This window comes from Mycolicibacter virginiensis (genome assembly GCF_022374935.2).
GTDB lineage: Bacteria > Actinomycetota > Actinomycetes > Mycobacteriales > Mycobacteriaceae > Mycobacterium > Mycobacterium virginiense.
The window spans coordinates 170,101-227,771 of record NZ_CP092430.2; the positions used below are offsets into that span (position 1 = coordinate 170,101).

Sequence of the window (57,671 nt, forward strand, 5' to 3'; positions counted from 1 at the left end):
TGGTCCTCGAGCTGGTACTGCACATGCAGCGACTGCGATCCCTGAACCTCAAAGCCCCCACCGGTGAGATGGCCGGACTGGGTGGCGGCCAGGTAGAGCGAGGGGATCACAGCAAGTAACCACCCTGTGAAGACCACCCAGCGGAATCTGCGCAGGTTGCTGCTGAAGCGCATCATGAACTGCTGGATTTCGTCTCTCCCCGCTCTCGCCCGCACTGGTGCGTCGCGTGCTGCGAGCCTACCGCAGCAACCGATTGCGCTGGCCGTTTCTGTCGCCTCTGAGCTGCTCCGATGCCGTCCGGGAACCACACTGTGACCAGCCTGACCTGTGCTCGGGTGGCGGCATCAAGTGGTTACTGTCAGGATGGGCGAAAGGCCGTCTTTCGATCTGCCGTTGCTGCCGGGGGGCATCGCGCGCACACAGACCATCGTCGAAGCGTCGTCCGCAATGTGGCGGGACTCGTCGGGGCCGATCGGAGATCTCGCCAGTCGTGAGGAGAATTCGTGAACATCACCCACGCCACCGTGCGTCGCAGTCTGCCGGGCAAGGGGGTCCTTGCCGCCGTGCCTGTCATTCTTGGCGGGGCCGTCACGGCCGCGCTGCTGGCCACCCCGTCGGCGCCCTCGGCGACCGCCGCCAAAGACCCGTGTGTGGCCAGCGAGATCGCCCGGACCGTGGGCAAGGTCGTCACTTCGACCGGTGACTACCTGGACTCGCACCCGGACACCAACCAGGTGATGACCGGTGCACTGCAGCAGCAGCCCGGCCCGCAGACGCTGGCAAACCTGAAGGCGCACTTCGATGCCAACCCGAAGGTCGGCGACGACCTGGCCAAGATCACTGCGCCGGTTCAGGAGGTGACTGACCAGTGCAAGCTGGCGATCAGCCTGCCGCAGGTGCTCGGGCTACTGCAGGCCGTGCAGGCTCAGGGCGGACTGCCGGGTGGCGGCCTGCCTGGCGGCCTGCCCGTGGGCGGCCTGCCGGTGACCGGCCTGCCGGTGAGCGGACCTCCGGCCGGTGCGGTGACCCAACCGATCGCGGTTCGCTGAGGACCGGCGCGTACTCGTCGGTGTCGTGGTCGGCCGCGTTGTCGGTGCGGAAGACGCAGAAGAACACCACCCAGCCGGCGGCTGAGATCAGCACCCAGCTGATCATCCGGTAGATCAGCACGGCAGAGATGGCGTCTGGCAAGGTCAGCCCGCTCGACACCAGACCCGGCACCAACACGGCCTCCACCACCAACAAGCCACCCGGGATCAGGGGAATCGTCCCCGCCGCGCGGGCCGCGGCGTAGGCCACCGTCAAACCGGCAACCGACGCCCGCCCACCGGTGGCATAGGCGGCGCACGCCAGGCAGGCGACGTCGGCGACCCAGTTGAACAGTGACCAGCCGAACGCCGTCGACAGGTCCCGGCGGCCCAGGCTCACCGACTCCAGTTGGCCCAGCAGCCGGCGCCAGGTCGCCAACCCGGCGTCGGTGGGCCGGGCGCGCATCGAGTTAAACCAGGACAGCACGCGAACTCCGATGCCGTCGATCAGCTCCGGTCGTGAGGCCACCGCCTGCGCCAGCAATAGCAGCGCGATGAACCCGCCGAGGGTGAACAACAGTGAGAACGGGTTGCTGCGCGCACCGAGGAGGAACGCGCCGCCGAGGCCCAGCACGGCCAGCCCGACCGCCTGCAATACGCCCGACATCACCAGCTGCCATGACGCCACTACCGGGGTCGCGCCCCAACGGCGTTGCTGCCGGTACAGGAAGGTTGCCGACAGCACCGGGCCGCCGGGCAGGGTGGTGCTGAGCGAGTTGGCGGCGTAGAAGGCGGCCTCGGACTGCCGCTGGGACACGTGCACGCCGGCCGAGCTCAGTAGCGTCCGCTGGATCTGCGCGAAGCTGTGCATCGATGCCGCCGCGGCCACCACCGCTCCGACCAGCCAGCGGGCGTCGGCACGACCGAGACTGCACCACGCGGCGGAAACCTGGTCCCACACCAGCACGAGTTCGACCGTGAGCACGAGCGCGACCAGACTCGCCACGACTGGGCGCACCCACCGGGATTTGCCACCGGCGCGCTGTGGAGCCGCGGGTTCTTGCCCGCCGACGCCATGAACGACGACGTCGGGATCGACGCGGTCGTCCGAAACGGGGGCGTGGGGCACGAATTTAAAGGTTAGCCGCGGTAGGTCGATATTCAGCTACCTGATGTGCACCCGCTGCGGCATCGTTACGCTACCGGAATGTCAGCCAGCGCAGACGAATCCGTACATCCGACGGTGCGCAAGGCGGCGGCCTGGGCCTGGCGCCTGCTGGTGCTGTTCGCCGCGGCGCTGCTGGTGCTGCTGATCATGCGGCGCCTCGAAGTGATCGTCGTCCCGGTGGCCATCGCAATGATGATGTCGGCGCTGCTGCTGCCCGGCGTGGACTGGCTGTCCAAGCACGGGGTGCATCGGGGGCTTGCGGTGTTCCTGCTGCTGCTCGGCGGGCTAGCAGTGCTCGCCGGGCTGCTGAGCTTCGTGGTCGACCAGTTCATCGACGGGGTGCCGGAACTGGTCGAGCAGGTCACCCAGGTGATCAACTCGACCCAGCACTGGTTGGTCGAGGGTCCACTGCACCTGAGCAGTGAGCAGATCGACAGCGCCGGCGACACAGTAGTCAACGGCCTGCGCAACAATCAGGCCAAACTGACCAGCGGCGCGCTGTCCACGGCAGAGACCATTACCAAGATCATCACCGGCGCCTTCGTCGTGCTGTTCACGCTGATCTTCTTCCTCTACGGCGGCCGCAATATCTGGCAGTTCACGGTGAAGTTCTTCCCGAGCCAGGTGCGCGAGCGGGTGCACGCTGCCGGCATTGCGGGATTCGAATCACTGATCGGCTACGTGCGGGCTACGTTCCTGGTGGCGCTGGTCGACGCCCTCGGCATCGGCATCGGCTTGGCTGTGATGGCCGTGCCCTTGGCGTTGCCGCTGGCCTCATTGGTGTTCCTGGGGGCTTTCATCCCGCTGGTCGGTGCGGTGCTCACCGGGTTGCTGGCCGTGCTCGTCGCCCTGATCGCCAAGGGCTGGATCTACGCGCTGGTCACCCTGGGGCTGATCATCGCGGTCAACCAGCTGGAAGCCCATGTACTGCAGCCGCTGGTCATGGGGCGTGCCGTCTCGATCCACCCGCTGGCGGTGGTGTTGGGCATCTCCACCGGCGGAATCCTGGCCGGCATCGTCGGTGCGCTACTCGCCGTCCCGACGATCGCCTTCATCGATCGGGCGGTGCGAGTACTGGTCGGAGCCTCGGACCCCGACCCGGACACGCCGTACCCCGCGGATCCCGATACGCCGGACTCAGAAGCCGACGACGTCAGTACCGACCCTCCCGACGCAGCAGTTCAGCAGCGCTGAGACCGCCGGCGGCACCACGCCGCTGGGGGCTCTGCGGGTTGTCTGCCGCGTCGTCGCCGGGTTGATCGCCGACCGCGGTGAACTTCTCGGTGGCCGGGTTCTCGGGGTCCGTTGCGGGGCCCTGAGCCGGGATCGCCGTCGTGGGAGCGTTCTCGGTGTTGTCTCCGCCGGTAGGTTTGGGCAGCGACCGGGTTCGCTCGTCGGACGCCTCCGGCTCAGTACCGCGTCGGGCCTGCGACGTGTCACGGCCGCCGCGCAGTTCACCCAGCCACGACTCGATTTCGCGTTCCTCACCCGGTCCCGCGGATTCCTTGGCGGGGGACGTCACCCGCTCGGTCGCCGGGTCGGCTGCCGAGAAGCGGGTGGTAGGCGGCTCGGCCGGGCCGGTGTTGATCCGATTGGTTCGGGCGTTGGACGGATGGCCGCTCACCGGCCGGGTCGGAAGCTGCTCCGCGGGATGACGTGCCGGGGCAGCGCGGCCCGGGGAGGGGTGCGTGGGGTCGTGCGTCGGGCGCGGGGCGGCCGCACCTGCCGGGGCCGGTGCGACGGTTGCCGTCGCGGGGCGGCGGGTCACCCGGCGCCGCTCGTCGGGCAGCCGGATTTCGCCCAGACCGATCCGGTTCTGCAGGCGCTTCATCCAGCGTGGTGCCCACCAGCAGTCGTCGCCGAGCAGCTTCATCACCGACGGCACCAGGAACATCCGGACCACCGTGGCGTCCAGCAACAGTGCCGCCATCAGACCGAACGCCAGGTACTTCATCATCACGAGGTCGGAGAACACGAACGACGCGGCAACCACGGCGAGAATCAGTGCGGCCGCGGTGATCAGCCGGCCGGTGGTAGCCGTGCCGATCCGGATCGCCTCGGTGGTGGACATCCCGGATTCTCGTGCCTCCACCATCCGGGAGACCAGGAACACCTCGTAGTCGGTGGCCAGGCCCCAGCCCACCGCAACGACCAGCGCAATCACCACCACCATCAGTGGAGTCGGGGTGAAGTTCAGCAGCCCGGCGCCGTGCCCGTCGACGAACATCCAGGTCAAGATGCCCATCGTCGACCCGATCGTCAACGCGCTCATCACCGCGGCCTTCAACGGCAGCACCAGGGACCCGAACGCCAGGAACATCAGCAGCGTTGTCGTGATCAGCAAGAGCGCCAACATCAGCGGCCCCTTGTCGACCATCGCATGGATGCTGTCCTGTTCGAGCGCGGGTGTTCCGCCGACCAGTACGTCCAGGCCCTTGGGTGTGCTCAGTGCGCGCAGCGCCTTGATCTTCTGCGCGGCGTCGTTGCGGTTGACCAAACCGTTCTCGATCACCCGGACCGAGGGAGCCTTAGAGGCCCCGGGAAGGTAGGGGCGTTCCTTCCACATCTCGGCGGGATCATCATCGGGAACGACGAATCCGCTGATCGCCATCGCGCGGTTGCGGATATCAGCAACCTGCTGGTCGGTGACCGGTTTGTCGGTATCGCTCGTGATTACCAGGGTCAGCTTCTCGGTACGGAAGCCCGGGAAGATCTCGTCGAAGTGCTCCTGGGCCACCCGGGCGGTGTTGTCCGGCGGCAGATACTTTTCGCTCATCCCGCCGAACGACAGTTTGCCCAGCGGGATGATCAACAGGATCATCGCGACCACGATCGGGATCGCGAAGGCCAGCGGTCGCTGCATCACGTAGTTGACCAGCTTGCCCCAGAACCCGCCCTCGACTTCTTCGCGGGTCTTGGTCTTCTGGGTCTTCTCGGCGAACCAGCCGATGATGCGGTTGGAGAAGTCCCATTCCCGCAGGAACGGAATGCGGTACAGGGTGCGGACCCCGAGTGCGTCGACGTTGGTGCCCAGCACACCCAGAATGGCGGGCAGCAGCGTGATCGACAAGATGGCCGCCAGTCCCACCGAGGCGAAGAACGCGTAGGTCAGCGAGTGCACGAAGCCCTGTGGCAAGACCAGCAGGCTGGCGCACGAGACGATGATCAGCACCGCCGAGAACACCACGGTGCGCCCGGCCGTCATCACCGAGCGCCGTACCGCAGCCTCGGTGTCGTAGCCCTCGGCGATCTCTTCTCGGAATCGGCTCACCACGAAGAGGCCGTAGTCGATCGCGATACCCAGGCCGATCAGCGAGACCACCGGTTGGGCGAAGAAGTGCACCGGCCCAAAATGGGTGGTGAGCTGCAGGATGCCCGTCGCCCCGGCGATGCTCAATCCACCGACGATGACCGGCAGGCTGGCGGCGATCACCCCGCCGAACACGAAGAACAGCACCACCGCCACCAACGGCAGCGCCAGCACCTCCATACGCTGTTGGTCGCTGGCGATAGTTCCGGTCAGGGCGTTGGCGATCGGTTGCAGGCCGCCGAGTTCGACCTTGCCGCCGTCGAGCTTCTGCAGATCCGGCTCGACAGCCTGGTAATTCTTGAGGATGGTGTCGTCGTCGTCGCCCTTGAGCTGGATCGACGCGAACGCGTGCTTCTTTCCTGCGTCCGCCATGTTGGCCAGCGCTTCGGGATTGGTGAAGTAGCCGACCCAGCTCATGATCTGATCGGGGTGGTCATTCTTGACCTTGTTCAGCCCATTCTTGGCCGCGTCGAACCATTCCGGGTCGTCGACCGTCTCGCCCTTGGGCGCGGTGAAGACTGCCACCACATGGCTGGTGCGGTCCCGGCCGTAGACCTCGTCGCCGACGATCGAAGCCTGCACTGACTGGCTGCCATCGTCGTAAAACCCGCTCTGGGTGACGTGGTCGCCCAGGCTCATTCCGTAGACGCCGCCACCCAGGCAAAGCGCCACCATCACGCCGATTACGATGAATCGGTAGCGGTATACAGTTCGACCCCACCAGGCGAACACCTATACGCTCCTTACTAAGATCTGTGGAGAAATCTTTCGGACCCGCGCGCCCCTTGTTTCGGGCTCTCCAGTTGTCACTCTCGCGAGTTCAGTAGGGAGCTCAGCGGCCGGAACGGCTGGAGCCACGCCCCCTGTTCTGGCAGCGAATCCAGGCTGATCCGCGGCAGCCTCTCCCGGAACACACCAGGAATGTCCTCCAGGTCGACAAACTCCAAGGTATCCGAGGCTAGCGCCCAGCTCGCATGTTCGCGAAATCCGAGCACAGAGGCGGCTATACCGAGACTGCAGAGTTCTTCCAGCGGTTCCCGGAACGCCTGACCGTCGGCGGAGGCGACTGCCACCGCCACCAGTCCCTGTTCTTTCCGAAGCGCGATGTGTTCGAGCATGTCGGAGTCGACATCGCTGTCCTCATCGATCTTCGGCTTGGCGAAGACTGCAAAACCCACGTTACGCAACGCTTCGACCCAGGGCCGGACGACGTCGGCGCTGCCCGGGGCGATATTGGTGAACACGGTCGCTTCGGGCTCCACCCTGACCTGCGGGTGCAACGCCGCCACCTCGGCTGTGCGGTTGAGCAGCCAGCGTCCCAGTGCGTCGAAACGGGGTCGCTCCACGCCGGTCGGACGACGGCCCAGGATCGCGCCCAGGCCCATGTCCAGGTTCGGGGCGTCCCACACCAGCAATACCCGTTGCGTCGGTGGTCCCTCGACGGTCGGGTCGGTCCCGGTGGGCTCGGCGTCCACTCCGACTTTCAGGTCGGGGCTGGTCATCAGACCCGCTCCCAGACGAACTCGTTGATCGCGCTGCCCGCAGTGCGGCCCTTCGCCTCGTACTTGGTGGTCGGGCGAGCGACCGAGATCGGCAGGGTGGCGTCCCCGAAAGGATTGGTTACCCGGCGCAGGCCCGGTTCGCCGTCGCCGGACTCGGCGATCTGCACCGCGTAGTCGGCATGGTCGGTGGCCGCGTGCAGGATTCCGCCCGGCTGCAGCCGATCGGCGATCAGCGCCATGGTGGCCGGCTGCAACAGCCGCCGCTTGTGGTGCCGGGCCTTGGGCCAGGGGTCGGGGAAGAAGACGCGCACCCCGATCAGCGATGACGGGGCGATCAGGTATTCGAGCACGTCGAGGCCGTCGCCGCGCAGCAACCGGATATTGCTCAGCTGTTCGCGGTCGATCGCGCACAACAGTTGCGCCAGCCCGCGCTCGTAGATTTCGACGGCGATGACGTCGAGGTTCGGTTCGGCCTGTGCCATCGCCACCGTGGAGGTCCCGGCTCCGCAGCCGATCTCGAGCACCAGGGGAGCGTCGCGGCCGAACCAGCGCTGCGGGTCCAGCGGCTGGGGGCGGTCGGGACCGTCCGGCGGAACGACCTCGGCGCCCAGGTCGGGCCAGAGCCGGTCCCAGGTCTGGCGCTGACCGTCCGACAATGCGGAGTGCCGGTAGCGGACGCTGAAGTTGCGGAAACGGCGTGGAGCGGGGGTGTCGACGCCAGGGACGTCCGGTGCTGACTCGACGTCGCGCTGAGCATGCATGCAGTCCATGGTGGCCCATGGACGCCTCTGTACCCACTTCGCGGTCCACATTGATACCCAACAGTTGCCTACGGTGGGCCCCTGGGCGGCATAGGCACGCGGTGACTCGCGTCGCGGCGGAGCAGCTGACACCATGGGCCCCCGGGGCCGAGCGCGCAGGGAGGCAGGGCCGTGACACAGGGGCACCAGCTCTTCGCCGACGAGCTGACCGCGCTGGCCATGCAGAACTCCGACCCGCGACTGGCGATGATCGCCGCAGACATCGCTGCGCCGTTGCAGGTCGCGGTGCGTGGCCGTCGCGGTGTCGGCCGGCGCACCGTTGCCGCGGCGCTGGCCGCCGCCGGGGTGCTCGTCGCCGAGCAGCCTGCCGCGTCCGAAATCGCCGACTTGTCCGTTCATGTCGTGGCTGAGGTGATCAAGCCCGAGGACACCGCCGCGCTGCATGCCGCGCGTCGGCACCCGGTGCTGGTGGTGCTGAACAAGGCCGACCTGCGCGGCCATGTCGGTGTCTTCGAGGTCGCTTGCGCGACCCGAGGGCCGGTTGAACCGATGTCGGCGTTGTTCGCGCTGGCCGCGCTCGGCAGTGGGCTGGACGAGGCACTGTGGGAGGCGCTGGGCCGCGTCGCCGCGCGGCCCGCCGACCTGCGCTGCGCCGAGCAGTTCGTGAGCCGTCCGCACCCGGTATCGCGCCAGACCCGCGAGCGGCTGTGCGCCACCGTCGACCTCTCCGGGGTCGCGGCACTGCTTGAGCTGGCCGAGAGCGGTGGAACCGTGGCACAGGCGCGCGCCCGGATGCGTCAGCTCAGCGGTGTCGATCATGTCGTCGCTCGGCTGAAGATGATGGGAGGCGCCGTCTACCACCGGCGGATGTCGGAAGCGGTGATCCGGCTGGAGGCGATGGCGGTCGGGGACAGCCGCATCGACGAGTATCTGAACCGCGACGCGACGATCGCCGCTCGGCTGACCGCGGCGGCGGCTGCGATCGACATCCCGAACGAACCCATGCTGGCGCGGGCCCGCCGCTGGCAGGCGCACCGCAGCGCGCCGGTCAACGCCGCCCAGCGGTCCTGCTCCGCCGACATCGCCAGGGGATCGCTGCGGGCCTGGGCGGCGACACGGGACCGCCCATGACCGCCTCGGGTGCAGATTCAGTCGATCCGGACCCCACCACCGGTGTCGACGCCCTCATCGCGGAGGTCGCTCCCGAAGTGCGTCCACCGGCGGTGCGGCGCTGCGACGTGGTGGTGGTGACCGGCCCCTGGCTGGCGGGGGTCAGTGCGATGACTCAAGCCCTGGCCGACCGGATGCCGCAATGGCTGGTGATGGAAGCCACCGAACTAGCCCCGGGGGAGGTGCCACTGGCGGTGGTGTTCGTGGTGTCGGCAGCCGCCGCACTGACGGAGTCGGACTGTGCGCTGCTCGATGCCGTGGCCGCGCACACCGATGTGGTGATCGGCGTGGTCTCCAAGGTCGACGTCCACCGGCAGTGGCGCGAGATGCTGGTAGCAGCCCGCGAAACCCTTACCGGCCACGCGCCGCGCTACCGCGACGTGGCATGGGTGGGGGCAGCCGGGGCACCCGAACGCGGCGACCCGCGGATCGACGACCTGATCGCGGAACTGACCCAACAGCTGGAGGAAGGTGACGCCCCGCGGCGTAACCGGCTGCGGTCTTGGGAGTTCCAGTTGCGCACCGACGCCGAGCGCATCGACCGCGACGCCCGGGCGGAAGGGCGCCGCGCTCGAGTGACGCAACTGCAGGAGCAGCGTGACGAGGTGGTGCGGCAGCGGCGAATGTCGAAATCGGAGCGCGTGATCGCTCTGCGCAGCCGCATCGCCCAGGCCCGCGTGCAACTCTCCTACTTCGCCAGCAAGCGGTGCGCCTCGGTACGCGGTGAGTTGGGCGAAGACGCGGCGGGTATGACGCGCCGCCGGTGGGCCGAATTCGAGTCCTATGTCCACGACCGGCTGACCGAGGTGGTGGCGGAGGTCGATCAGGGGGTCACCGACCATTTGGCCGACGTCGCCCAGGAACTGGGGTTGGCCGCCCACGAACCGTCGGCCGGGTCGGCGGTGCCACTGCCGCAAGTCGACTCCGGCAAGCCGCCGTTGGAGTCCCGACGGTTGGAGACTCAGTTGATGGCGGTGCTGGGGATCGGCTTCGGGCTGGGCGTGGCGTTGACCTTGAGCCGGGTCTTCGCCCACCTCGCGCCGGGACTTGCCGCGGTGGGTGCGGCCGGATGCGCCATCGCCGGGGTGGTGGCCACGGTGTGGGTGGTCAGGATTCGGGGGCTGTTGCGCGACCGGGTGGTGCTCGATCGGTGGGTGGGACAGGCCACCAGCGCAGTGCGGTCCTCGGTCCAGGAGCTGGTGGCTCTGCGGGTGGTGGCCGCCGAGTCGGTGCTCACCGCAGAGCTTGCCGGGCACAACGAGACCGAGGCCGCGCGCGTCGCCGACCGCGTTGCCGCATTGGACCGGGAACTGCGTGAGCATGCGGCCGCCACGGCACGTGCTGCCGCGGTACGTGATCGCAGGCTGCCGGCGTTGCGGCGCGCGCTGGAAAATGTGCGCGCTGAGCTGGGTGAATCAGGCCCGGTAGACGCCGCCGTCACGGACGACAGATAGCTCGAGTTGCGATTGTTTCGATCCGTGTAGCTATTGACGGTAATCTCTTATTTAATGACGGTATAAGAGGTGACAGCGGCGCGCAGCTGCGGCAACGCCACCGAGTGACACAGGTTACACAGGAGAGCTCAATGACCTCAGCGACCATTCCCGGTCTGGACACCGCCCCGACGAAGCATGGCGAGTTGCTGGCCTGGGTTCGGGAGGTCGCGGAGCTCACCCAGCCCGACCGGGTGGAATGGTCCGACGGTTCCGAGGAGGAGTGGAACCGGCTGATGGCCCTGCTGGTGGAGTCCGGCGCGGCGGTCAAGCTCGACGAAGAGAAGAAGCCCAACTCCTACCTGGCGCTGTCCGACCCGGCCGACGTCGCGCGGGTCGAGTCGCGCACCTTCATCTGTAGCCGCACCCAGGAAGGTGCCGGCCCCACCAACAACTGGATGGACCCGGACGAGATGCGGGCCACCATGACGGAGCTGTACCGCGGTTGCATGCGCGGCCGCACCATGTACGTCATCCCGTTCTGCATGGGCCCGCTGGGCGCCGACGACCCCAAGCTGGGCGTCGAGATCACCGATTCGCCCTACGTGGTGGCGTCGATGAAGGTGATGACCCGGATGGGCACCGCGGCGCTGGAGAAGATCGGCACCGACGGCGCCTACGTCAAGGGCCTGCACTCGGTCGGCGCCCCGCTGGCCGATGGCGAGCAGGACGTGCCGTGGCCGTGCAACTCCGAGAAGTACATCACCCACTTCCCGGAGACCCGCGAGATCTGGAGCTATGGCTCGGGTTACGGCGGTAACGCGCTGCTGGGCAAGAAGTGCTACGCGCTGCGGATCGCGTCGGCGATGGCCCACGACGAGGGCTGGCTGGCCGAGCACATGCTGATCCTCAAGCTGATCTCGCCGGAGAACAAGGCTTACTACGTCGCGGCGGCGTTCCCGTCGGCCTGCGGCAAGACCAACCTGGCGATGATCCAGCCGACCATCCCGGGCTGGCGGGCCGAGACCCTCGGTGACGACATCGCGTGGATGCGGTTCGGCAAGGACGGCCGGCTTTACGCGGTGAACCCGGAGGCGGGCTTCTTCGGCGTGGCGCCGGGCACCAGCCGCAGCTCCAACCCGAACGCGATGATCACGCTGGAGCGCGGGAACACCGTCTACACCAACGTCGGCCACACCGACGACAACGATGTGTGGTGGGAGGGCATCGACGGGGAAACCCCGGCGCACCTCACCGACTGGAAGGGCAACGACTGGACGCCCGAGTCGGACACCCCTGCCGCGCACCCGAACTCGCGCTACTGCACCCCGATGTCGCAGTGCCCGATCCTGGCGCCGGAGTGGGACGACCCGCAGGGCGTGCCGATCTCGGCGATCCTGTTCGGCGCCCGTCGCAAGACCACGGTGCCGCTGGTGAGCCAGGCCCGCGACTGGCAGCACGGCGTTTTCATCGGCGCGACCATGGGCAGCGAGCAGACCGCGGCCGCCGAGGGCAAGGTGGGTGCGGTGCGCCGCGACCCGATGGCGATGCTGCCGTTCATCGGCTACAACGCCGGGGACTACATGCAGCACTGGATCGACACCGGTAAGCACTCCGACGAGTCGAAGCTGCCGAAGGTGTTCTTCGTCAACTGGTTCCGTCGTGGCGACGACGGCCGCTTCCTGTGGCCGGGCTTCGGCGAGAACAGCCGCGTGCTGAAGTGGATCGTCGAGCGGGTCGAGGGTAATGCCGGCGGCCAGGAGACCCCGATCGGCACCGTGCCCAGCGCTGCCGACCTGGACCTGGACGGCCTGAACGTGACCGCCGCCGACGTGGACCAGGCGTTGATCGTTGACGCCGACGAGTGGCGCGCGGAGCTGCCGCTGATCGAGGAGTGGTTCGAGTTCATCGGCGACAAGCTGCCCACCGGCCTGCGCGACGAGTTCGAGGCCCTCAAGCAGCGTCTGGGCTAGTAGCTCCGTTTCGAATACTTTAGCGAGCCGCACTCAGGGGATTCCCTGAGTGCGGTTCTGTTTTCTCCGGGTACGGGGGCCGGCTCGCGCGACTGACGCCCCCACTTGACAGCCGTCAAGTTTGGCCCCAGTACAGTCAGCCCATGCAGATTCGCGAACATCTCGATGCCGAGAACCCGGCCGTCATCCTGCACCCCTCGGGCACCATCGTCACCTTCGGTGAGTTGGAAGCCCGGGCGAACCGGTTGGCGCACTTCTTCCGGGCCGCGGGCCTGGTGGAGGGCGACGTCGTCGCGATCATCATGGAGAACAACGAGCACATCCACGCCGCGATGTGGGCGGCACGACGCAGCGGCCTGTACTACGTGCCGATCAACACCCACCTGACCGCTGCCGAAGCCGCGTACATCATCGACAACAGCAACGCCAAGGCGATCATCGGCTCGGCCGCGCTGCGCCAGACCTGCGCCGACCTCGCCGAGCACCTCCCGGCCGGCCTGCCCGGTCTGTTGCTGATCGCTGACGGCGACCTGGACGGCTGGCAGCGATACCCGGAATGCGTTGCCGACCAACCGGATACACCCATCGATGACGAGATCGAGGGTGATCTGCTCCAGTACTCGTCGGGCACCACCGGGCGACCCAAAGGCATCAAACGGCCGCTGCCGCACCTGCCCCCGACCGAGGTTCCTGGGCTGATGGCGATGCTGGTCTCGGTATGGATGGGCCCGGGTGCGGTCTATCTGAGTCCCGCCCCGCTATATCACACCGCGCCGTCGGTGTGGTCGATGCAAGTGCAGGCGGCCGGGTTGACCACCGTCGTCATGGAGAAGTTCGACGCCGAGTCCGCGCTCGAGGCGATCCAGCGCTATCACGTCACCCACGGACAGTTCGTGCCCGCGCACTTCACCCGGATGCTGAAACTTCCTGCGGAAGTTCGGGATTCGTATGACGTCTCCAGCCTTAAGCGGGTCATGCACGCCGCCGCGCCGTGCCCGGTGGAGATCAAGCAGCAGATGATCGACTGGTGGGGGCCGATCGTCGATGAGTACTACGCCTCATCGGAGGCGCACGGCTCCACGCTGATCAGTGCCGACGAATGGCTGAAGCATCCCGGCTCGGTGGGCAAGGCGATGTTCGGTGCGGTGCATATTCTCGATGAGGACGGGAATGAGTTGCCGGCCGGGCAGGCCGGCGAGATCTACTTCGAGGGCGGCAATGTTTTCGAGTACCTCAACGATCCGGACAAGACCGCGAAATCTCGCCATGCGCAAGGCTGGACAACCGTCGGCGACGTAGGCTACCTCGATGATGAGGGCTATCTGTACCTCACCGATCGGCGCCACCACATGATCATCTCCGGCGGGGTGAACATCTACCCGCAGGAAGCGGAGAACCTGTTGATCACGCACCCAAAGGTGTTGGACGCCGCGGTGTTCGGGATTCCCGACGACGAGATGGGTCAGAGCGTGAAAGCGGCCGTTCAGACCGTCGACCCGGCCGACGCCACGCCCGCGTTCGCCGCGGAACTACTCGATTGGGTACGGGATCGCTTGGCGCACTACAAATGTCCGCGATCGATTGCGTTCGAGGAGCAGTTGCCGCGCACCGACACCGGCAAGCTCTACAAGAACGAACTGGTGGCCAAGTATTCGGCGTGATGCCGGCCAGTCGGGGCGCGGTTAGGAAGCGATGCCCGGCTGACCGGGGGCGCCTTGACTGCCCGCCTGCCCGTGGACGGTGCCCGGTCCGGCGGCACCGCCGGGGCCACCTGCACCGGCGGTAGACCCGTCGCCGCCATTGCCGCCTGCGCCGCCGTCGCCACCGTCACCGCCGAAGCCGATTCCGTGGCCGCCGTCGCCGCCATGGCCGCCGGTCCCGCCGGTCCCCCCAACGCCAATGGCATTGCCGCCGTTGCCCGCCGTACCGCCGTTGCCCCCGTCGCTGCCGCTGGTGCCGACTGTCACCGGGGTGGCACCGCCGCCGGCCCCGCCGTCACCGCCGCGGCCGCCCCGGCTGCCGGTACCGGTGGCCGTGCCGCCGTCACCGCCGTGACCGCCCTGCCCGCCTCCGGCCACGTCGCCGCTGCCGCCGATTCGGCCGCCGTCACCGCCGTGGCCCCCGGACCCGCCGGTAGTGCTGTTGCCGGTCGCCGCCCCGCCGTGGCCTCCGATGCCGCCCGCACCTCCGCCACCGGACAGCTGGCCGCCGTCGCCTCCGCGGCCGCCGTTGCCCCCCGCTCCGGCCGTCCTACCGTCGCCCACCGCGGCGCCGCCGTTGGCGCCATCCCCACCGGCGCCCCCGCTGCCGTACAGGTAGTTGCTGTCGCCGCCGTTACCACCGTTGCCGGCCGAACCGCCATCTTCGGCGCCATCGCCCCCGCGCCCGCCATTGCCTCCGTTGCCCCACACTTCGCCGCCATTACCGCCGCTACCTCCGTCAGCGCCCAACCCACCTGCGCCGCCGTCACCGCCATTGCCGAACAGGCCGGCGCTGCCGCCGTTACCAGCAGCGACACCCTCGAGGTCCGACGACCAACCGTTGCCCCCGTCGCCGAACCACAGGCCGCCGGCGCCACCGTCTGGATGCTCCGCTGTCCCATCGGCACCATTGCAGATCACGCCGCAGCCGCCGTCGGCCAGCGGTGCGAACAGCGGGTTGACCAGGTTGTCGAACAACTGGCCGGCCGGACTGTCGATCCAGTCCTGCATGGTCTCGTGCAGCCACTCGTAGAGACCGGCTGTACCGGACGCATCGGCGGCCAGTGCCAGCACGTCGCTGCCGCTGGGATCTGGGCTCGCCAAGCTCCAGACGGTGGGGTCCAGCCAGGCCAGGCCCGCGGCCGATGCGCCCGTGTCTTGGTCCGTCACCCCGAGAAGCGGGCTGAGCAGATCGGCGATCCAATCGAACTCGTCCGCGTGTGCGTACGGCGCTAGACCGACCGGGGCCAGGCCGAAAGCGGCCAGTGCCGTCAGCGCGGGAACGCTCCGTCGTACGCGGCGACCTGGCGCGGCGGGATGCGCCTGGCGATCCTGTGTGGCCTTACTGCGGTGAAGCGGCATTGCTGAGCAACCTTCCGGGAGCGCGTAGTGCGAAGCGGACGGTAGGCGCCCGTCCGGGTGGACCTTTCGCGGCAGGTCAGGCCGTAGCCCGAGGAATGACTTGCAGTCTATGTATCTGAACCAAACCAGCCGATTGGTATGACTTTATAGCAATTGACCGTATGTTCAAGTGGACAACGGTTGGCTCCAACGCTACTGTCAAGCACCGTAGGGGGACGGGCACAGTTTCTGTTAAGCCCAAACAAAGATTTAGTCAAGTTCAGAAGGGGTGGGCCAACGGTGGCACATATTCGGCGCGATAGTCAGAACACTCAATCCGCAACGCGGCGGCGCGACCGTGCGATCGGGGCGGCAGCCTCGGTCGGAGCGTTCTTGGCGTTCGGCATGGCGCCGCTGGCGTCCGCCCCTTCGGCACAGGCCGATGATTTCGGTCTTGACGCGTTCTGGGACATGTTCGGCGTCGGCGACAGCAACACCTCGGGATTCGACCTGTTTGACGGCTCCGCATGGGGCGTACCGGGCGCGGCCGACGGTGGCCTGTTCGACGCTGACTTTGCCCAGATGTGGCAGGACAGTTTCTATCTCCCGCTGCACGCCATGATGCAGGACTGGATCACCAGCGACTTCGGGTCGAGCGTCAACGGTGTGGTCAACCAGCTCTTCGCGCCCTTTACCGACGGCTTCTGCGGGATGATCTGCAACGGCGCCGACGGTACCGAGACCAACGTGGACGGGCAGGCCGGTGGGTTGTGGTTCGGCGACGGCGGCAACGGCTGGACCTCGAACCTGGAGGGCATTGCCGGCGGTAATGGCGGGCACGCCGGCGGTATCGGCAACGGCGGCGATGGCGGCGCGGGCGGCCTGGGCGCCGACGGCGGCAACGGGGGCCACGGCGGCGAGATGTGGGGCAACGGCGGCGACGGCGGCGCCGGCGGTGACGGCACCGCCACGTTGGACGCGGGTAACGGCGGCAACGGTGGCTCGTCGGGGCAGGCCCAGGACTTCTTCGGCATGGGCGCGTGGGGTAACGGCGGTAACGGTGGGGTCGGCGGCGCCGGCTGGACCGGTACCAACGGCTCCGCGGGCAGCGGTTCCGGGGGCGCCGGTGGTGACGGTGTGGCCGGTGGCAACGCCGGCAACGGTGGCGCTGGCGGGGCTGGTTCCTCGTACGTCGGCATCGGCGGCAACGGTGGTGCGGGCGGAGTCGGTGGCGCCGGCGGCAATGGCGGCAACGGCGCGGCCGGTGATGCTGGCACGTTCGCCAACAACGGTTCTGGAGCGGGCGCTATCGGCGGCAACGGCGGTAACGGCGCCGTGGGTGGCAAGGGTGGTGCCGGCGGTGCCGCCGGTACCGGTGGATCCGCCAACGGCACGGTCGGTGCGGCCGGCAACGGTGGCGTCGGTGGTAACGGCGGCCTCGGTGGCGACGGCGGTACCGGTGCCGATGGCCTCGCGGTGAACGGCGTCGGCGCCAACGGTGCGGCCGGTGGCAACGGTGGCGCGGGCGGTAACGGTGGTGCCGCGGCTGCCGGTGGTGCAGCAGGTGGAGCCGGGGCCAGCGTGGGCGCTGCCGGTGTCGACGGCGACGGCGGTAACGGTGGTAACGGCGGCAACGCCTCCGCTGCTACCGGTGGCCAGAACGGTGTGAACGGATCGACCGCGGCTGGCGGCGGCATCCTGGACCCGGCAATCCCGGCCACCAGCGGTGGTAACGGTGCCGCCGGTGGTAACGGTGGCGCCGGCGGTGCCGGTGGCGGCCAGGCCGGTAACGGCGGCAACGGCGGCAACGGCGGCGTCGGTTCCGACGGCGGTAACGGCGGCCACGGCAGCGTCGGGGTCCACGAGGACACCGACTCGGTGCACGGCCTCTACCACGCCCCCGGTAACGGTGGCGCCGGTGGTGCCGGCGGTAACGCCGGTGCGGCGGGTGCGGGCGCGGCCAACGGCAACGACGGCATCATCGGCAACGGTGGTAACGGCGGCAACGGTGGCGTCGGTGGCGACGTCGCGGACGTGCGGGACTACGCCTCGGTTGAGGGCCCGGGTGGTTCCGGAACCCTGGGACCGCAAGGTCAGGCTGGTGTGGGCGGTAACGGTGGTGCCGGTGGGTCCGGCGCAACGGGCGGTAACGGCGGCGCCGGTGGTAACGGTGGTAATGACCTGTACGCCGGTGGCACCCACGGCGGCAACGGCGGCCAGGGCGGCGCCGGCGGTGAGGGCCTGGCGAATGCCGACGGCACCGGTGGTGTCGGTGGCGACGGCGGTGCCGGCGGTAACGGTGGCGACGGCAGCAACATCCGTTGGGGTGACCCGGACTGGAACACCACCTCCGGTGACTCTTCCTCGGGTCCGATCGACGGTGTCCACGGCGGCGTCGGAGGCGACGGTGGCGCCGGCGGTACTGGTGCCAACACCGGTGGAAACGGTGGCAACGCCGGAAACGGCGGCAACGTCCTCACCCCGGCATTCGGTGACGACGGCCTCAACGGCGGTGCCGGCGACACCCCGGGTACCGGTAGCACCGGCGGTACCGCAGGCACCGGGGGTGCCGCGGGTGCCGGTCCTGACGCCGGTAGCGCCGGTCAGGACGGCACCCCGGGCGTGGTTCTGCCCTAGCCGTCCAGGCCGCACAGAGAAGCACCCCGCACAATCGTGCGGGGTGTTTCTCGTATGAATACTTCGCCTGAACGCACTGGCTATATCCCGCCGCGAGCAACCAGTTGTGCCGCAATCACATTGCGTTGTATCTCATTAGTGCCCTCGCCGACGATCATCAGCGGTGCGTCCCGGAAGTAGCGTTCCACGTCGTATTCGGTCGAGTAGCCGTAGCCGCCGTGGATGCGTACCGCGTTCAGCGCGATCTCCATCGCAACTTCCGACGCGAACAACTTGGCCATGCCTGCCTCCATGTCGCAGCGCTGCCCACTGTCGTAGCGTTCTGCGGCGTACCTGGTGAGCTGGCGGGCGGCCGTCAACTTGGTCGCCATGTCGGCCAGATAATTACCCACGCTTTGGTGCTTCCAGATCGGCTGGCCGAAACTCTCCCGTTGTTGGGCGTAGGCGAGTGCATCTTCGAGTGCGGCGGTCGCCACGCCCAGGGCCCGTGCCGCCACCTGGATGCGGCCGGTCTCCAGTCCCTTCATCATCTGGGCGAAGCCGTTGCCGGGCGTGCCTCCGAGCACCGCGGACGCCGGCACCTGGCAGTCGTCGAAGCTCAGCTCGCAGCTCTCCACACCCTTGTAGCCCAACTTCGGCAGGTCGCGTGAGATCGTCAGCCCGGCGCTGGGATTCTCCACCAGCAGCACCGAGATACCGCTGTGCCGCGGCGTGGCCTTCGGATCGGTTTTGGCCAGCAGCGCAATCAACCCGGAGTAGCGGGCATTGGAGATCCAGGTCTTGGACCCGTTGATCACCAGCGTCTCCGGGTCGGCCGACGCTACTGCGGACGTCGTCAGGTTCTGCAGGTCGCTGCCGCCGCCGGGTTCGGTCAGGGCCATGGTGGCGCGCAGCGCCCCGGTGGCCATCGCCGGCAGGTATCGCTGCTTCTGCTCGTCGGTACCGAACAGGGTCAGCAATTTGGCCACCACGGTGTGGCCGCCCATCGCCCCGGCCAGGCTCATCCAGCCGCGGGCCAATTCCTGTGTGACCAGTACGTAGCACGGCATCGACACCGGGGTCCCGCCGTACTCCTCGGGAACGGCCAGGCCGTAGATGCCGAGGTGCTTCATCTGTTCGATCCACGCCTCCGGGTAGGCGTTGGCGTGCTCGACATCGCGCACCGTCGGCTTGACCTCCCGGTCGATGAACTGACGCACGGTTTCGACCAGGATCGACTCTTCGTGGTTCATCGGATCACCGTATGTCAGGATTTTCTCGTGACCAGCGGCCCCTACTTCGACGAGCTCCAGGTCGGTCAGGTGTTCGACGAGGCTCCGGCGATGACCCTGACGGCCGGTGCGGCCGCGCTGCATCAGGCGATCCTCGGAGACCGGCTACGGCTGCCGCTCGATGCCGAACTGTCCCGGGCGGTAACCGGGGCGACGACGCCGCTGGCCCATCCCGGGCTGGTCTGCGACGTCGCGATCGGTCAATCCACCGTGGTCACCCGGCGCGTCAAGGCCAACCTCTTCTACCGGGGCCTGGCCTTTTTCCGGTATCCAGTGATCGGCGATACCATTTTCACCCGTACGGAAGTCGTTGGACTGAAACAGAATTCAGTTAAGCCCGGGCGTGAGCCCACCGGTCTGGTAGCGCTGCGGATCACCACCATCGACCAGGTGGACCGGCTGGTGCTCGACTTCTACCGCTGCGCGATGCTGCCGCTGAGTCCCGGTGCCTCAGACATCGAGGCTGCTGGCCACAGCGATGACCTCTCTGCTATCGGTACCGGCCTCGCGGTGCCGCCGGACGTGACCGCTGAGTGGGACGCTGCGGAGTTTCGGCAACGGGTGCCGGGACCGCACTTCGACCCCGGACTTGCGGGTACGGTCCTGACCAGCACCGGAGACGTGGTCTCCTCCGCCCCGGAGCTGGCTCGATTGACCCTCAACATCGCTGCCACCCACCACGATTCGCGAGTGGCCGGGAAGCGGCTGGTCTACGGCGGGCACACCATCGGCCTGGCGCTGGCGCAGGCCTCTCGGCTGCTGCCGAACCTGGTCACGGTGCTGGGCTGGCAGTCCTGCGATCACACCGCGCCGGTCTATGAAGGCGACACTCTCTACAGCGAACTGCACATCGAATCCGCCCGCGACAACGTGTTGGAGTTGCGGTCGCTGGTCTACGCCGCCGGTACCGCCGGTGAGTCGGATCGCCAGGTGCTGGACTGGCGGTTCACCGCCTTGCAGTTCTGAGGATCAATTCCATTTGCGTTTGCGAGACTGCGCGCTAGTGCGGCAGGTCGCGGAATGGGGCGTCGCGGTAGGGGTCGGGCTCCTTGGGCAGGCCCAGCACCCGCTCGCCGATGATGTTGCGCTGAATCTGGTCCGTGCCGCCGCCGATCGAGGTGAAGTAGGCGTTGAGCGCCCGGAAGGTCACCGCGTCGCCGACCGGATTGTCCGGACCAGTGAGCATCGACTCGACGCCGACGATCTCGGTCTGGACCCGGGCAGTCTCGTGCAGGATGCGCGACATGGCTATCTTGCCCAGTGCCAGCAGGGTGGCCGCCTCGGCGCGATCGGCACTGGTTTTGGCGCGCTGATTGTTCCAGCGGTTCACCGTGGTCAGCGCCTGTATGCGGGCGATCTCCTGGCGAATGTGGGAGTCGGGAAGACGCCCGGCGTCGCGGGCCAAATCGACTAGGCCGCTGGACTTCTCCTTGCGGCGTGCGGTTCGCGCCACGTCACCCATCAGCCGACGCTCGTAGCCCAGCGCGACCTGCAGCACCGACCATCCTTCGCCCGGCTCGCCGATCCGGTTGGCATCGGGAACGCGGGCGTTGGTCAGAAACACCTCATTGAACTCTGATTCGCCGGTGATCTGGTGGATCGGCCGGACCTCTACGCCGGGCTGGCGCATCGGCAGCATGAAAAAGGTGATCCCGTTGTGCTTGGGCACATCCGGGTTGGTGCGTGCCACCAGCATGCCGTAGTCGGCGGTGGTCGCGAACGACGTCCAGACCTTCTGCCCGTTGACGATCCAGTCGTCACCGTCGCGCTCGGCGCGGGTGCGCAGGCCGGCCAGATCCGATCCCGCTCCGGGTTCGCTGTAGAGCAGGCACGACTTGGTCTCGCCGCGCAACGCCGGTGGCAGCAGCCGGTGCTTCTGTTCGTGCGAGCCGCGGTCGTGGATCGTGCAGGCGAAAAGGTCGGCCCGGTCGTGGCCGGTTCCTGGAGCGCCGACAGCGGCGAATTCGGCTGCCACCACGCGGGATTGACGGTCAGTCAGGCCGCGGCCGTAGCAGTCCGGCTCCCAGCTCGGAGCGGTCCAGCCGGCGGCGAGAATCGCCGCGGCGAAGGTGGCTCGGTCGGTACCGGGTGACCAGTTGGCGGCCAGCCAGTCGCGGACTTCCGCGCGTAGTGCATCGTCGTTGCGGTCGGGCAGCGTCATCTCACGCTCCGATCTCTTGCAGGTAGCGCTCTCGGTGCCAGGATGGGCTGCCGAACAGGTGGGCGTCGCTGCGTGCCCGGCGCAGATACCGGTGAGCGGGATGTTCCCAGGTGAACCCGATTCCACCGTGCACCTGAATGTTGGTGGCGCCTACAAAGACAAAGGCATCCGAGCAATACGCCTGGGCCAGTGCGAGATCTGCGATCCAGTCGGCAGAACCGTCCGCGCCGGCGGCAGCCACATGGCGAGCGGCCGTCACCGCCGACTCGGCCTCCAACAACATGTCGGCGCACAGGTGCTTGACGGCCTGAAAACTGCCGATAGCCCGGCCGAACTGGAAGCGGGTCTTGGCGTAGTCGCGCGCCATCTCCATGGCGAACCGGGCGGCACCCGCCTGCTCACCGAGCAGTGCCACCGCCGAACGGTCCAGCGCGGCGGTCAAGGTGGTGACACCGGCTCCGGCCGGGCCGACTGCCGTCGCCGGAGCGTCCGCCAACCGGACCAGACTCAGCCGTCGGGAGGGATCGACGGTGGTCAGCGGTTCCACCGTCACGCCCGGTCCGGCCGGATCGACAGCGAAGATTCCGGGGCCGTCCTCGGCGTCCGCCAGAACGTAGAGCAGGTCCGCGGTGTCCGCGTCGAGCACAAACCGCTTCTCGCCGCAGACCAGTCCGTCGCGGGCCGTGGTAGCCGGTGTCGCGGGTGGACGGGTCGAATCGCCCTCGGCGAAGGCGACCGCGACCCGGGTGCGTCCGGCAGCGATACCCGGCAGGACCGCTTCGCGTTGCGCCGGGTCATCCACTGCCATAAGAAGATTGACCGCAAGCACCGCCGTCGACAGGTACGGGCCGGAGAACAGGACCCGACCCAGCTCTTCGGCGACTACGCCCACCTCGACCAATCCGGCACTGGCGCCCCCGTACTGCTCGGGCACTAGTAGGCCGAGTAGGCCCATCGCCGCCAACTCTGACCAGACATCGTCGTCGGGCGAGCGTTTGGTCATCAATTCCGCGACCGCGCCGCGCAGGGCCCGCAGTTCTTCGGGGCTGGAGCCGGCCACCGTCACGCCGTCCGGCCGAAGGCGTTGCGCAGGCTCTCGCATTGGGAGTCGAAGAACGCCCGCGAGACAGCGACTTTGGGCATCAGCAGGTCGAACCCGTGGAATGCCCCGGGAACGGTCTCGACCTCGCAGGGCACACCGGCTTGACGCAGTCGCTGCGCGTAGGCCAGATCCTCGTCGTGGAACAGATCCAAGGTGCCCACCCCGATCCAGGCCGGTGCCAGCCCGCTCAGGTCGGCACGCCGTGCAGGCACCGCCACCTGCGGATCCGCGTCGCCCAGATAGGCGGTCCAGCCGAACAAGTTGCTCCGCGGATTCCACAGTCGATAGCTCCGATTGGCCGGCAGCGCCGCGCTACGGTCATCCAGCATCGGGTACACCAGCAGCTGCAGCACGGGGGAGATCGCGCCGCGGTCGGCGGCCAACTGCGCCAGGGCGGCGGCCAGCCCGCCACCGGCACTGGCGCCGCCGATCGCGATCCGGGCCGAATCGACCCCGGGCAGCTCGGCGAGCCGGGTCAGCGCCGCCCAGCAGTCTTCCAGTGCGGCGGGATAGGGGTTCTGCGGCGCCAGCCGGTAGTCCACCGACGCGACCGTAGCGCCCAATTCCACGCTGAACCTGCGACAGAGGCGGTCATCCTGGGCGGCCGTGCCGATGACATAGCCGCCACCGTGGATCCAGAGCAATGCCGGTGCCGGGTCGGCGACGCGATTCGGCGGCCGAAAGATCCGAACGCTTGCCCCCGAGGGCAGGCCCAAGACCTCGACGTCGCCGGGGATGTGCCGGCCCTGGATCCCGGTGAGTGTCTGCAGCACCGGCAGTGTTCGACGCCCGATGCCGCCACGCGGCAGGAATCGGGCAGTTCTGCGCAGATCTGGATGGAACCCGCTGCTTACCATCGGCTCAGTATTACCGGCGCCGGATCGGCGGCGCCGTCAACCCACCCGATTGCGACCGCCTCCGAACCCAAACGCGGTACCCTGCGCCAATGACGGGACGATCGCAGACCCCGGAGACCGGGCTCGACCTGGCCGGCCGGCTGCGTTGGCTGATGCGAGCTCGGCCGAGCGACTACCTACTGGCGCTCAGTGTCGCCTCAGCATCCTTGCCGGTGGTCGGGAAGCACTTGGAACCCCTGGGCGGGATGACCGCGATGGGGGTATGGGGCACCCGCCACATGCCGGAGTTCTTCTCACATGCCGCCAAATCCTGGCTGGCCCCGGGGGCCGCGGCCACCCGCAAGCAGGAACGTGAGCAGACCCCTGCGGTCAGCGATGCCGCGCTGCGCGGGGTGGTCTCGGCCGCCGACCTCGACATCGACTGGCCCGAACCGGAGCAGGCTCCGCCGGTGGTGAAGGCGTTGCAGCATCGCCGGCACATCTATCGCTCCGGCGTGCAGTACGGCAGCGATCCTGCGCAGGTGCTCGACGTGTGGCGGTCCAGCGAGCTGCCGGAGGGTCCGGCGCCGGTGCTGATCTACGTTCCCGGCGGCGCCTGGGTGCACGGCAGCCGGCTCTTGCAGGGTTATGCGCTGCTGTCCCACTTGGCCGAGCAGGGCTGGGTGTGCCTGTCGATCGACTACCGGGTCGCGCCGCACAACCGGTGGCCGAGCCACATCGTCGACGTCAAGACCGCGATCGCCTGGGCGCACGCCAATGTCGACAAATTCGGCGGTGACCGCAATTTCGTTGCCGTGGCAGGAGCCTCGGCCGGTGGGCATCTGGCCGCCCTGGCGGGGCTGACCGGCAGCGCGGTCCGCGACGCCGAGTTCGCCGACCAACTGCCGGCCGGTGGGGACACCTCCGTGGACGCCGTGGTGGGTATCTACGGCCGCTACGACTGGGAGGATCGCTCCACCCCCGAACGGGACGCGTTCGTCGACTTCTTGGAGCGGGTGGTGGTCGGCCGGTCGATGCGGCGCCACCGCGACATCTACCGGCAGGCCTCCCCGATCGCGCGGGTGCATCCGGACGCGCCGCCGTTCCTGGTGGTGCACGGCAGCGCCGACACCGTCATCCCAGTCCAGCAAGCCCGTAGCTTCGCCGACCGATTGCGGGCGGTATCACGTTCCAAGGTCGGGTACCTGGAGCTGCCCGGAGCCGGGCACGGTTTCGACATGACGGATGGGGCCCGCACCGGGGCGGTGAGCACGGCAATCGGTTTGTTTCTCAACCAGATTCACCGCGACCGCGCCACGGTCGGGAGCAAACAGATCATCTGAACCCGCCCGCCACGGTATGGTCCCTGCATGGCGAGGGGTGTGGGGTGAAGCGGCTCACCGGGTGGGATGCGGTTCTGCTGTACAGCGAGACGGCGAACGTGCACATGCACACCCTCAAGATCGCGGTGATCGAGTTGGACGCCGATCGGCACGGGTTCGACGTCGAGGCCTTTCGGCGGGTGATCCACGGTCGGCTCTACAAGTTGGATCCGTTCCGGTACCAGCTGGTGGACATTCCCGGCAAGTTTCACCACCCGATGTGGCGGGAGAACTGCGAAGTCGACCTGGCGTATCACATCCGGCCGTGGTCGCTGCCCGCTCCGGGCGGGCGCCGTGAACTCGATGAGGCCATCGGCGAGATCGGCAGCACCCCACTGGACCGTAGCCGGCCGCTGTGGGAGATGTACTTCATCGACGGCCTGGCGAACAACCGGATCGCGGTGGTCGGCAAGATCCACCACGCCCTGGCCGACGGGATCGCGTCGGCGAATCTGATGGCCCGCGGTATGGATCTGGTGGCCGGCGGGCCAAACGAGCGCGACTCGTATGAAACCGATCCCGCCCCTACCGGCGGGCAGTTGGTGCGGTCGGCATTCCGCGATCATTTCCGGCAGATGGGCAAGATCCCGGCGACCATCGGCTATACCGCAGCCGGCATCGGTCGGGTCCGGCGCAGCACCCGCAAACTCTCTGCCGATCTGACCCGCCCGTTCACCCCGCCGCCGAGCTTCATCAATCACGTGCTCACGCCCGAACGCCGCTTCGCCACCGCGACGCTGGCGCTCGCCGATATCAAGGCGACCAGCAAGCAGTTGGGGATCACCATCAACGACCTGGTGCTGGCCATCTCGGCCGGGGCATTGCGCACGCTGCTGCTGCGCTACGACGGGAAGGCGGATCACCCGCTATTGGCGTCGGTGCCGATGAGCTTCGACTTCTCTGCCGACCGGATCTCCGGCAATCGGTTCTCTGGAGTGCTGGTGGCCTTGCCGGTCGACGTGGCCGACGTGCGGGATCGGATCGCGAAGGCCCGGGAGGCGGCTGATCTGGCCAAGGAAGCCCACCACCTGGTCGGGCCGGAGCTGGTCAGCCGGTGGTCGGCGTACCTGCCGCCGGCGCCCGCGGAGTCGTTGTTCCGGTGGCTGTCCGGCAAGGACGGTCAGAACAAGGTTCTCAACCTCAACATCTCCAATGTTCCCGGTCCGCGAGAGCGCGGTAGGGTCGGCGGCGCGCTGGTCACCGAGATCTACTCGGTGGGGCCGTTGACCGCCGGCAGTGGCCTGAACATCACGGTGTGGAGCTACGTGGACCAGCTCAACATCTCGGTGCTGACTGACGGTGCCACCGTTAAAGATCCGCATGAGGTGACCAACGCTCTGGTCGACGAGTTCGTCGAAATCCGCCGTGCTGCTGGGCTTTCCGAGAAGCTGACGACCGTCGAGACCGCGATGGCGCCCGCTTAGGCCTCAGTCGGACGCCGCCAGCGCCTGCAATTCTCGCCGCAGCACCTTGCCGGTGTTGTTGCGTGGCAGCGCATCCATGATGATGATGTCGCGCGGCACCTTGTAGCCGGCCAGATTCTCGCGGACGTGCTGTTTGAGTTCGTCGGGTGACGCCGAAGCCCCGGGCGCCAACACCACGAAGGCCACCAGCCGTTGCCCGTAGTCGGCGTCGTCGACACCGATCACCGCGGCCTCGGCGACGGCGCCATGGGTGATCAGCGCCTTCTCCGTCTCGATCGGGTAGACGTTCTCGCCCCCGGAGACGATCATCTCGTCATCCCGGCCGACCACGAAAAGCCTTCCAGTGTCGTCGAAGTAGCCCAAGTCGCCGGACGCCATGAAACCGTCGTGGAACATCTTGGAGTCGCCGCCGGTATAGCCGTCGAACTGCGAGGAGTTGCGGACGAAGATCTGCCCGGTCACCCCGACCGGAACCTCGACGAAATCCGCATCCAGGATCCGGATCTCGCTCCCTGGGGCCGGGCGGCCGGCCGTGTCGGGCGAGTAGCGCAGGTCCTGCGGTGTCGCCAGCGCGATCATGCCGGCTTCGGTCGCGTTGTAGTTGTTGTAGACCACGTCACCAAAGCTGTCCATGAACGCCGTCACCACATCGGGATGCATCCGTGATCCCGATGCTGTCGCGAATCGCAGTGACTTACAAGGATATTGGTCTCGAATATCATCCGGCAGCGCCATGATCCGGTCGAACATCACCGGTACGACGCACAGTCCAGCCGCGTGGTTGGACTCGATGAGTTCCAGGGTGGCTTCGGGGTCGAACTTCCGCCGGGTGGCGATCGTGCAGGCCATGGTGAGCGCCAGTGCCAGCTGCGAGAATCCCCAGGCGTGGAACATCGGCGCGGCGATCACCACGGTTTCCTCGGTGTGCCAGGGGATCCGGTCGAAAATCGCTTGCAGGTCGGCGATCCCGCCTCCGCCGCGCCCGGAGCGGCGTGCCCCCTTGGGGGTGCCGGTGGTTCCGGAGGTGAGCATCACCAGCTTGCCGCTGCGCGATGCTTTGGCCGGTCGACGTCCGGCGTTGGCGTCGATCAACTCGTCTGCCGTCAGGCCGGGGACCTTACTGTCGGTCCAACTGACTACCCGCGTGCACCCCGAGTCGACCGGAACGGCCAGATCCACTGCGGCGGTGAACTCTTCGTCGTAGAAGATCAGGTCGACGCCTTCACGGGCGACGACTTCGGCCAGCGCCGGCCCGGCGAAGCTGGTGTTGAGCAGCAGCACGTCGGCGCCGATCCGGTTGGCGGCCGCCAGCGCCTCGATGAAGCCGCGATGGTTACGGCACATCAGAGCGATCGCCCGAGGCGTCCGCCCGGGCAGCCGTTGCAGGCCGGCGGCCAGCGCGTTACACCGCCGGTCGAGCTCGGCGTAGGTACATGTGCCGCGCTCGTCGATGATCGCCGCGCGGTCGCCACACCGCTGGGCCGCCATAGCGATCCCGGTAGTGGTGGTGCCGCCCTCTGCGGCGGCCGCGGCGGCAATCCGAAAGTATTTGTCCGGGCGCATCGGCGCCAACAGCCCGGCCCGGCTGAAGGTCACCAGCATCGAGCCGACCCGGTTGAGCGAGTCGAAGAGGCCCATCCCGCTCAGCCCAGGATCGGCAGACGGCGTTCGCTGGCGAGCTTGTCCAGCGCCTTTTGCATGACAGCACGCACGTGTGCGTCGACGAGGTCGATATCCGGGTCCTCGCCGAACTCCGCGACGATGTCGATCGGCTCGCACACCTGCATGACGATCTTGGTGGGCAGCGGCAGGTTGACCGGCAACACCGCGGACAGGCCGAACGGGAAGCCGAACGAGATCGGCAGAATCTTGACCCGCATCAGCTTGTCCAGACGCAGCGCCTTGGCCAGCCCGGTACCGCGGGACAGGTAGAACTGGCTTTCCTGGCCGCCGATCCCGACCGTCGGCACGATCGGTACGCCGGCGTTGATCGCGGCGCGGATGTAGCCCTTGCGGCCGCCGAAGTCGATCTTGTTCTCTTCCAACGTCGGCCGGTAGACGTCGTAGTCGCCGCCGGGGAAGACCACCACCACGCCGCCGGAGCGCAGCGCCTCGTCGGCGTTGGCATGGTTGGCCGGGATGAACCCGGTCTTACGGAAGAAGTCCGCGGTGAAGCCGGTGAAGATCAGGTCGTGGCTGAGCGTGTAGACCGGGCGCTCGTAGCCGAACGTGTCGTAGAAACCGGTGGCGAACACCGGGACGTCCATCGCGAACAGCCCGCCCGAGTGGTTCGACACCACCAGTGCGCCGCCGTTCGGGAATGACTCAAAGCCCCGCACCTCGGCCCGGTGATAGCCCTTGATGAACGGCCGCAACAGGCCCATGACCCGTTCGGTCAGACCGGGATCCCATTTCGTGATGGGCCGGGGAACGTCGTCCGACCAGTCATTGTCCGGCGTGTCCACCACGGCCCCCTCAATTGAAACGTGTTCTAGTTTTACCCATATTACCGGCTCAAACCCGCTAGTGGATACCATCAGCAAACTGTTCTTGGTGGCCCGAGGGGAGCTCCGCATCGACCTGCAGGCGTACTTCGACCGCATCGGCTATCGCGGTGGCACCGAGCCGACGCATGAGACGCTCACCTCCCTGGTGTCCGCACACGTCCGGCGCATTCCGTTCGAGAATCTCGACCCCTTGATGGGTGTACCGGTGATCGACCTCAGCCCGGCGGCACTGAGCGCCAAGCTGGTAGCGCGACGCCGCGGCGGCTACTGCTACGAGCACAACAACCTGATGTGCGAGGTGCTGTCCGGACTCGGCTTCGGGGCCGAGCGGCTGGCCGCGCGGGTGGTGTGGATGGCCCCGGAAGGGCTGGAAGGCCCGCCGAGCCCTCAGACTCACCAGGCCTTGGCGGTGACTATCCCGGGCTCGGACCAGCTCTATCTCGTCGACGTGGGATTCGGTGGGCAGACCCCGACCGCACCGATCCCGATGGTCCCCGACGAAGTTCAGCAGACGTCGCATGAGCCGTTCCGGCTGCGCCGGCACGGCAATGACGCGGACGAGTTGGTGGTGGAGACGCTGATCGGTGAGCGCTGGCGGCCGCTGTACATCTTGGGCCTGCGGCCACGGCCGCTGATCGACATGCAGGTGGGTAGTTGGTATGTGTCCACCTTCCCCGAGTCGAATTTTGTCGTCGGCCTCAGCGCGTCCTTGGTGACCGACGATGCCCGCTGGAACCTGCGTGGTCGCAACCTCGCCATCCACGCCGGCGGTGGCACCGAGCGGATTCGGTTCGACGACGCCGCCCAGGTGTGCGCGGCCCTGACCGACCGATTCGGTATCGACCTGGCCGGTTTGGGCGATGTCGAAGCCAAAGTGGCTTCGGTACTGGACACCTGATGGTCAAGATCACGTTGGCGGGCGCCGTGGCGGCCGCGGGACTGGCCCTCGCCGGCATCGCGTCGGCCGGGCCGATGCCGGGCATTGAGTTGCTGGACGACAACAGCAGCTGTACAGCGGGTTTTCTCACCCAGGACGATGCCGGCGGCTACTACCTGCTGACCAGCGGTCACTGCGACTCACACGACGGATCGCAGTGGACCGATATCTTCGAGACGCCGCTCGGCATCATCACGGCCAGCGAGGACAACGGCGAGGACCGTGACGCCGCGATCATCCGGCTCGACCCCGACGCCGGCCGACCCAACCCCAAGATCGCCGGCCGTTATCCGGTGGCCGGTGTGCTGTCGGCCGATCAGATTCACGTCGGGATGACGATCTGCAAGGTCGGCGCTCAGACAGGTGAGACCTGCGGTCCGGTGACCGCCGTCAACGGCAACCTCGCGGAAACCCGCGTGTACAGCACCATCGGTGACAGCGGCAGTCCCGGCTTCGTGGTCAACCCGGACGGCAGCGTCAGCGCGGTCGGGATTCTGCAGGGCGGACCGGTGGACGACGACTCCAGCACCGACTTCGTCTTGGTGGAGCCGATCCTGCGCCAGTGGGGATTGCACGTGGTGCGTTAGAACGTTGCGATTCCCGCGACCAGCGCATCGCCAAGGTGCATGCTGGAATGATGGGTCACTTCAAGAGCAACGTGCGCGACCTGGAATTCAATCTGTTCGAACTGCTGGGGCTGGAGCAGTGCCTAGCCGACGGCGAGTTCGGAGATCTCGACGGCGACACCGTGCGCCAGATGCTGGCCGAAGCCGCCCGGCTGGCCGAGGGGCCGGTGGCCGAGTCCTTTGCCGCCAGCGACCGCCATCCACCGGTGTTCGACCCGGCCACTCACCACGTCACCCTGCCCGAACCCTTCAAGGAATCGTTGCGGGCCTGGAAAGAGGGTGAGTGGTTCCGGATCGGCCTGTGTGAAGAGGTCGGCGGGGTGCCGGCGCCGTCGATGGTGTCGTGGGCGATCAACGAACTGGCACTCGGCGCCAACCCCGCGGTGTTCATCTTCATGGCCGGTCCGATTTTCGCCAACATCCTCTACGGCCTGGGCAACGAGCAGCAGCGGCACTGGGCTTCCATGGCGATCGAGCGGAACTGGGCCGCCACTATGGTGCTCACCGAACCCGACGCCGGCTCCGACGTCGGAGCGGGCCGCACCAAGGCCATCGAGCAGCCCGACGGCACGTGGCACATCGACGGCGTCAAGCGATTCATCACCAACGGCGACACCGACGACCTGTTCGAGAACATCATGCACATGACCCTGGCCCGTCCCGAGGGCGCCGGGCCGGGAACCAAGGGGCTCAGCCTGTTTCTGGTGCCCAAGTTCCTGCCGGACCCCGAGACCGGGGAGCCCGGGGAGCGCAACGGAGTGTTCGTCACCGGGCTGGAACACAAGATGGGACTGAAGGTTTCGACCACCTGCGAACTGACCTTCGGTCAGCACGGCATTCCGGCGAAAGGGTGGCTGGTCGGCGACAGCCGCAACGGCATAGCCCAAATGTTCCGGGTCATCGAGTATGCGCGAATGATGGTGGGAACCAAGGCGATTGCCACGCTGTCCACCGGCTACCTCAACGCGCTGGAATACGCCAAGACCCGTATTCAGGGAGCCGACCTGACCCAGATGACCGACAAGACCGCGCCGCGGGTGTCGATCATCCATCACCCGGATGTGCGGCGCGCCCTGATGATGCAGAAGGTCTATGCCGAGGGTATGCGGGCGCTCTACCTCTACACCGCGGCCCACCAGAACCCGCAAGTCGCCATGCGGGTTTCGGGCGCCGACGCCGAGATGGCCGAACGGGTCAACGACCTGCTGCTTCCGATCGTCAAGGGCGTCGGTTCGGAACGGGCCTACCAGTACCTGACCGATTCACTGCAGACATTCGGCGGCTCGGGTTTCCTGCAGGACTACCCGATCGAGCAGTACATCCGTGACGCCAAGATCGATTCGCTGTATGAGGGCACCACCGCGATTCAGGCGCAGGACTTCTTCTTTCGCAAGATCGCCCGCGACCGCGGTGTGGCGTTGACCCATCTGGTGGCCCAGATAGACGCATTGCTCGACGACGCCGACAGCCATAAGGAACTGGCCGATTCACGCAAGTTACTGGCCGCCGCACTCGACGACGTACGGGCGATGGTGGCCGCCATGACTGGATACATGTTCGGCTCACAGCAGGAGGCCCGGGAGCTCTATCGGGTGGGCTTGGGCTCGGTGCGATTCCTGCTGGCCGTCGGTGATCTGGTGATCGGCTGGCTGCTGATGCGTCAGGCCGAGATCGCGCTGACTGCGCTGGATCAGGGGGCGTCCGGCGACGATCAGCACTTTTACCGCGGAAAGGTGGCGGCGGCAAAGTTCTTCGCGGCCAACGTGTTACCCCGGCTTGGTGCGGATCGGCGCATGGTGGAGAGCGAGGACCTCGCGTTGATGGATCTCTCCGAGGACGCGTTTTAGTCAAAGCGTCACGCAGTGGACACCCACACTCGGAAGTACCGGCTACCCGATCGCGGCTATGCCATCGTTCGGTGGGCACATGAGCTGGACAAGGGGCGCGGCGCCGTCGTGGTGGAACCCGACATCGAGGGCATCCGCCGTCCTGGTGGTGCACTGACTTTCGTCGATGCGGCACCGTTCAAAAATGCGCCGGACGGGCCGCTGTCGGTGTTGCGCGAACTGCTCGATCTGGAAGCCCTGGAGCTGCGCGCCTGGAGCAGGCGCGGGTTCGCCAGGTTGCACAAGCGCGCCGCGGCCAAACAGGCCGAGCGGATCTGCCGGGAGCAGGGCAGTGAAGCCGCCGTCGACTGGGTGCTGGCCAATGCCACCACCGATGAGGTGGATCTCGATGAGCTGCGGGACCGGCTCGGTGCGCGGCTGTACACCGCCGGCGGGCGCGACGAAGACTTCTACCGCGCCCAGGTAGGGCGCTGCATTGAGTGCCGCCGACGGCGCCAGCACAACGGCTGAGCCGCGACTCAGCTGCGCCGCTGCCGAACCTTGTAGGTCGACGGCCACGACACCCGGGTGTCGTCGCCCAGCAGTGGGGTTCCCTTGGTGCCGACGGTGACGTTGTAGGCCTGTTCGCCGGGGCCTACTTCACGGTTGGCGTGTTCGGTGGCCAGGTAGTACAGCTGGTCGATCTCCAAGTCGACGAACGCGACAAAGCTGGTTTTACGGACCGCGTCGCCGAAGCCGGCGGTCATGCGATCCGCCATAGCGCGCGATGCGATCACCGCCGCGGCCAGGACCCCGAACGGAATGACCCAGCAGCACAGGTAGCTCAGCGGCGTGCCGGCGTCGGGCAGCAGGATCGCGGGGATAACCGCCGAGACCGATGTTGCCGTCACCGCGCCCAGCCAGATCCACGTCACCCGATTCACGACGGGGCCGAACAGATCGGATTGCGCCACCGCCGCCGGCAGATCCGCCTTCACCACGGCTTCCACCACGGATCTGCCCAGCGCCGCGCTGGCGAGCAGCGTCGCAAGCAGCCCGGCGAAACTCAACGCCAGCACCCAGCGTTGGGCCCCGGCGAACACCGCCGGCAGCACCGCCAGCACCGCGAACGTCGCAACGGCCCCGATACTCACGGGCCGTGCCGACGAGTCGCGGCTGGTGACCACGACGGTGAACGCGACAGCCAGCGCCACCACCGCCGCGATCACCGCCGGCGTATTTCCCACCAGCACCCAATACACCGCCCAGGGTGCAAACCACACCAGCACGCCCACGCACGGCAGTATAGGGGCTTACCGTTGCGGCAACGGCAGCGTTCAGCCCTCCAGGGTGTAGCCCATCGGCATCAGCACACTCTTCTGCTGGGTGAAGTGCTCCACGCCCTCTTTGCCGTTCTCCCGGCCGATGCCGGAGTTCTTGTAGCCGCCGAACGGACAGCACGGGTCGAAGGCGTACCAGTTGATTCCGTAAGTCCCGGTGCGGATCTTGCTGGCGATCTCGATCCCGCGCGGGACATCGGAGGTCCACACGCTGCCGGCCAACCCGTACACCGAGTCATTGGCGATCGCGATCGCGTCGTCCTCGGTGTCGTAGGCGATGATCGACAGCACCGGTCCGAAGATCTCCTCCTGGGCGATCGTCATCGAGTTGTCCACGTCGGCGAACACCGTCGGCTCCACGAAGAAGCCGCCGTCCAGTCCCTCCGGGCGGCCGCCGCCGCAGACCAGCCGAGCACCCTCCTCGATGCCCTTGGCGATGTAACCCTCGACCCGCTCGCGCTGCTTCTCACTGATCAGCGAACCGATCTGGGCGCCCGGGTCATCCGGCAGGCCGACCGGCAGCGCGGTGACGAAGTTCTTGACGGCCTCCACGACTTCCTCGTAGCGCGAGCGCGGCGCCAGGATGCGGGTCTGGGCCACACAGGCCTGGCCGGTGTTCATGATCCCGGAGAACACCAGCATGGGGATCGCCGATGCCAGGTCGACGTCCTCGAGCACGATGGACGCCGACTTGCCGCCGAGCTCCAGCGTGCACGGCTTGAGCAGGTCCGCGGCGCGCTTGCCGATCTCCTTGCCGACGGCCGAGCTGCCGGTGAAGGAGAAGATGTCCACGCCCGGGTTGGAAGTCAGCGCCTGACCGGTCTCGGCGCCGCCCGGCACCACCGATAGCACGCCTTCCGGCAGGCCCGCGTCTGCGAACGCCTGCGCCAGCAGGTTCGCGCTGAACGGCGTCTCGGCGGCAGGCTTGAGCACCACCGTGCAGCCGGCCAACAGAGCCGGCCCCAGCTTGTTGACCGCCAGGAACAGCGGCACGTTCCATGCCACGATCGCGCCGACCACGCCGATCGGTTCGCGGCGCACGATGGTCTGGCCGTAGGCGCCGGTGCGGATCTCTTCCCAGCTGACCTCGTCGACGGCGGGGCCGGCGAAGAAGTTCAGGGAGCCCAGCGAGCTCATCCAGTGCATGGTCTCGACGCTGAGCGGGGGCTGGCCGGTCTCGGCGCCCAGCAGCGCGGTGAACTGGTCCTTGCGCTCTTCCATCAGCTTGATCGCGGCGGCGATGACCGCGGCCCGCTCGGCCGGCGGGGTCGACGGCCACGGGCCGGAGTCGAACGCGGTGCGGGCGGCGGCGACCGCGGCGTCCACATCGCCCTTGGCTGCCAGCGGCACCTTGCCGACATACTTGCCGGTGGCCGGGCTGTGAACTTCGATCACCCGATCGGTGGACGGGGCGGTCCACTTGCCGCCGATGAAGAGGGTGTCGTATTCGGTGATGCTGGAGTCGGTCATGGGCGTCACCCTACCTAGCCGACCGGCGGATTAGAACACGTTGCAGTCAATCCGTTAGTCCGGCTGCAGCACCAGCACCAGATTGCTCACGCCGAACTCACGAATGCCTGGCACTTTCGTCATCGACCACGCCCATCGCGGGTGATAGCGGGGGAAAGCCGCGGCCAGGGCGCCGGTGTGGCGGGCCCAGTCCAGCCCGTCGGCGGCCGACACCGCGAACAATGACGAGCCGTAGTTGTTCTTCGGTGGGTGGCCGTGCCGGCGGGTGTAGCGCCGGGCGGCTCGCTGCCCGCCCAGATAGTGCGTCAGGCCCATCTCGTGGCCGCCGAACGGACCCAGCCACACCGTGTAGGACAGCACCGCCAGCCCGCCGGGCCGGGTGACCCGCAGCATCTCGTTGCCGAGCTGCCAGGGGCGCGGCACGTGCTCGGCGACGTTGGACGACAGGCAGATATCCACGCTGGCGTCGGCGAACGGCAGGGCCATCCCCGACGCCCGTACGAACGTTCCCGCTTCGCCCGTGGGCTGCGGGCCTGCCGCGTGCATTTCCCCTGGGTCGGGTTCGACACCGATGTAACGCAGTCCGGCGCTGGCGAACGCGGTCGCGAAGTAGCCCGGCCCGCCGCCGACGTCGAGCACGGTCTTGCCGGCCGGATCGTCGCCGCACACTCCCCGCCACAGCTCACTGACCATGGCGGCGGTGTCGTCCGCCAGCGCACCGTAGAAGCGGGCCGGCGCGCTCTGCTCGTAGCGGAACGCCGACAGCAGGCGCACCGAGCGGGCCAGGGTCGCGCGTCGCGCGAACAGGTCGGTGGCAGCCACCGAGCCAGCCTAGAACTCCGCCCAACGTGAAGGTGGCCGCACGCCGGGGCCCGAACGGGCAGCCAGCTTCACACTCGGTGGGGCTGCGAACGGGCCGACTACCCTGGTCGGGGTGTCCGCCGTCCGCTCCGTCCTGCTGCTGTGTTGGCGTGACACTGGGCACCCGCAGGGTGGTGGCAGCGAGACCTACCTGCAGCGCATCGGTGCCGAGCTGGCCGCCGCCGGCGTGGCGGTCACGCTGCGCACCGCCCGCTACCCAGGCGCGCCCAAAAACGAGGTCGTCGACGGCGTGCGCATCAGCCGGCGCGGCGGGCCCTACACCGTGTATCTCTGGGCGCTGGGAGTGATGGCGGCGGCGCGCATCGGCCTTGGACCGCTGCGCGGGGTGCGACCCGACGCGGTGATCGACACCCAGAACGGGCTGCCGTTCCTGGCCCGGCTGATCTACGGGCGCCGCGTCGCGATGCTGGTGCACCACTGCCACCGCGAGCAATGGCCGGTGGCTGGGCCGGTGCTAAGCCGGATCGGCTGGATGGTGGAGTCGAGGCTGTCGCCCTGGCTGAACCGGCGCAATCAATACCTGACCGTGTCGCTGCCCTCGGTGCGCGACCTGATCGAGCTGGGAGTGGGTCCCGAGCGCATCGCGGTGGTGCGCAACGGCCTCGACGAGGCGCCGCCGGCGACGCTGACGCAACCGCGCTCGCCGACGCCGCGGGTGGTGGTGCTGTCCCGTCTGGTGCCACATAAGCAGATCGAGGACGCGCTGGACGCGATCGCGGCGCTGCGTGCCGAAGTAGCGGGCCTGCACCTCGATGTCATCGGCGGGGGTTGGTGGAGCGATCGGCTGGCGGAGCACGCCGCGGAACTCGGGATCACCGACGCGGTCACCTTCCACGGCCACGTCGACGAGCTCACCAAACACGAACTGGTGCAACAGGCCTGGGTTCACGTATTGCCGTCGCGCAAGGAAGGGTGGGGCCTGGCCGTCATCGAGGCGGGTCAGCACGGTGTGCCCACCGTCGGCTACCGAGCCTCCGGTGGGCTGTCCGATTCGATCGTCGACGGGGTCACCGGGTTGTTGGTCGACGACCGCGACGAGCTGGTCGAGCAACTGCGGCGACTGCTGGCGGACGCTGTGTTGCGCGAGCAGCTCGGCGCCAAGGCACAGGACCGCAGCGCCGAATTCTCCTGGAGGCAAAGCGCCGAAGGCTTGCATACGGTGCTGGCGGCCGTCCGGCAACGTCGCTACATCAGCGGCGTGGTGTGAGGCGATAGCTCGCTAAGCAGTACGCGGCCAGGGTTGGAGCTGCTCGATTTGAGCGGCGAGACCTAGCAGGGTCCGCTCCGACCCGGGTTTTCCTACCAACTGCACGCCGACCGGCAGGCCCCGGCGGTCGAGTCCGGCGGGCACATTCATCGCGGGCCAACCGATGATGTTCCACGGTGCGGCGAAGGGGGCGTAGCGAGCGTTGCTGACCAGCGAGGCCAGCCAGCCCCGCTGCGCCCAACGTCGTGATCTGATCGGCGGTTGAGCCAGTGTCGGCGTGACCAGGACGTCGGTGTCGGCGAAGAATTCCAACGCGCGCTGCCGCCACACTTCGCGTCCCCTGGGGTTCGCCAGACCCCGCTTCACGACGGCGTCTCCGATCCGCACATGGATGCGGTTGCGGCGCTCCAATAAGGAGGCGTTCGCCGAGACGTGTGCATCGGCTGCAGCTCCCGCCGTCCACAACGCCAGTGCGGTCGTGTTCATCAGCGTGGCCGGGTAGCGCGGGGTCGCCGACCGAATGAGGTGGCCGCCGCGAAGAAGATCGGCAGTCCGATGGACCGCCTCAGCCCAGCCTCGTGCCACCGGCGTCGCGAGGCTGGGAGCCGAAGTCGACACGGCGATCCGCAGCGTGGGCGGATCGATCAGTGCCGCGGCATCGGGATCGGCTGCCAGGACCGAGAACATCAGCGCGGCATCTGCGACCGTGGTCGTAAGCGGTCCGTTCTCCGACATCCCTCCCCAGGACGCGTGCGCCTCGCCGACCGGCACCACACCGTGACCAGGCTTGAGGCCGACCAATCCGCAGCATGCAGCCGGGATCCGAATCGAACCCATGCCGTCGTTCCCGTGGGCCACGGGTACCGCTCCCGATGCGACCGCAGCCGCGGACCCCCCGGACGAGCCTCCGGGCGTCCGTTCCGGATTCCAGGGATTGCGGGTGACGCCGAAGGCCGAATCGGTTGCTCCCCAGATGCAGAGCTCGGGAACGCGCGTCAGCCCGACGATCACCGCGCCGGCAGCGCGAAGGCGACGAACGACCTCGTGATCGGTTGTTTGAGGTGCCGCGCTGGTGGCCAGCGAGCCGTCCCGCATTGGTTCCCCGGCGACGGCGATGTTGTCCTTAATGGCAATCGGAACGCCCGCCAAAGGAAGCGAATCGCGATCGTCGCGGGCGTCGATCGCGTCCGCCTCGGCCAGCGCAGCATCGCTGCGGATCACCTGCCACGCGTTGAAGGCCGGCTGGGTTTGCTCGATCCGGTGCAGCGCTTGCTGGGTGGCGGCTCGGGCCGTCAGTGATCCGCTTTGAACTGCGGCCGCAATCTCGGTCGCGGTGAAGTCCACGCCGAGACCCTATCGCCTAGCGCTCCTCAGTCGGCGCCGATTCCTACCGGTTAGCAGGCTGCTTCATACTGGGCTAAGAGGTTGTGCAGACACGTGGAGGTGCACCGGTGACCGACGACCGCCCCGCTCCTGTCCTGCTCTACGACGGTGTCTGCGGAATCTGCAATCGATCGGTGCAGAGCATCCTGCGGTTCGACCGGCGCGGCACCCTGCGATTTGCGGCGTTGGAAAGTGACTTCGCGCGCGCGATCATCGAGCGTCATCCGGAGCTGCGCGACGTTGATTCGATGGTCTTCGTCGACAACCCCGGCCGGCCCGATGAGCACATCGATGTTCGATCCGGGGCGGCCCTGCGGGTGCTGAGCTATCTGGGCGGCCCCTTCCGGCTGCTGCTCGCGGCCCGCATCATCCCGGCAGGACTGCGTGACTGGCTCTACGACCGCTTCGCTGCCGTCCGCTATCGGTTGGGTGGCAGGCGCGACACCTGCCCTATCCCCGGGCCCGGTGTACGGGCCCGCTTCCTGGACGCCTAGGTGACTGTCCCGGCATATCTAGTCGACACGTTCACGACGGTCAGATTCCGGGGGAACCCCACCGGTGTCGTGGTGCTGGATGGTCCCGCCGACACCGCGTGGATGCAGGCGGTGGCTGCTGAGTTCAACTGCCCGGCAACGGCATTCATCGAACCGGCCAAAGGTGAGACCGGTCCGCGAGCGCTGCGGTGGTTCAGCCCGGTGGCTGAGTTAGCGTTGTGCGGTTCGGGAACCCTGGCCAGTGCCCATGTCCTTGGTGGGAATCAGTCCTTCTGCGTGGGCGAGCGGTTGCTGTCCTGCACGACGGGTGCTGATGGTGCGATCAGCATGGAATTTCCGGCGGACCCGGTGCGCGCCGAGTCGCCGACGGCCGATCTGGTGGCCGGCCTGCCCGGGGTGAGCATCCGCTCGGTGTGGCGGGGAAGTATGGACGTGCTCGTGGAAGCCGGATCGGCGGCCGAAGTCCGTGCGCTGGTACCGGACCCGGCGTCGCTGGCGAAGGTCGACGCTCGCGCCGTCGTGGTCACGGCAGCCGGTGACGGCGGCGCCGACATCGTGAGCCGGGTGTTCGCGCCCCGTTTCGGGCTGTCCGAGGATCCGGTGACCGGCTCTGCGCATTGCACTCTCGCCTCGCTGTGGGGCAGGCGCCTCGGGGTCGAGGAGTTCTCGGCCGAACAGGCTTCCGCGCGAGGCGGGCAAATGCGGGTCCGCCGTGACGGCGACCGTGTCATCCTGACCGGTCACGCCGTGACCGTCTTCAGCGGCGAACTTCGCCGCTAACCGCGCAGGCGTCGTTGAATCAACGGCGCCGCCAGACCTCCCGCGCCCGCTACCAGCATTGCCAGCCACACCAGGTGGACGGCTATCGCGGCGCGGCGCGGTCCGGCCGATGTCTTCGGCCCGCGACCGCCGACCCGGTGGACGGTCAGGTCAGAATCCCGGTAGGCCACCGGCAGGCGGGTCAGAGTTTTTGCCGCCGAGCCTATTTCGCCGTCGACGTCGGATTCCGTGACCACCCAACCCACCCCTTTGACGCCGAGCGTGGCGGGCTCAGCTCCGGACAACAGTGCCTCCTGCACCTCGCGGGCATGGCTGCCCTCCCCGGGCACCGTGTGTCCGCCGACGGTCAGGTCGCCGGTCGTGAGCACCTCGGCGCGCACCCACCGGGGCAGCGGATCGAGCACCGGAGCCGGCCCCGCCCAGATGAAGTGGCGCATGGTGTCGGCCGGCAGCACGGCGACCGGGCGCGGATCGGCGTTGATCTTGGCCGCCACCGCCGCCCAACCGGGCGGGTAGTGCACCGGCGTGACCCGCCCGGCCACTCCCCAGGCCAGGTCGGGCAGGACGACGATCAGCGCGACGCAGCACACCAGCGCCGCCCGCGCCGGCGGCAGTCGGTCCCGCAGCCCCACGACCGCCCCGGCACCAGCCAGTAGGTAGCCCGGCACCGCCAGCGCAACCCACTTCTGACCGTCGCGCAGCACCCCGAGCCCAGGTGCGATCTCCGTGGCCCAACGCAACAGTGCGAGCCCCGGCCCGGTGGCCAGAAGGCTGAACGTCAGCACCGTCGCGCCCGCCAGGATCAGCAGCGGCCGCACCGCGGGCAGGTCGCGCACCGAGGCCCATCCCAGTCCCAGCACCCCGATGAACGCCGCCGTCGCCACTAGCGCAAAAGCGGTTCGTCGCGAACCGGGCACCGCCTCGGCGTTCCAGATCCCGCCGAGGCCGGCGAGGCTGCCCAGGGTGCCAAGCCCCGGCTCGGCGCGGGCCGCGAAGGCCGCCACCCCGGCCGACTCGCCCTGCGCGGACCCCGGGCTCAGCACCACCGCCATCAGCCACGGCAGCGCGGCGGTCGCCGCGATCGCCACCGCGCTGGCCGCGCACCACCAGCGCGGCGGCCCGGACCCGGGCGCCGCGACACACACCAGCGCCACCACCGCCGCCAGCAGCAGCCCGGTGGGTGTCAGGCCGGCCAGCGCCAAAAAGAACACCAGGCCGAACAGCCGCATGGGCCCGGCGGTTCGGCGAGGCTCGTCGGAGTCGGCCCCCGGGCCGGCGGAGGTGAGGTGAAGCCGGGACCGCCGCATGGGCCCGGCGGTTCGGCGAGGCTCGTCGGAGTCGGCCCCCGGGCCGGCGGAGGTGAGGTGAAGCCGGGACCGCCGCATGGGCCCGTTTGCGCCGTCGCGCAACCCCAGCATCGCCGCCGCCACCCAAGGCAGGCAGCCGTACCCGACCAGCAGGCTCCAATGGCCCTGCAGCAACCGCTCGGCGACATACGGGTTCCAGATCGCCACCGTGATCGCCACCAGCTGACCGGGCAGCCCGGCCTCGGGCAGCACGATCGCCACCAGCCGTGCGGCACCACATCCAGCCAGCCACAGACCCACCAACAGCAGCGCCTTGACCACGGTGCCGCCGTCGATCAGTCGCGACGCCAGCGCCACCGCGAAGTCTTGGGGCACTGCGCGCGGGGCCGCCTCACCCAGCCCGAGGGCCGCGCCGGTCAGATATGACCGCGGCGTCGAAACCGCGTCTCGCAACAGCAGATAACCCGGGCGCAGCAATGGCGCCAGGATGAGCAGTGTCAGCCCGAGTGCATAGCACGGCGCGACCCAGCGCCTGGCTCGCACCACCGCGGAACTACGGCTGGTCGGGAGCCGGATCCGGGGTGCCCCGGTCCGGGGGGCTCGACTCCGGTGGTGTCGCCGGGCGGTCCAACTGGGGACGTTGCGCCGGGATCTTCTCGGTCTCGGCCTCGGCCCCGGACGGGCGGTCAGCCGTGGGTGCCTTGGGCGCGAAACCGCCGAAGAATCCGCCGTCGGAGCCGTGCCGGTCGCCACGGCCCAGTGCGGCCTCGGCCGGCAGGCTGAACCAGCCGACCAGGACCCCGCCGATCAAGCAGATCAGCCCCGCCGCGGTGAAGGTGATCGGCAGGACCCGGGACCACAGTGCCACCCGGTCGCGTTCGTTGCGGGCCGCGTTGACCTGCGCTTCGATGGTGTCCTCGGAGCTGGTGACGGTGTAGTCGGCCAGTGCGATCTCCGGCTTGAGGGCGTCTCGGGCGTAGTAGTGGTTGGCGTGCAACTTCGACTTGACGATGGTGCCCGAGACGGGGTCGACCCACATGGTGCGCTGCGCGGCGTAGTAGCGCGTCATCGTGACATCTTCGTCGGGGTCGGCGCCTTCGATGTTCCAGAGCCGGGCGGGGGCGGTGATCTCACCGTCTTCGTCGTGGCCGTACAGCGACGGGTAGCGCACCGGCTCGGCCAGGGTGCCGTCGCCGTCGTAGCCGACGTTCTGGACGAACCGGTAGGTGGTCAGCCCATTGACGTCGTCTTCGCCTTCGTAGTTGGCCTCGTAGGCCTTCTGCGCGATCGGATCGAAGTATTGGTAGGACTGCTTCTTGGTGTCGAAGGGGAACCGGTAGGACAGACCTTCGTGCGGCAGGGCGATGTTGGTGGGCGGGCTCTCGTCATCAAAGTTGCGCGGCCGCTGCACCGAGCCACCCGGGTGGGTGTCATCCGAAATCGCCTCGGCGGTCGTGCGGTTCAGCGTCACGGTGTCGACGATGGCCAACAGCAGCCCGGTGTCCTTCTGCCGGTCCGCGCGCCGTAGCGACGAGCCGACCTGCAGGGTCACCACGTCGGCGTTGGCGGGCGACTCGACACCGATCTGTTGCTGGGACACCAGCGGCACGTCCTGATCGACGACGGCGTGTTCACTGCCGAGGGACTCCGGGTCCAGCGCGGCGCCGCTGCCGTTGCCGATCAGCGTGATGTCGATGTCGAGCGGGATCTTGGCGATTCTGCCCGCGGTGTAGGTGGACAGCAGCAGTGCCGCGACCATCAGGGCGGCGCCGAGGCCCATGACTGCGCATGCCGCGATACGCATCATGATTGCTCGGTTCACGTCGCCGCATCCTCCTTTTGTCCCCGTACCCAAATTTGTTTGACCCTAACAGCAGCGGCGGCAACAGCTACTGTGTGTCCATCGATGCCTCGGTCCCAAATCAGATGAGTCAGCAGGTGGGTGGCGTACGCAGCTTCCTGCCTGCCGTCGAGGGTATGCGTGCCTGCGCGGCTATTGGGGTGGTTATCACGCACGTCGCGTTCCAGACGGGACACTCGTCGGGGATCAGCGGCCGGCTGTGGGGTCGTTTCGACATGGCCGTCGCGGTGTTCTTCGCGCTGAGCGGTTTTTTGCTGTGGCGTGGCCATGCGGCGGCCGCGCGCGGACTGCGTCCGGCACCGCCGACCGGTCATTACCTGCGGTCACGCCTGGTACGGATCATGCCGGCTTACCTGGTGTCGGTGGTGGTGATCCTGGCGCTGCTGCCCGATGCCGGCGACGCCAGCCTCGTGGTGTGGCTGGCCAATCTCACGATGACGCAGATCTACGTGCCGCTGACGCTGACCCCGGGCCTGACCCAGATGTGGAGCCTGGCCGTTGAGGTCAGCTTCTACATCGCCTTGCCGTTGCTGGCGCTGGCGGCGCGGTGGTTGCCGGTGCGCGCCCGAATACCGGCGATTGCCGGCGTGGCGCTGCTCAGCCTGGGGTGGGGTTTCCTGCCCATCCACACGCCCTACGGGGTGAATCCGTTGAACTGGGCGCCGGCCTACGGCTGCTGGTTCGGGGCGGGCATGCTGCTGGCGGAGTGGGCATACAGCCCGGTCGGGCGGGTGCACCGGCTGGCCCGCCGGCGGCTGCCGATGGCGTTGCTGACCCTGGTGGCGTTCGGCGTGGCGGCCTCGCCGCTGGCTGGGCCGGAAGGGTTGACCTCGGCGACCGTCGGTCAGTTCATCGTGCGCACCGCGATGGGCGGAGTACTGGCGTGGGCGCTGCTGGCGCCGCTGGTGCTGGACCGGCCCGACACCCCGCACCGATTCTTGGCCAGTGCGCCGATGGTGACCTTTGGCCGCTGGTCCTACGGGATCTTCATCTGGCACCTGGCGGCCCTCGACATGGTGTTCCCGGTGATCGGCCGATTCGCGTTCACCGGGGACATGGCGGTGGTGTTGGCGCTGACGCTGGTGTTCACCGTCGCCATCGCTGCGGTTAGCTATGCCCTGGTGGAGCAGCCGTGTCGCGAGAAGCTACGGGGCTGGGAGAACCGGCATCCGCCGGAGCGCTCCGATGCTGATCAGGCGGCCTTGCCCGACGGGGTGTACTCGGCGGAGTCGCTGGTGAATTCGGGCGTGCCGTAGGCGGCCAGCCGTCGCTTGAGCAGTCGGAGGATGTACGCGTTGGTCAGCCGGCGCAGGCCGGGGGTGCGTACGGCGCGTTGCACCACCAGCAGGCGGCCCGTCACGAACGGAGCCGTGCACGCGATCCGCGCGTAGTCGCCCGCGCTGAGCGTGACGCTCATCTTCTTGGCCACGTCGCGTTTGCCGCCGCAGAACGTCTTGACGAAAAAGGCCTTGCTGTAGCTCTTCTCGACCGCATCGGCGATGCGTTCGCTCAAGGTGTTCTCTTGCCGTAGGTAGGCGGCCATGGTCGAGCGGACCAACTCCCCGCAGGTGGAGTCGTCGAAATCGTCGCGCAGCAGCGCGGCACGGGCGCTGAACACCCGAATGATCTCAGCGGGCGTGGTCGGCAGCAGCTCCTCGGGCAGGCCGAGGAGTACGCAGCGGTAGCGGGTGAACTCGACCTGGGCGCGCTCGCTCGGCGTGAATTCGGTGCGTCCTTGGCGGCGGGCGTCCATCGCCAGCACGAAGAGGTTGATCATCCCGGCCGGCATCTGGTCGATCTGGGGAATCGGTAGCCCGTAGACGTCGATGTCCCACTTCGGGGATCGCTTGAGCGCGTTGAAGCGGACCATCGAGTGCATCAGTCGCACCATGGCCGCCGCCTCGAACCCCGGGCCGTGCCGGTCCAGGGCGCCGGGCAGCGTGGTGACGGCGAAGAAACTGGTGGTCTCGTTGACTCGACCGGCGGCACGCTTGCCCGACAGTGCGCCGGTCAGCGCCATCGGCAGCGCGGCATAGGTGTTGAGGAAGGTCGCGATGAACGCTCCGCGGACGACGAACGGTGCCAACAGCGCCATCGGGAGCCGGGAGTGCTCTGCGCCCTTGTGAACCAGGTCCATGTCCAGCCAGTCCGGGGTGGACTCCATGTCGGCGATGAACGCGGCGAGCTCCGGCGGCGCGTCGGGCACCGCGTCGACACCGTGGCGGCAGGCCTGCTTGAGCATGCCGATCAGAGTGCTGACGCTGTACTGACCCATCAATGCGGCGTAGGAGTCCGACACCACATCGCCCAGCCAGGTGGCCGTGGTGATCAGTTCGACGGCGGCGTCGTCGGCCAGCAATTTGGCCCGGGTGGCGGGGTTACCCGGCAGCGAGGAGACGTCGTCGGGGGAGGCCGCCGTGCGGTAGGGCTGCACGTCGAAGTCCAGATTGCCGTAGAGCTCCGGCAGCAGCTCGGCCTGACGGCGGACCCGCTGATGCAGCTCGGGGTAGTGCGTGGGCATCCAAGACCTCCGATAAACGACAGTACTGCTGCACGATGGCACAGTTTCATGTAATTGTGTCACGATAACAGGTGGGAAGACCCGCCGGCAGGCTCGACGGCCCACCTCGCCTCGGCCCCAGCTCGCCGCACAGCATGACAGGATGAACGCCATGGCCGGTCCGGCAGCAGTCAAGGTCGGCGACCCCATGAGCGGCACGGCGGGCGCCATCCTGGAGGCCGCTCGGGTGGAGTTCACCCGGCATGCATTTCGCCGGGCCAATATCGATGCCATCGCCCAGCGCGCCGGCGTGAGCCGGCGAACGCTGTACCGGCACTTCCCCACCAAAGAAGCGCTGTTCGAGCAGCTCGTCGAGACCGATACCCAGGCCCTGTTCGTCGAGCTCGGCAACGCCGCCCGCGCGCAGGATGCCCGCGGCGCCATCGTGGAATGCTTCACCCTCGCCATGCGCCGCATCACCGAGAGTCCGCTGGCTACCGCGGTCATCGAAAGCGAGCCGGAGCTGCTCATCGGAGTTAACACCCCCAGCGGTGAGAAGGCCCTGGTGCGTGCAAGCCATCTGGTCGCCGCAACGCTGCGGCTCTGCGGGGTGACGATGCCCGACGAGGCGGTCCTCACCACCGCGGAGATCTTGGTGCGCCTGGTCGCATCACTGCTCACCAACCGGGCCGGAGTGCTGGACATCAATGACACGGTCGCCGTCCGCAACTACGCCCAGACTTACCTCGCCCGGCTGGTCTGGTAGCGCGTTACGCCAGCTGCCCGGCCGGTGTGTAATCGTTTGCATCACTGGTGAATTCGGGCTTGCCGTAGGTCTTGAGTCGACGTTTGACAAGCCGCACCAGGTAGTCGTCGGTGAGCTGGCGCAGTGCCGGGATTCGGCTGGCGCGCCGCACCACCAGCAGGCGCCCGACGATGAACGGCGCCGTCACGCCGATCCGCAGGTAGTCGGCCAGGCCGATTGACACCCCTTTGTCCTTGGCGACGGCGCGGTCACCGTTGCAGAAGGCCTTCGTGAAAGCGGCTTTGCTGTAACTCTTTTCGACGGCGTCGGCGATGCGTTCCCATCGGGTGTCGACGGGCCGCAGATACGCGGCCATGGTCGAGCGCACCATCTCGCCACAGGTGGCGTCGTCGAAGTCTTCACGCAGCAGTGCCCCACGGGTGTGGATGAGGTGGACGATCTCGGTCGGCGTGGTCGGCAGGAGTTCCTCGGGCAGACCGAGTAAAAACGCTCGGTAGCGGGTGAATTCGACGACGGCGCGCTCGCTGGCGCTGAATTCGGTGCGCCCTTTCCGCAGGGCGGCGGTGGCCAGCAGGTAGAGATTGATCATTCCGGCCGGCATCTGGTCGACCTGGGGGACGGGGACCCCGTAGACGTCGACGTCCCACTTCTCCGAGCGTTTGAGCGCGTTGTAGCGGACCATCGAGTGCATCAGCCGCACCATGGCGGCCGCTTCGAAGCCCGGGCCGTGGCGGTCCAGGGCCCCGGGCAGCGTGGTGACGGCGAAGAAGCTGGTGGTCTCGTTGACCCGGCGCGCGGCGCGACGGCCGGACAACGCGCCGGTCAGCGCCATCGGCAGTGCGGCGTAGGTGTTGACGAAGGTCGCGATGAAGGCGCCCCGGGTGACGAATGGCGCCACCAATGCCGCCGGGAGGCGGGCGTGCCGCGCGCCTTCACGCACCAGATCCATGTCCAGCCACGGGGGCGCGGCTTCCATGTCGGCGATGAACGCCACCAGCTCCGGCGGCGCGTCGGGCACCGCGTCGATGCCCTCGCGGCAAGCCACCTGGAGCATGTCGATCAACGCGGGCACGCTGTACTCGGACATCAGCGCCGCGTAGGGGTCGGCCACCACGTCGCCAAGCAGGGTTGCCGTACAGATCAGTTCGACGGCTTGCTCGTCGGCCAGGTAGGGAGCGCGGTCGGCGACCCACTCCGGCAGCGCTGAAAGATCGCCCGGATCGGTGGTGGTGCGGTAGGGCTGTACGTCGAAGTCGATGTCCCCGTAGAGGCCCGGCTGCAGGTCGCGCTGACTGTGAACACGGCGCGCAAGCTCGGGGTAGTGCGTGGGCATCCGGCCTCCAGTAACTAACAAATTGTTAGTTACAGAAGTAACAGTGTGGTACTTATGCTGTCAACTATGACTTTGGGGCAGTCACGGCGGCGAATGACGGCCGAGGCCAGGCGTAGCCAGATCCTCGATGTGACCCACGCGATCGTGGATGCCGAGGGCTTTCACGCCGCCACGCCCAACCGGATAGCCCGCGAGGCCGGGATCAACCGATCGCTGCTCTATCAGCAGTTCGGTGACCCCGCCGGCCTGTTCGTCGCGCTGATCGATCGCGAGGCCGCGCGGGCGGGCGCCCAGTTCGCCGAGGTCATCGCCGAAGCGGCGGAGCCGGGCGGGAACGGCGATCTGGCCGGCAGATTCGACAGCGTGGTCAAGGCCGCCGACGCCTGCCCGGCGACCTGGCGGCTGTTCCTGTTCCCGCCGCAGGGCGCGCCGCCGGAACTGCATGAGCGTCTTGCGGAGGCGCAGGAAGTTGTTCGTGCTTATCTGGCGGGTGAGCTGCTGCGCAGCTACCCGGACCTGCCCGATCCCGATTACACCGCCCGAATGCTGCACGCAGCCGCACGCGAGCTTCTGCAGTTGCGCCTCAGTGATCCCGATGCCGCCACCCATGAGCGGTTGCACGCGCTGGTCGGGTCGTTGGCGCTACGGGTTGCTGCGCCGGCGCGGTGAAGTCCCGGACTCAGTAGCCGCCGGAATGCTCGAAGATCTTGCGCGGGTTGTCGACCAGCATGGTGTGCAGCTGCTCCTCGGTGACGCCGCGCTGCCGTAGCGCCGGAATGACGTCATTGTGGATGTGCAGGTAGTGCCAGTTCGGTGCGGCTACCGAGCTCAGGTCGCCGGGCAGCGCGTCGAAATAGCAGTTGGCGTCGTGGGAGAGCACCATCTTGTCGGCGTGGCCGCGCTCGCACATGGCTGCCACCGTGTTCACGCGCTCCTCGAACGGCAGGATCAGGTCGATCCCGAAGCGGTCCATGCCCAGATACGATCCGGCCGCGATCAGTTCCTCCAGGTAGCCCAGATCGGTGCTGTCCCCGGAGTGCCCGATCACCACCCGGGACAGGTCGACGCCTTCTTCTTCGAAGATGCGCTGCTGCTCCAGGCCGCGGCGAGTGCCGGCGTGGGTGTGCGTGGAGATGGGCGCGCCGGTGCGGCGGTGGGCGTTGGCCACCGCGCGCAGCACCCGCTCGACGCCGGGAGTCACGCCCGGTTCGTCGGTGGCGCACTTGAGGATTCCCGCCTTGATCCCGGTGTCGGCGATGCCGGACTCGATGTCGCGGACAAACATGTCGGCCATGATCTCGGGTCCGTCCAGCATGGTTCCGGGTCCGCGATAGTGGTAGAAGAACGGCACGTCGTTGTAGGTGTAGATACCGGTGGCCACCACGATGTTCAGGTCGGTGCCGGCGGCCACGCGGGCGATCCGTGGGATGTAGCGGCCCAGTCCGATCACGGTCAGGTCGACGATGGTGTCGACTCCGGCGGCCTTCAACGCGCTCAGTCGGGCGATCGCGTCGGCCACCCGGGCGTCCTCGTCGCCCCAGGCGTCCGGATAGTTCTGGGCGATCTCGGTGGTCATGATGAACACGTGCTCGTGCATCAGGGTGACGCCGAGGTCAGCGGTGTCGATGGGCCCGCGCGCGGTGTGGCATTGCGACATGGCTCGATCGTATGGAGATTGGCGCGGCGGGCGGTTGCCTTCGCCGAGAATGCCTAGTGGTGCTCCAGCAGATTGTCGCGGATCCGCGCGTAGGAGTGGGTGAACAGTTCCACCTCGCGCGGACTGAGCGAGTCGAACAGACCGGCCCGCACCGCGTGCACATGGCCCGGCGCCGCCGCACGCAACTTGTCCATGCCCGACTCGGTGAGTTCGGCGTACTGGCCGCGCTTGTCTTCTTCACACTTGACCTGGTGGACCCAACCGGCGTCGGTCAGCCGTTTGACCGCTCGGGTGACCCCGCTGCGGGTCGTCACGGTGATGTCGGCCAACGCATTCATCCGCAGCCGGCGGTCGGGCGCTTCGGACAGCAGCGCCAGGATCTCGAAGTCGGACAGGCTCAGTCCTGAGTCGCTGACCAGTTGTCGGTCCAGGCTGCGCAGCAGCAGGCGCGTGCTGTCGAGGTAGCCCCGCCACATCTGCTGCTCCTCCTCGGTGAGCCACAGTGTCTCCATGAGGCCTAAATATAGTTGACCAAACCACAATCGTCCAGGTGAACAGCCGCGTTAAGCGGCCAGATTATGCGGGAATGAACTAGGAACTAGTTGCGTTAGCAACTATCAGCTAGAGTATGACCAACGCACAAGGAGGGCCTGCCGTGACGAGCACCGGTATGCAGTTCGGCATTTTCACCGTCGGCGATGTGACCGTCGACCCGACCACCGGTCGCGCGCCGACCGAAGCCGAGCGGATCCGGGCGACCGTGACGATCGCCAAGAAGGCCGAGGAGGTCGGCTTGGACGTCTTCGCCACGGGTGAGCACCACAACCCGCCGTTCGTGCCGTCGTCGCCGACAACCCTGCTGGGTTACATCGCGGCGCAGACCGAGCGCATTCAGTTGACCACCGCTACCACCCTGATCACCACGAACGACCCGGTCAAGATTGCCGAGGACTACAGCGTGCTGCAGCACCTCGCCGATGGCCGGGTGGACCTGATGCTGGGGCGTGGCAACACCGGACCGGTGTACCCCTGGTTCGGCAAGGACATCCGGGCCGCGCTGCCGCTGACGGTGGAGAACTATCAGTTGCTGCGCCGGCTGTGGCGCGAGGACGTCGTCGACTTCAGCGGTGAATACCGCACCCCGCTGCACGGCTTCACCCTGGCGCCGCGTCCGTTGGACGGGGTTCCCCCGTTCGTCTGGCACGGGTCTATTCGCACTCCCGAAATCGCCGAGCTGGCCGCGCACTTCGGTGACGGCTTCTTCGCCAACCACATCTTCTGGCCGGCGTCGCACACCAAGCGGATGGTGCAGCTCTACCGGCAGCGCTTCGAGCACTACGGCCACGGTGGTGCCGACCAGGCGATCGTGGGCTTGGGCGGTCAGGTGTTCCTGCGGCCCAACAGCCAAGATGCGGTCAACGAGTTCCGGCCGTATTTCGACAACGCCCCGGTCTACGGGCACGGCCCGAGCCTGGAGGAGTTCAGTGAGCAGACCCCGCTGACGGTGGGCTCGCCGCAGCAGGTGATCGACAAGACCCTGGGCTTCCGCGATTACGTCGGCGACTACCAACGCCAACTGTTCCTGGTCGACCACGCGGGTCTGCCGTTGAAGACGGTGCTCGAACAGCTCGATCTGCTGGGTGAGCACGTAATCCCGGTGCTGCGCAAGGAGTTCGCCATCGGACGCCCCGCGCATGTTCCCGGCGCGCCGACGCACGAATCCCTGGTCGAGGCGGCGCGGCGATCCGAGATTCAGGCGGCGTCATGAAGTTGACCGTGATCAGCGGCGGCCTGCGTGAGCCGTCGTCCACCCGGCTGTTGGCCGACCGGCTCGGCGCGGCGGTACGCGCCGAGCTCGGTTTGGACGATATTGAAGTCGACATCGAGGTCGTCGAGCTGCGTCACCTGGCTCGGGCGATCACCGACGCGATGCTGACCGGATTCGCCGCACCGGAGCTGGAGGCGGTGTTCGACGCGGTCGCGGGCAGTGACGGGGTGATCGCGGTGACGCCGACATTCAATGCGACGTTCAGCGGGCTGTTCAAGTCGTTCTTTGACGTGCTGCCCGAGCAGACCCTGGATCAAACGCCGGTGCTGATCGCGGCGACCGGTGGTACCGAGCGCCATTCGCTGGTGCTCGACCACGCCCTGCGGCCAATGTTCAGCTACCTGCACGCGCTGGTGTCACCCACCGGGGTGTACGCCGCGACGTCCGACTTCGGCGCGCAGGGGCTGTCTGAGCGGATTGCCAAGGCGGCCAGGGACTTCGCTGGGCTGCTGGAACTACGCGGGGCCCGTCGCAGCGATACGGCCAGTGCAGAACTCAATGAGATGCAACGCTTGCTCGCAGGCGCATAGAAAAGGAGAGATGGCAATGACGAAGTTGGCGGTTATCTACTACTCGGCCACCGGTCACGGCACCAAGATGGCCGAACGGGTGGCCAAGGCGGGCGAGGCGGCGGGCGCCGAGGTCCGCGTACGCCACATCGAGGAGACGCGCGACCCGGAGACCTTCGCCCACAACCCGGCGTGGAGCGCCAACTACGCGGCAACCAAGGACCTGCCCGCGGCCACCGGTGACGACATCGTCTGGGCGGACGCCGTCATCTTCGGCTCGCCCACCCGATTCGGCTCCCCCTCAGCGCAATTCCGCAACTTCCTGGACGGGCTGGGCGGGCTGTGGGCCAAGGGTGCGCTTGCCGACAAGGTCTATGCCGGCTTCACCTCGAGCCAGACCGCCCACGGCGGGCAGGAGGCCACGCTGTTGAACCTCTACGTGTCGCTGATGCATTTCGGCGGCATCCTGGTCCCGCCGGGCTACACCGACCCGATCAAGTTCGCCGACGGCAACCCCTACGGCGTCGGGCACATCACCGGCCCGAACAACCAGAACGAGCTGGACGAGCCCACTCTGGCCGCACTCGACCACCTGGCCACCCGGGTGGTCGGTGTCGCCGCCAAGATTGCGGCGGGGTGATCTGCCGGCGTCAGGCCACCCACACCGTCTTGAGGTTGCAGAACTCCCGGATCCCGTGGCCCGAGAGTTCCCGGCCGTACCCGGATCGCTTGATGCCGCCGAACGGCAGCTCCGGGTAGGACACCGTCATCCCGTTGATGAAGACCTGACCGGCCTCGATCTCGTCGGCAAACCGGCTGATCTCCGCCTCATCGCGGGTCCAGGCATTGGATCCCAGTCCGAACGGGCTGGCGTTGGCGATCTCGATGGCCTCGTCGATGTCGGCGGCGCGGTACACCGATGCCACCGGGCCGAACACCTCCTCGGTGAAGAGCGCCATGTCACGGCTGATGTCGGTGATCACGGTGGGCGGATAGAACCAGCCTGGGCGGTTGAGTCGCTTGCCACCGCAACGGATTACCGCGCCGGCCGCGGCGGCGGCATCGACCTGCTGCGCGACCTCGTCGCGGCCCGATTCGGTCGCCAGTGGTCCGACATCGGTGTCCGGATCGGTCGGGTCGCCGACCCGCAGCGCCGACATCTGGCTGACGAACTGCGTGACGAAGTCGTCGTAGATGTCGGTGTGGACGATGAATCGCTTTGCCGCGATGCACGATTGGCCATTGTTCTGCACCCGCGCTGTCACTGCGGTGCGCACCGCGGACTCCAGGTCGGCCGAGGGCATGACGATGAACGGGTCGCTGCCGCCCAGCTCCAGCACGGTGTGTTTGACCTCGTCGCCGGCGATAGCGGCCACCGAACGCCCGGCGGGTTCGCTGCCGGTCAGGGTTGCCGCCGCCACCCGCGGGTCGCGCAGCACCCGCTCGACGGCACCCGAGGAGATCAGCAGAGTCTGGAAGCAGCCATCAGGGAAACCGGCGCGGCCCAGCAGGTCGGCAAGGTACAGCGCGGTCTGCGGCACATTCGAGGCGTGCTTGAGCAGACCCACGTTGCCGGCCATCAGGGCTGGGGCGGCAAAGCGGACTGCCTGCCACAGCGGGAAGTTCCACGGCATCACCGCCAGCACCACCCCCAGCGGCTGATAGCGGGCGAACGCCTTGGATGCGTTGACCTTCGACGCGTCGGCGACCTCGTCGGCCAGCAACTCCGCGCTGTGGTCGGCGTAGTAGCGGAAGCCTTTGACGCACTTGAGCGCTTCGGCCTTGGCCGAAGTCAACGTCTTGCCCATCTCCAGTGTCATCATGGCGGCGACCTCGTCGGCTTCAGCCTCCAGCAGATCAGCGGCGGCGTGCATCCATCTGGCGCGCTGAGCGAAATCGGTCCGGCGGTAGTCGACGAAGCGATTCGCCGCGCGCGTGATCGCGGCATCGACTTCCGCGTCGCTGGCGGCGGTGAACGTCTTGACCGTTTCGCCAGTGGCCGGGTTGGTCGTGGCTATCGGTGTTGCGGGCACGCGGGCCTCCTTCGAAAGCGCTGCGGTGTGAGAGTGCATGTCCAGCCTGCCACCATCGAACCGCGTAGGCTCGCCACGAGCCAGCGTCAGTACATCGATACGGGAGTCGCCCGATGCGTTTCAACCCACCGCCCAATTGGCCGCCCCCGCCACCTGGCTGGGCGCCGGATGCCGACTGGGCGCCGGATCCGACGTGGCCGCCCCCGCCCCCGGGCTGGGCGCTGTGGGTGGAGGACGACGCTGTCGGCGTGGCTCCCGGCGGCTATCCGGCCTATGGTGCGCCGTGGCCGGTTCCGGCGCCTGAGCCCAGGTCACGCAAGGTGTTGTGGTTGTCGCTGGGCGCGGCCGCAGTGGTGGTCGCGGTGGTCGCCGGGCTGGTGCTGAGCCTGGGCGGCCGACTCACGGCTGAGGACAAGCCGTCTCGGAAACCTGACATCAAGGATCTGACTTCGGAGATGTTGGTGGAGCGGTCTTCGTTCCCGGACCCGTCCGGCGGAAAGTGGATCAGCGGGGTGAACAGCGCCGGCGACGCCCCCTCGGACATGCCGAATCTGACGGTCGACCCGCCCGAATGCGCCGACTTCTACTCCAGTCCCTCCTCCGCCACGCAGACCGCGACGGCGACGCTGGCCAAGCTGCAGCCCGGCGGCTTGCACACGATGCGGGTGCGACTGGCCCTGACGCCAGACCGTCCGAACCTCAAGCGGTTCGTGGAGAAGTGCCAGACGTTCAAGCAGACCTTCGAACAGGGTGGTCGCTCGGTGACCACCGACATCCAGATGAACCCGCTGGATGCGGACGGGGTGCCGCCATGGGCGGTCGCGACCGTGATCACCAGTGCCAGCAAGGCCGCCATCCGGTTGCCGATCTCGATCACCGCCTCCACCATCTCCGGCTACTACCGCGGGGTGCTCGTCGTGGCGACCAGCAACGACATCGGGTTGCGGGTGGAGAGCGACGGATCCGATGACGCCACGCACGCCGAGGACCTGGTGAAGCTGTTCAACACGCAGATCGAGAAGCTCGAAGCCGCGCAGTAGCTGCGTCCTCCCCCCAGATGCCACGTGGGCCCCACCGGCCCCGTGGCGGAACCATGTGGTGCTGTTCGAATTCGGCTATCGCATGCGCTATCGCCTGTTGGTGGGCCAGGTGGTGATAGCGCCGCCGATATCCGAATCGAACAGCACACTATGTCGGGCCGACGGTGCGCACGGGGCCGGTGTTGCGCGAGCGGCCTATGGGCGCTGGTCTGCTTCGCCCGACTCCATCGGCTGGGCTTATTGCGGTGGCCCGCTGCCCTCGACTCCGTCGAGCTTGCGACCACCGCGGGCGACCACCGCGGGCGACCACCGCGGGCGACCACCGCGGGCGACCACCGCCGTGGCCGCCAGGACCGCCACCGAAATCAGGGCCGCCAGCTGTACCCCCGCCGAATGGCCGGCATAGCCGTCCACCGACCGCCAGGGATGCCGGCACAGGATTGCACCCGCCGTGATCAGGCCGCCGGCGCTCAATCCAAGCCGGGCCACATCGAATGCGCGCTGCCTATGCCGCAATGCGAACAGCAGCACCATCGCGGCGCCGAACACCGCCGCCCCCGCGGTCCCGGCGATCAAGAAGCCGACCGTCAGCGCACCGGTCGCCGCCGCGCGCCGGCTCGGCCCCCACGGCGCTACCGGCGGGCCGGGATCGCGGACCCGCCGCACTGGCCACCAGGCCAGCAACGCGAGCAGCGGTAGCAGAGCCAGTCCGCCGGCCATCCCGAGCCGGTACATCCGATTGGGCCCAAACGTCAGCGTGATCGGCCCATCGGTTCCCGCGGGCAGCACAAAGCCCTGCTGCCATCCATTGACCGCCACCGGAGCCAAGCGTGTGCCGTCCGAGGTGCGCGCCACCCACCCGCCGTTGATGCTCTCCGGAACGACCAGCACCCGAGCGGATGGCGCGGGGGGCACCGTCACCTCACGCCGGTCCGCGCTCCACGTGCCGAGCACCGCCGGTGAGGTCGCGGCCGCTCCCGTGGCCGCTGACGGCCCCGACAGCGTCGCGCCGTCGACGACGAATGCCGGTCCCGGGCTGATCATCAATTCCTGCGCGCCGGGCGGCAACGCGATCGGACGCAGATCGCACGCCTGCGCCGCCACCGGCCTGTCGTCGAGCAGCGCGCCGACAGTGGTGGAGATCGAAGTGTGCACGAACCGGCCGGCGATCGCGATGATCGGCCCATGGTCGCAGTCGACGTGGACCGCACGTGACCGGTTGCGGGCGTGATCGGCGGGGGCAACGGGACGTCCGTCGGCGCCGAGCACACTGACCTCGGCCAGCCCCGGCGGCTTGAGCTGATCGAAGCCGATCGCGGTGCGGTCGATCACGTCCTCCCACCCCAGCAGGCTGATCGTGACCGTGTCGGTGACCCGCGGCAGCAAGCGCACCTGCTGATCGTCGGATTCCCCCAGCTCCCGGACCTGAGGGCCGGAGCCCAGGTCCACGGCCACCAGCGTGGGATGCGCCGGCAGCGGGGACTGACTGGGCGTGAACCGCACGCCGGTCACCTTGACCGGCCGCGGCAGCGTGATGGTCAGGGTCGGCGGGGATCGGTGCGCGACCACTCGCTGCGACGCCGTCCACGCCGTGCCCGGGTCACCATCGGCCGCGGCATACGCCGACCCCTGCACGTCGAGCACGTCGGCGTCACCGTGGGCCCGCAAGGCGCCCGGATCAGCGATCAGGTCGACCAGGTTCGGGCCCTGACGAGGCCGCACCCACACGGTGGGGGTCACCGACATGGGCCGCGGCACGTTCAGGGTGCGGCTGAAGCTGGCGGGCTCCTCGGGCTCCAGCATCATCGACGCGGCGCAGCGCACCGCGCCGTCGGCTGTCGCGCAGCCGGTCCGGCCCGGCAAGCCCGCACCCAGGTCCCACTGCGCCACTTGAGCGCCTGCGGGCGGTGCGGGAACCAGCGCCGTGTGGCGCAGGTCGACCGGATGCGCGAAGCCCGAAGCGTCGTACTGGGTGATCGCCAAATCGGTGATGCCGAACTGCACGCCGGGGGAGCCGTCGTCGGTGCCGGACGCGGTGATCCGCACCCAGGGTGTTTCGCCGTAAGGCAGCGCAGCGATCAGGGGCTCACCGGCGCGGTCGAACCGCAACGTGGTGGTGCCGTTGATCGTGGAGATCTGTATCCGCCGCACCTGCGCGCCGACGGCCGTCGCACTGGGCGTCAAGGTGATGGTGCCGTTGGTCAGCGGGTGGTCGAAGTCCACCTGCAGCCATTGGCCGACCGCCGACTGCAGGGCGTTGGACACCCAGGCGGTTCCCGAGTCGCCGTCGATGGCGGCGGCCGGTGAGGTCGACGGCGCGACATCGGGCAGCGTGGTGGCGTCCGAGGACGAGCTGGACGCGGTCAGCCGGCCGCCGAGCCAGCCGCCGAACACCGTGCTGGCGCCGGGGGTCGGATAGTCCGGCACCCGGCTGTGGGTGTGCCGGGCGTCGCCGGCTGCGCGGATCGTCGACGAATGATCATCGACCCGCCCGTAGTCGGTTTCGCGAGCCAGGGGGGTGTCGGTGACGGTGACCACCGGTGTGCCCAAATCCGCGCGCCGGGCATCGGCGGTCATCAGCACGGGGCCCCGCGCCGGCTCTCCGCGTAATCGGCGGTGTTCGTCGAGTCGCAGCAACACCTCCGGGCCGCCGTCGACCCGCGGCATCGCGTCAAGGTCGGTCAGGTACGGCGCTCCCGGGTTTGCGTCGGCCGCGGGATCGCCGACCCGGTAGATCTCGATCGCCGGATAGGCCGGCCGCAGGCCGCTGTCGGCGACGAATCCCCGCACGGTGCCTGACCCGACGGGATCGCCGAACTGGGCCACCCGCTGCAATCCCGGTGAGCCGTCGACCGCGCGGTGCACCAGCAGTGGCCGGGCCGAGCGGGAGTTGTCGGGGTCCAGGTCGTTGCGCACCACCAGGTAGGAGATGCCTTGTCGGATCAGGGTGTCGGCCAGCCCTGCCGACGGGCGGCCGGCGGCGAACAGGCGCTGAACCGAGTCGAGCGCCCGAATGGTTTGCGGCGGCGTCAGCGGGATCGAGTCGCGCACTCCCCACGGGCCGGCTTCGAGGACCTGCAACGGTTCGTCGTGGCTGGTGCCCCAGGTCTGAGTGGCAAACGGCGCCCCCGGTGCCACCAGCACCCGGCCGGGGGTGGGGCCGCCGTTGTTGTGCTCGGCGAGCCA

General features: G+C 68.0%; 47 protein-coding genes and 1 pseudogene (2 of these 48 only partly in view). 24 read left to right on the forward strand and 24 right to left on the reverse strand.

All coding sequences use genetic code 11. The annotated features are described in order from the left end of the window. Nucleotides 1-176 carry the 5' end (the start) of an MMPL family transporter gene (locus MJO54_RS00865; protein ID WP_046284822.1) on the reverse strand. It extends 2,812 nt beyond the left edge of the window, so 176 of the gene's 2,988 nt are visible here — the first part of the coding sequence; it begins with the start codon at nt 174-176; the stop codon falls past the left edge of the window. 387 nt (nt 177-563) lie between these two features. On the opposite strand from MJO54_RS00865, the pseudogene MJO54_RS00870 reads away from it, so the two are divergent. Then, a pseudogene (locus MJO54_RS00870) lies at nt 564-866 on the forward strand (hemophore); the annotation flags it as partial. 16 nt (nt 867-882) lie between these two features. Here MJO54_RS00870 and MJO54_RS00875 read toward each other — a convergent pair. Then, entirely contained in the window at nt 883-2,046 is a 1,164-nt protein-coding gene (locus MJO54_RS00875) for a lysylphosphatidylglycerol synthase transmembrane domain-containing protein (protein WP_234821579.1), read from the reverse strand. 189 nt (nt 2,047-2,235) lie between these two features. On the opposite strand from MJO54_RS00875, the gene MJO54_RS00880 reads away from it, so the two are divergent. Then, nucleotides 2,236-3,390 (forward strand): AI-2E family transporter, encoded by a 1,155-nt coding sequence (locus tag MJO54_RS00880; protein WP_046284823.1) that lies wholly within the window; start codon nt 2,236-2,238, stop codon nt 3,388-3,390. Here the strand turns inward: MJO54_RS00880 and mmpL3 are convergent. The 3 genes from mmpL3 to trmB all read right to left on the reverse strand — a co-directional run bounded on the left by mmpL3 (nt 3,350) and on the right by trmB (nt 7,769). Continuing rightward, nucleotides 3,350-6,238, reverse strand: a complete 2,889-nt coding sequence (mmpL3, locus tag MJO54_RS00885) for a trehalose monomycolate exporter MmpL3 (protein ID WP_046284824.1) — start codon at nt 6,236-6,238, stop codon at nt 3,350-3,352. The genes MJO54_RS00880 and mmpL3 overlap by 41 nt on opposite strands. 74 nt (nt 6,239-6,312) lie before the next feature. Further along, on the reverse strand, nt 6,313-7,008 hold the full coding sequence (locus MJO54_RS00890) for a PIN domain-containing protein (protein ID WP_105295417.1): 696 nt from the start codon (nt 7,006-7,008) through the stop codon (nt 6,313-6,315). After that, the gene (gene trmB, locus MJO54_RS00895) at nt 7,008-7,769 is read right to left on the reverse strand and encodes a tRNA (guanosine(46)-N7)-methyltransferase TrmB (RefSeq protein ID WP_046284831.1); all 762 of its coding nucleotides are present in this window, start codon (nt 7,767-7,769) and stop codon (nt 7,008-7,010) included. Before trmB ends, MJO54_RS00890 begins: the two co-directional genes overlap by 1 nt. A gap of 171 nt (nt 7,770-7,940) precedes the next feature. On the opposite strand from trmB, the gene MJO54_RS00900 reads away from it, so the two are divergent. The 4 genes from MJO54_RS00900 (at nt 7,941) to fadD4 (ending at nt 14,006) form a co-directional block, all read left to right on the forward strand. Next, nucleotides 7,941-8,900 carry a P-loop NTPase family protein gene (locus MJO54_RS00900; protein ID WP_240175494.1) on the forward strand — a complete coding sequence of 320 codons (960 nt, stop codon included), beginning with the start codon at nt 7,941-7,943 and terminating at the stop codon, nt 8,898-8,900. Further along, complete coding sequence (locus tag MJO54_RS00905; RefSeq protein ID WP_046284825.1) at nt 8,897-10,393, forward strand: coiled-coil domain-containing protein; 1,497 nt, start codon at nt 8,897-8,899, stop codon at nt 10,391-10,393. Before MJO54_RS00900 ends, MJO54_RS00905 begins: the two co-directional genes overlap by 4 nt. 131 nt (nt 10,394-10,524) lie before the next feature. Then, nucleotides 10,525-12,345, forward strand: coding sequence for a phosphoenolpyruvate carboxykinase (GTP) (locus tag MJO54_RS00910; RefSeq protein WP_046284826.1), 1,821 nt, complete (start codon nt 10,525-10,527; stop codon nt 12,343-12,345). Between the two features lie 143 nt (nt 12,346-12,488). Further along, complete coding sequence (gene fadD4 / locus MJO54_RS00915) at nt 12,489-14,006, forward strand: fatty-acid--CoA ligase FadD4 (RefSeq protein ID WP_046284827.1); 1,518 nt, start codon at nt 12,489-12,491, stop codon at nt 14,004-14,006. A 21-nt stretch (nt 14,007-14,027) separates the two neighbouring features. Here the strand turns inward: fadD4 and MJO54_RS23570 are convergent, their stop codons facing one another. Further along, nucleotides 14,028-15,407: a PGRS repeat-containing protein gene (locus MJO54_RS23570; RefSeq protein ID WP_052741216.1), complete on the reverse strand. Its 1,380-nt coding sequence runs from the start codon at nt 15,405-15,407 to the stop codon at nt 14,028-14,030. A gap of 372 nt (nt 15,408-15,779) precedes the next feature. Here MJO54_RS23570 and MJO54_RS00925 point away from each other — a divergent pair, with 372 nt between their 5' ends. Then, nucleotides 15,780-18,023, forward strand: a complete 2,244-nt coding sequence (locus tag MJO54_RS00925; RefSeq protein WP_133165005.1) for a PGRS repeat-containing protein — start codon at nt 15,780-15,782, stop codon at nt 18,021-18,023. Between the two features lie 80 nt (nt 18,024-18,103). Here MJO54_RS00925 and MJO54_RS00930 read toward each other — a convergent pair whose 3' ends face one another. Further along, nucleotides 18,104-19,255, reverse strand: coding sequence for an acyl-CoA dehydrogenase family protein (locus tag MJO54_RS00930; RefSeq protein ID WP_046285879.1), 1,152 nt, complete (start codon nt 19,253-19,255; stop codon nt 18,104-18,106). A gap of 27 nt (nt 19,256-19,282) precedes the next feature. Between MJO54_RS00930 and MJO54_RS00935 the strand changes: the two genes are divergently transcribed. Then, nucleotides 19,283-20,260 (forward strand): MaoC family dehydratase, encoded by a 978-nt coding sequence (locus MJO54_RS00935; RefSeq protein WP_192830629.1) that lies wholly within the window; start codon nt 19,283-19,285, stop codon nt 20,258-20,260. 34 nt (nt 20,261-20,294) lie between these two features. Here the strand turns inward: MJO54_RS00935 and MJO54_RS00940 are convergent, their stop codons facing one another. Genes MJO54_RS00940 through MJO54_RS00950 form a run of 3 tightly spaced genes read right to left on the reverse strand, consistent with a single transcriptional unit; the run spans nt 20,295 to nt 23,414 of the window. Next, on the reverse strand, nt 20,295-21,455 hold the full coding sequence (locus MJO54_RS00940) for an acyl-CoA dehydrogenase family protein (RefSeq protein ID WP_046285874.1): 1,161 nt from the start codon (nt 21,453-21,455) through the stop codon (nt 20,295-20,297). A 1-nt stretch (nt 21,456) separates the two neighbouring features. Continuing rightward, entirely contained in the window at nt 21,457-22,515 is a 1,059-nt protein-coding gene (locus MJO54_RS00945; RefSeq protein WP_105295299.1) for an acyl-CoA dehydrogenase family protein, read from the reverse strand. A 2-nt stretch (nt 22,516-22,517) separates the two neighbouring features. Beyond that, nucleotides 22,518-23,414 (reverse strand): alpha/beta hydrolase, encoded by an 897-nt coding sequence (locus MJO54_RS00950; RefSeq protein ID WP_046285872.1) that lies wholly within the window; start codon nt 23,412-23,414, stop codon nt 22,518-22,520. Between the two features lie 89 nt (nt 23,415-23,503). On the opposite strand from MJO54_RS00950, the gene MJO54_RS00955 reads away from it, so the two are divergent. Both MJO54_RS00955 and MJO54_RS00960 read left to right on the forward strand, forming a co-directional pair. Then, nucleotides 23,504-24,736, forward strand: a complete 1,233-nt coding sequence (locus MJO54_RS00955) for an alpha/beta hydrolase (RefSeq protein ID WP_046285871.1) — start codon at nt 23,504-23,506, stop codon at nt 24,734-24,736. 44 nt (nt 24,737-24,780) lie between these two features. After that, nucleotides 24,781-26,199, forward strand: a complete 1,419-nt coding sequence (locus tag MJO54_RS00960) for a WS/DGAT/MGAT family O-acyltransferase (RefSeq protein ID WP_046285870.1) — start codon at nt 24,781-24,783, stop codon at nt 26,197-26,199. 3 nt (nt 26,200-26,202) lie between these two features. Here the strand turns inward: MJO54_RS00960 and fadD12 are convergent, their stop codons facing one another. Together fadD12 and MJO54_RS00970 are read right to left on the reverse strand one after the other, a co-directional pair. Then, entirely contained in the window at nt 26,203-27,837 is a 1,635-nt protein-coding gene (gene fadD12, locus MJO54_RS00965) for an acyl-CoA ligase FadD12 (protein WP_046285869.1), read from the reverse strand. A 5-nt stretch (nt 27,838-27,842) separates the two neighbouring features. Next, nucleotides 27,843-28,583, reverse strand: a complete 741-nt coding sequence (locus tag MJO54_RS00970; RefSeq protein ID WP_233428814.1) for a 1-acyl-sn-glycerol-3-phosphate acyltransferase — start codon at nt 28,581-28,583, stop codon at nt 27,843-27,845. Nucleotides 28,584-28,725: 142 nt separating this feature from the next. Here MJO54_RS00970 and MJO54_RS00975 point away from each other — a divergent pair, with 142 nt between their 5' ends. Genes MJO54_RS00975 through MJO54_RS00990 form a run of 4 tightly spaced genes read left to right on the forward strand, consistent with a single transcriptional unit; the run spans nt 28,726 to nt 32,626 of the window. Continuing rightward, a complete protein-coding gene (locus MJO54_RS00975) occupies nt 28,726-29,604 on the forward strand; it encodes an arylamine N-acetyltransferase family protein (RefSeq protein WP_234821564.1) in 879 nt (292 codons plus the stop codon). Next, a complete protein-coding gene (locus tag MJO54_RS00980) occupies nt 29,604-30,230 on the forward strand; it encodes a S1 family peptidase (RefSeq protein ID WP_046285868.1) in 627 nt (208 codons plus the stop codon). The genes MJO54_RS00975 and MJO54_RS00980 overlap by 1 nt, the downstream gene beginning before the upstream one ends. A gap of 50 nt (nt 30,231-30,280) precedes the next feature. Then, complete coding sequence (locus MJO54_RS00985) at nt 30,281-32,116, forward strand: acyl-CoA dehydrogenase (protein ID WP_046285876.1); 1,836 nt, start codon at nt 30,281-30,283, stop codon at nt 32,114-32,116. A gap of 15 nt (nt 32,117-32,131) precedes the next feature. Continuing rightward, a complete protein-coding gene (locus MJO54_RS00990) occupies nt 32,132-32,626 on the forward strand; it encodes a hypothetical protein (protein ID WP_046285867.1) in 495 nt (164 codons plus the stop codon). A gap of 8 nt (nt 32,627-32,634) precedes the next feature. Here the strand turns inward: MJO54_RS00990 and MJO54_RS00995 are convergent, their stop codons facing one another. The 3 genes from MJO54_RS00995 to MJO54_RS01005 are packed head-to-tail and all read right to left on the reverse strand — an operon-like array spanning nt 32,635 to nt 35,727. After that, complete coding sequence (locus tag MJO54_RS00995) at nt 32,635-33,390, reverse strand: hypothetical protein (RefSeq protein ID WP_046285866.1); 756 nt, start codon at nt 33,388-33,390, stop codon at nt 32,635-32,637. 42 nt (nt 33,391-33,432) lie between these two features. After that, nucleotides 33,433-34,905 (reverse strand): aldehyde dehydrogenase, encoded by a 1,473-nt coding sequence (locus MJO54_RS01000; RefSeq protein WP_064888520.1) that lies wholly within the window; start codon nt 34,903-34,905, stop codon nt 33,433-33,435. A 54-nt stretch (nt 34,906-34,959) separates the two neighbouring features. Beyond that, nucleotides 34,960-35,727, reverse strand: coding sequence for a class I SAM-dependent methyltransferase (locus tag MJO54_RS01005; protein ID WP_046286797.1), 768 nt, complete (start codon nt 35,725-35,727; stop codon nt 34,960-34,962). A gap of 112 nt (nt 35,728-35,839) precedes the next feature. Here MJO54_RS01005 and MJO54_RS01010 point away from each other — a divergent pair, with 112 nt between their 5' ends. Then, nucleotides 35,840-36,994 carry a glycosyltransferase family 4 protein gene (locus tag MJO54_RS01010; RefSeq protein WP_046286796.1) on the forward strand — a complete coding sequence of 385 codons (1,155 nt, stop codon included), beginning with the start codon at nt 35,840-35,842 and terminating at the stop codon, nt 36,992-36,994. 12 nt (nt 36,995-37,006) lie between these two features. Here MJO54_RS01010 and MJO54_RS01015 read toward each other — a convergent pair whose 3' ends face one another. Beyond that, on the reverse strand, nt 37,007-38,338 hold the full coding sequence (locus MJO54_RS01015; RefSeq protein WP_046286795.1) for an amidase: 1,332 nt from the start codon (nt 38,336-38,338) through the stop codon (nt 37,007-37,009). A 107-nt stretch (nt 38,339-38,445) separates the two neighbouring features. On the opposite strand from MJO54_RS01015, the gene MJO54_RS01020 reads away from it, so the two are divergent. Continuing rightward, nucleotides 38,446-38,871, forward strand: a complete 426-nt coding sequence (locus MJO54_RS01020; RefSeq protein ID WP_046286800.1) for a thiol-disulfide oxidoreductase DCC family protein — start codon at nt 38,446-38,448, stop codon at nt 38,869-38,871. After that, a complete protein-coding gene (locus tag MJO54_RS01025) occupies nt 38,872-39,651 on the forward strand; it encodes a PhzF family protein (protein ID WP_046286794.1) in 780 nt (259 codons plus the stop codon). Here the strand turns inward: MJO54_RS01025 and MJO54_RS01030 are convergent. After that, a complete protein-coding gene (locus MJO54_RS01030) occupies nt 39,648-41,504 on the reverse strand; it encodes an MmpA family trehalose lipid delivery protein (RefSeq protein ID WP_240175495.1) in 1,857 nt (618 codons plus the stop codon). The genes MJO54_RS01025 and MJO54_RS01030 overlap by 4 nt on opposite strands. A gap of 7 nt (nt 41,505-41,511) precedes the next feature. Then, nucleotides 41,512-42,780 carry a cell envelope lipid trafficking protein PgfA gene (gene pgfA / locus MJO54_RS01035; RefSeq protein ID WP_052741336.1) on the reverse strand — a complete coding sequence of 423 codons (1,269 nt, stop codon included), beginning with the start codon at nt 42,778-42,780 and terminating at the stop codon, nt 41,512-41,514. A gap of 104 nt (nt 42,781-42,884) precedes the next feature. On the opposite strand from pgfA, the gene MJO54_RS01040 reads away from it, so the two are divergent. Further along, entirely contained in the window at nt 42,885-44,075 is a 1,191-nt protein-coding gene (locus MJO54_RS01040; RefSeq protein WP_240175496.1) for an acyltransferase family protein, read from the forward strand. Here MJO54_RS01040 and MJO54_RS01045 read toward each other — a convergent pair. Next, nucleotides 44,012-45,340, reverse strand: a complete 1,329-nt coding sequence (locus tag MJO54_RS01045) for an oxygenase MpaB family protein (RefSeq protein WP_046286408.1) — start codon at nt 45,338-45,340, stop codon at nt 44,012-44,014. The genes MJO54_RS01040 and MJO54_RS01045 overlap by 64 nt on opposite strands. A 151-nt stretch (nt 45,341-45,491) precedes the next feature. Here MJO54_RS01045 and MJO54_RS01050 point away from each other — a divergent pair, with 151 nt between their 5' ends. Further along, entirely contained in the window at nt 45,492-46,085 is a 594-nt protein-coding gene (locus MJO54_RS01050; protein WP_046286411.1) for a TetR/AcrR family transcriptional regulator, read from the forward strand. A 4-nt stretch (nt 46,086-46,089) separates the two neighbouring features. Here MJO54_RS01050 and MJO54_RS01055 read toward each other — a convergent pair whose 3' ends face one another. Continuing rightward, nucleotides 46,090-47,418: an oxygenase MpaB family protein gene (locus MJO54_RS01055; RefSeq protein WP_046286407.1), complete on the reverse strand. Its 1,329-nt coding sequence runs from the start codon at nt 47,416-47,418 to the stop codon at nt 46,090-46,092. Nucleotides 47,419-47,511: 93 nt separating this feature from the next. Here MJO54_RS01055 and MJO54_RS01060 point away from each other — a divergent pair, with 93 nt between their 5' ends. Beyond that, nucleotides 47,512-48,087, forward strand: coding sequence for a TetR/AcrR family transcriptional regulator (locus MJO54_RS01060; protein ID WP_052741335.1), 576 nt, complete (start codon nt 47,512-47,514; stop codon nt 48,085-48,087). 10 nt (nt 48,088-48,097) lie between these two features. On the opposite strand, the gene MJO54_RS01065 is transcribed toward MJO54_RS01060, so the two are convergent. Together MJO54_RS01065 and MJO54_RS01070 are read right to left on the reverse strand one after the other, a co-directional pair. Beyond that, nucleotides 48,098-49,075: a phosphotriesterase family protein gene (locus MJO54_RS01065; RefSeq protein ID WP_046286405.1), complete on the reverse strand. Its 978-nt coding sequence runs from the start codon at nt 49,073-49,075 to the stop codon at nt 48,098-48,100. Nucleotides 49,076-49,128: 53 nt separating this feature from the next. Then, the gene (locus MJO54_RS01070; RefSeq protein WP_046286404.1) at nt 49,129-49,587 is read right to left on the reverse strand and encodes a MarR family winged helix-turn-helix transcriptional regulator; all 459 of its coding nucleotides are present in this window, start codon (nt 49,585-49,587) and stop codon (nt 49,129-49,131) included. A gap of 158 nt (nt 49,588-49,745) precedes the next feature. Here MJO54_RS01070 and MJO54_RS01075 point away from each other — a divergent pair, with 158 nt between their 5' ends. From MJO54_RS01075 to wrbA, 3 genes are read left to right on the forward strand one after another with little or no spacing between them, the layout of a single operon-like run. Beyond that, complete coding sequence (locus MJO54_RS01075; RefSeq protein WP_046286403.1) at nt 49,746-50,843, forward strand: LLM class flavin-dependent oxidoreductase; 1,098 nt, start codon at nt 49,746-49,748, stop codon at nt 50,841-50,843. Beyond that, nucleotides 50,840-51,433, forward strand: a complete 594-nt coding sequence (locus MJO54_RS01080; protein ID WP_046286402.1) for a CE1759 family FMN reductase — start codon at nt 50,840-50,842, stop codon at nt 51,431-51,433. The genes MJO54_RS01075 and MJO54_RS01080 overlap by 4 nt, the downstream gene beginning before the upstream one ends. 16 nt (nt 51,434-51,449) lie before the next feature. After that, on the forward strand, nt 51,450-52,052 hold the full coding sequence (gene wrbA, locus MJO54_RS01085; RefSeq protein WP_064888528.1) for an NAD(P)H:quinone oxidoreductase: 603 nt from the start codon (nt 51,450-51,452) through the stop codon (nt 52,050-52,052). 10 nt (nt 52,053-52,062) lie between these two features. Here the strand turns inward: wrbA and MJO54_RS01090 are convergent, their stop codons facing one another. After that, nucleotides 52,063-53,445 carry an NADP-dependent succinic semialdehyde dehydrogenase gene (locus tag MJO54_RS01090; RefSeq protein ID WP_234783306.1) on the reverse strand — a complete coding sequence of 461 codons (1,383 nt, stop codon included), beginning with the start codon at nt 53,443-53,445 and terminating at the stop codon, nt 52,063-52,065. A gap of 113 nt (nt 53,446-53,558) precedes the next feature. On the opposite strand from MJO54_RS01090, the gene MJO54_RS01095 reads away from it, so the two are divergent. Next, entirely contained in the window at nt 53,559-54,485 is a 927-nt protein-coding gene (locus tag MJO54_RS01095) for a hypothetical protein (protein WP_105295634.1), read from the forward strand. Nucleotides 54,486-54,722: 237 nt separating this feature from the next. Here MJO54_RS01095 and MJO54_RS01100 read toward each other — a convergent pair whose 3' ends face one another. Next, nucleotides 54,723-57,671: the 3' portion of an alpha-(1->3)-arabinofuranosyltransferase gene (locus MJO54_RS01100; RefSeq protein ID WP_240175497.1), read on the reverse strand. Its footprint extends 1,344 nt past the window's final position; 2,949 of the gene's 4,293 nt are visible here — the last part of the coding sequence; its start codon lies off the right edge, out of view — the gene reads right to left on this strand; it ends in the stop codon at nt 54,723-54,725.

Bases quoted from the DNA above. Each gene is read 5' to 3' on its own strand.
- MJO54_RS00880 (WP_046284823.1), top strand. From the start codon at position 2,236: ATGTCAGCCAGCGCAGACGAATCCGTACATCCGACGGTGCGCAAGGCG.
- MJO54_RS00890 (WP_105295417.1), bottom strand. From the start codon at position 7,008: ATGACCAGCCCCGACCTGAAAGTCGGAGTGGACGCCGAGCCCACCGGG.
- trmB (WP_046284831.1), bottom strand. From the start codon at position 7,769: ATGCATGCTCAGCGCGACGTCGAGTCAGCACCGGACGTCCCTGGCGTC.
- MJO54_RS00905 (WP_046284825.1), top strand. From the start codon at position 8,897: ATGACCGCCTCGGGTGCAGATTCAGTCGATCCGGACCCCACCACCGGT.
- MJO54_RS00910 (WP_046284826.1), top strand. From the start codon at position 10,525: ATGACCTCAGCGACCATTCCCGGTCTGGACACCGCCCCGACGAAGCAT.
- fadD4 (WP_046284827.1), top strand. From the start codon at position 12,489: ATGCAGATTCGCGAACATCTCGATGCCGAGAACCCGGCCGTCATCCTG.
- MJO54_RS23570 (WP_052741216.1), bottom strand. From the start codon at position 15,407: ATGCCGCTTCACCGCAGTAAGGCCACACAGGATCGCCAGGCGCATCCC.
- MJO54_RS00930 (WP_046285879.1), bottom strand. From the start codon at position 19,255: ATGAACCACGAAGAGTCGATCCTGGTCGAAACCGTGCGTCAGTTCATC.
- MJO54_RS00940 (WP_046285874.1), bottom strand. From the start codon at position 21,455: ATGACGCTGCCCGACCGCAACGACGATGCACTACGCGCGGAAGTCCGC.
- MJO54_RS00950 (WP_046285872.1), bottom strand. From the start codon at position 23,414: ATGGTAAGCAGCGGGTTCCATCCAGATCTGCGCAGAACTGCCCGATTC.
- MJO54_RS00955 (WP_046285871.1), top strand. From the start codon at position 23,504: ATGACGGGACGATCGCAGACCCCGGAGACCGGGCTCGACCTGGCCGGC.
- fadD12 (WP_046285869.1), bottom strand. From the start codon at position 27,837: ATGGGCCTCTTCGACTCGCTCAACCGGGTCGGCTCGATGCTGGTGACC.
- MJO54_RS00970 (WP_233428814.1), bottom strand. From the start codon at position 28,583: ATGGGCCTGTTGCGGCCGTTCATCAAGGGCTATCACCGGGCCGAGGTG.
- MJO54_RS00980 (WP_046285868.1), top strand. From the start codon at position 29,604: ATGGTCAAGATCACGTTGGCGGGCGCCGTGGCGGCCGCGGGACTGGCC.
- MJO54_RS00985 (WP_046285876.1), top strand. From the start codon at position 30,281: ATGGGTCACTTCAAGAGCAACGTGCGCGACCTGGAATTCAATCTGTTC.
- MJO54_RS01000 (WP_064888520.1), bottom strand. From the start codon at position 34,905: ATGACCGACTCCAGCATCACCGAATACGACACCCTCTTCATCGGCGGC.
- MJO54_RS01040 (WP_240175496.1), top strand. From the start codon at position 42,885: ATGAGTCAGCAGGTGGGTGGCGTACGCAGCTTCCTGCCTGCCGTCGAG.
- MJO54_RS01045 (WP_046286408.1), bottom strand. From the start codon at position 45,340: ATGCCCACGCACTACCCCGAGCTGCATCAGCGGGTCCGCCGTCAGGCC.
- MJO54_RS01050 (WP_046286411.1), top strand. From the start codon at position 45,492: ATGGCCGGTCCGGCAGCAGTCAAGGTCGGCGACCCCATGAGCGGCACG.
- MJO54_RS01055 (WP_046286407.1), bottom strand. From the start codon at position 47,418: ATGCCCACGCACTACCCCGAGCTTGCGCGCCGTGTTCACAGTCAGCGC.
- MJO54_RS01060 (WP_052741335.1), top strand. From the start codon at position 47,512: ATGACGGCCGAGGCCAGGCGTAGCCAGATCCTCGATGTGACCCACGCG.
- MJO54_RS01065 (WP_046286405.1), bottom strand. From the start codon at position 49,075: ATGTCGCAATGCCACACCGCGCGCGGGCCCATCGACACCGCTGACCTC.
- MJO54_RS01070 (WP_046286404.1), bottom strand. From the start codon at position 49,587: ATGGAGACACTGTGGCTCACCGAGGAGGAGCAGCAGATGTGGCGGGGC.
- MJO54_RS01075 (WP_046286403.1), top strand. From the start codon at position 49,746: ATGCAGTTCGGCATTTTCACCGTCGGCGATGTGACCGTCGACCCGACC.
- MJO54_RS01080 (WP_046286402.1), top strand. From the start codon at position 50,840: ATGAAGTTGACCGTGATCAGCGGCGGCCTGCGTGAGCCGTCGTCCACC.
- wrbA (WP_064888528.1), top strand. From the start codon at position 51,450: ATGACGAAGTTGGCGGTTATCTACTACTCGGCCACCGGTCACGGCACC.
- MJO54_RS01095 (WP_105295634.1), top strand. From the start codon at position 53,559: ATGCGTTTCAACCCACCGCCCAATTGGCCGCCCCCGCCACCTGGCTGG.